This is a genomic window from Pseudomonas solani, from assembly GCF_026072635.1.
GTDB classification, from domain to species: Bacteria; Pseudomonadota; Gammaproteobacteria; order Pseudomonadales; family Pseudomonadaceae; genus Metapseudomonas; species Metapseudomonas solani.
The window spans coordinates 1,318,046-1,375,716 of the sequence record NZ_AP023081.1 but is presented as its reverse complement, the minus strand read 5'-3'; the positions used below and the strand labels follow the sequence as shown (position 1 = coordinate 1,375,716).

Annotated in this window: 42 protein-coding genes, 2 tRNA genes and 1 pseudogene (2 of these 45 running past the window's edge); 29 read left to right on the top strand and 16 right to left on the bottom strand. The window is 65.0% G+C overall.

What is annotated here, in order from left to right:
- The 4 genes from PSm6_RS06445 to PSm6_RS06430 all read right to left on the bottom strand — a co-directional run.
- On the bottom strand, positions 1-8,040 hold the 5' portion of the coding sequence (locus PSm6_RS06445) for a leukotoxin LktA family filamentous adhesin (protein WP_265169798.1). Its footprint begins 6,045 nt before the window's first position; 8,040 of the gene's 14,085 nt are visible here — the first part of the coding sequence; the start codon lies at positions 8,038-8,040; its stop codon lies beyond the left edge, outside the window.
- Positions 8,041-8,459: 419 nt separating this feature from the next.
- Complete coding sequence (locus tag PSm6_RS06440; protein WP_265169796.1) at positions 8,460-11,270, bottom strand: FAD-binding and (Fe-S)-binding domain-containing protein; 2,811 nt, start codon at positions 11,268-11,270, stop codon at positions 8,460-8,462.
- A 74-nt stretch (positions 11,271-11,344) separates the two neighbouring features.
- Positions 11,345-12,490 carry an FMN-dependent L-lactate dehydrogenase LldD gene (lldD, locus tag PSm6_RS06435; RefSeq protein ID WP_021222340.1) on the bottom strand — a complete coding sequence of 382 codons (1,146 nt, stop codon included), beginning with the start codon at positions 12,488-12,490 and terminating at the stop codon, positions 11,345-11,347.
- 168 nt (positions 12,491-12,658) lie between these two features.
- Complete coding sequence (locus PSm6_RS06430) at positions 12,659-14,344, bottom strand: lactate permease LctP family transporter (RefSeq protein ID WP_265169794.1); 1,686 nt, start codon at positions 14,342-14,344, stop codon at positions 12,659-12,661.
- Between the two features lie 316 nt (positions 14,345-14,660).
- On the opposite strand from PSm6_RS06430, the gene PSm6_RS06425 reads away from it, so the two are divergent.
- Complete coding sequence (locus PSm6_RS06425; protein WP_043245388.1) at positions 14,661-15,428, top strand: FCD domain-containing protein; 768 nt, start codon at positions 14,661-14,663, stop codon at positions 15,426-15,428.
- A 45-nt stretch (positions 15,429-15,473) separates the two neighbouring features.
- Here the strand turns inward: PSm6_RS06425 and smpB are convergent, their stop codons facing one another.
- Positions 15,474-15,956 (bottom strand): SsrA-binding protein SmpB, encoded by a 483-nt coding sequence (gene smpB, locus PSm6_RS06420; RefSeq protein WP_021222337.1) that lies wholly within the window; start codon positions 15,954-15,956, stop codon positions 15,474-15,476.
- A 151-nt stretch (positions 15,957-16,107) separates the two neighbouring features.
- Between smpB and PSm6_RS06415 the strand changes: the two genes are divergently transcribed.
- The gene (locus PSm6_RS06415; RefSeq protein ID WP_021222336.1) at positions 16,108-16,542 is read left to right on the top strand and encodes a type II toxin-antitoxin system RatA family toxin; all 435 of its coding nucleotides are present in this window, start codon (positions 16,108-16,110) and stop codon (positions 16,540-16,542) included.
- Positions 16,535-16,846: an RnfH family protein gene (locus tag PSm6_RS06410; protein ID WP_021222335.1), complete on the top strand. Its 312-nt coding sequence runs from the start codon at positions 16,535-16,537 to the stop codon at positions 16,844-16,846. The genes PSm6_RS06415 and PSm6_RS06410 overlap by 8 nt, the downstream gene beginning before the upstream one ends.
- 70 nt (positions 16,847-16,916) lie before the next feature.
- Here PSm6_RS06410 and PSm6_RS06405 read toward each other — a convergent pair whose 3' ends face one another.
- Positions 16,917-17,438 carry an outer membrane protein assembly factor BamE gene (locus PSm6_RS06405; protein WP_043245389.1) on the bottom strand — a complete coding sequence of 174 codons (522 nt, stop codon included), beginning with the start codon at positions 17,436-17,438 and terminating at the stop codon, positions 16,917-16,919.
- A gap of 96 nt (positions 17,439-17,534) precedes the next feature.
- On the opposite strand from PSm6_RS06405, the gene fur reads away from it, so the two are divergent.
- The gene (gene fur, locus PSm6_RS06400; RefSeq protein ID WP_021222333.1) at positions 17,535-17,939 is read left to right on the top strand and encodes a ferric iron uptake transcriptional regulator; all 405 of its coding nucleotides are present in this window, start codon (positions 17,535-17,537) and stop codon (positions 17,937-17,939) included.
- Positions 17,940-18,009: 70 nt separating this feature from the next.
- Here fur and recN read toward each other — a convergent pair whose 3' ends face one another.
- The gene (gene recN, locus PSm6_RS06395) at positions 18,010-19,683 is read right to left on the bottom strand and encodes a DNA repair protein RecN (protein ID WP_021222332.1); all 1,674 of its coding nucleotides are present in this window, start codon (positions 19,681-19,683) and stop codon (positions 18,010-18,012) included.
- A 152-nt stretch (positions 19,684-19,835) separates the two neighbouring features.
- On the opposite strand from recN, the gene grpE reads away from it, so the two are divergent.
- The 8 genes from grpE (at position 19,836) to PSm6_RS06355 (ending at position 30,020) form a co-directional block, all read left to right on the top strand.
- Entirely contained in the window at positions 19,836-20,405 is a 570-nt protein-coding gene (gene grpE / locus PSm6_RS06390; protein WP_021222331.1) for a nucleotide exchange factor GrpE, read from the top strand.
- A 100-nt stretch (positions 20,406-20,505) separates the two neighbouring features.
- Positions 20,506-22,416, top strand: coding sequence for a molecular chaperone DnaK (gene dnaK, locus PSm6_RS06385; RefSeq protein ID WP_021222330.1), 1,911 nt, complete (start codon positions 20,506-20,508; stop codon positions 22,414-22,416).
- Between the two features lie 122 nt (positions 22,417-22,538).
- Complete coding sequence (gene dnaJ, locus PSm6_RS06380; protein WP_021222329.1) at positions 22,539-23,666, top strand: molecular chaperone DnaJ; 1,128 nt, start codon at positions 22,539-22,541, stop codon at positions 23,664-23,666.
- A gap of 77 nt (positions 23,667-23,743) precedes the next feature.
- Positions 23,744-24,550: a 4-hydroxy-tetrahydrodipicolinate reductase gene (gene dapB / locus PSm6_RS06375; RefSeq protein ID WP_265169789.1), complete on the top strand. Its 807-nt coding sequence runs from the start codon at positions 23,744-23,746 to the stop codon at positions 24,548-24,550.
- A gap of 184 nt (positions 24,551-24,734) precedes the next feature.
- Entirely contained in the window at positions 24,735-25,871 is a 1,137-nt protein-coding gene (gene carA / locus PSm6_RS06370; protein ID WP_265169788.1) for a glutamine-hydrolyzing carbamoyl-phosphate synthase small subunit, read from the top strand.
- 36 nt (positions 25,872-25,907) lie between these two features.
- Positions 25,908-29,129 carry a carbamoyl-phosphate synthase large subunit gene (gene carB / locus PSm6_RS06365; protein WP_184491066.1) on the top strand — a complete coding sequence of 1,074 codons (3,222 nt, stop codon included), beginning with the start codon at positions 25,908-25,910 and terminating at the stop codon, positions 29,127-29,129.
- Positions 29,126-29,602, top strand: a complete 477-nt coding sequence (gene greA / locus PSm6_RS06360; RefSeq protein WP_031288836.1) for a transcription elongation factor GreA — start codon at positions 29,126-29,128, stop codon at positions 29,600-29,602. Before carB ends, greA begins: the two co-directional genes overlap by 4 nt.
- A complete protein-coding gene (locus tag PSm6_RS06355) occupies positions 29,595-30,020 on the top strand; it encodes a hypothetical protein (RefSeq protein WP_043245232.1) in 426 nt (141 codons plus the stop codon). Before greA ends, PSm6_RS06355 begins: the two co-directional genes overlap by 8 nt.
- Before the next feature lie 27 nt (positions 30,021-30,047).
- On the opposite strand, the gene PSm6_RS06350 is transcribed toward PSm6_RS06355, so the two are convergent.
- A complete protein-coding gene (locus PSm6_RS06350; RefSeq protein WP_021222233.1) occupies positions 30,048-30,362 on the bottom strand; it encodes a YhbY family RNA-binding protein in 315 nt (104 codons plus the stop codon).
- A 580-nt stretch (positions 30,363-30,942) separates the two neighbouring features.
- On the opposite strand from PSm6_RS06350, the gene ftsH reads away from it, so the two are divergent.
- From ftsH to PSm6_RS06265, 17 genes are all read left to right on the top strand, one after another.
- Positions 30,943-32,859 carry an ATP-dependent zinc metalloprotease FtsH gene (ftsH, locus tag PSm6_RS06345; RefSeq protein WP_021222234.1) on the top strand — a complete coding sequence of 639 codons (1,917 nt, stop codon included), beginning with the start codon at positions 30,943-30,945 and terminating at the stop codon, positions 32,857-32,859.
- A 9-nt stretch (positions 32,860-32,868) separates the two neighbouring features.
- Entirely contained in the window at positions 32,869-33,720 is an 852-nt protein-coding gene (gene folP, locus PSm6_RS06340; protein ID WP_265169784.1) for a dihydropteroate synthase, read from the top strand.
- A gap of 16 nt (positions 33,721-33,736) precedes the next feature.
- Positions 33,737-35,080 (top strand): phosphoglucosamine mutase, encoded by a 1,344-nt coding sequence (glmM, locus tag PSm6_RS06335; protein WP_265169782.1) that lies wholly within the window; start codon positions 33,737-33,739, stop codon positions 35,078-35,080.
- A gap of 65 nt (positions 35,081-35,145) precedes the next feature.
- Positions 35,146-35,901 (top strand): triose-phosphate isomerase, encoded by a 756-nt coding sequence (gene tpiA, locus PSm6_RS06330; RefSeq protein WP_043245236.1) that lies wholly within the window; start codon positions 35,146-35,148, stop codon positions 35,899-35,901.
- A gap of 4 nt (positions 35,902-35,905) precedes the next feature.
- Entirely contained in the window at positions 35,906-36,289 is a 384-nt protein-coding gene (gene secG, locus PSm6_RS06325; protein ID WP_021222238.1) for a preprotein translocase subunit SecG, read from the top strand.
- A 13-nt stretch (positions 36,290-36,302) separates the two neighbouring features.
- Positions 36,303-36,388: transfer RNA gene (locus tag PSm6_RS06320), tRNA-Leu, on the top strand.
- A 100-nt stretch (positions 36,389-36,488) separates the two neighbouring features.
- Positions 36,489-36,565 (top strand) — tRNA-Met (locus tag PSm6_RS06315).
- Between the two features lie 129 nt (positions 36,566-36,694).
- Positions 36,695-37,153: a ribosome maturation factor RimP gene (rimP, locus tag PSm6_RS06310; protein WP_021217901.1), complete on the top strand. Its 459-nt coding sequence runs from the start codon at positions 36,695-36,697 to the stop codon at positions 37,151-37,153.
- 47 nt (positions 37,154-37,200) lie between these two features.
- Positions 37,201-38,682 (top strand): transcription termination factor NusA, encoded by a 1,482-nt coding sequence (gene nusA / locus PSm6_RS06305; protein WP_021217900.1) that lies wholly within the window; start codon positions 37,201-37,203, stop codon positions 38,680-38,682.
- A gap of 27 nt (positions 38,683-38,709) precedes the next feature.
- Entirely contained in the window at positions 38,710-41,235 is a 2,526-nt protein-coding gene (gene infB / locus PSm6_RS06300; protein ID WP_265169779.1) for a translation initiation factor IF-2, read from the top strand.
- Between the two features lie 108 nt (positions 41,236-41,343).
- Positions 41,344-41,733, top strand: a complete 390-nt coding sequence (gene rbfA, locus PSm6_RS06295) for a 30S ribosome-binding factor RbfA (RefSeq protein ID WP_031287192.1) — start codon at positions 41,344-41,346, stop codon at positions 41,731-41,733.
- 2 nt (positions 41,734-41,735) lie between these two features.
- Positions 41,736-42,653: a tRNA pseudouridine(55) synthase TruB gene (gene truB / locus PSm6_RS06290; RefSeq protein ID WP_265169776.1), complete on the top strand. Its 918-nt coding sequence runs from the start codon at positions 41,736-41,738 to the stop codon at positions 42,651-42,653.
- Positions 42,654-42,745: 92 nt separating this feature from the next.
- Positions 42,746-43,015, top strand: coding sequence for a 30S ribosomal protein S15 (gene rpsO / locus PSm6_RS06285; RefSeq protein ID WP_021217896.1), 270 nt, complete (start codon positions 42,746-42,748; stop codon positions 43,013-43,015).
- 163 nt (positions 43,016-43,178) lie between these two features.
- Complete coding sequence (gene pnp, locus PSm6_RS06280; protein WP_021217895.1) at positions 43,179-45,287, top strand: polyribonucleotide nucleotidyltransferase; 2,109 nt, start codon at positions 43,179-43,181, stop codon at positions 45,285-45,287.
- Positions 45,288-45,384: 97 nt separating this feature from the next.
- The gene (locus PSm6_RS06275) at positions 45,385-46,797 is read left to right on the top strand and encodes a hypothetical protein (RefSeq protein ID WP_265169774.1); all 1,413 of its coding nucleotides are present in this window, start codon (positions 45,385-45,387) and stop codon (positions 46,795-46,797) included.
- Between the two features lie 201 nt (positions 46,798-46,998).
- The gene (locus PSm6_RS06270; RefSeq protein WP_021217893.1) at positions 46,999-47,352 is read left to right on the top strand and encodes a BON domain-containing protein; all 354 of its coding nucleotides are present in this window, start codon (positions 46,999-47,001) and stop codon (positions 47,350-47,352) included.
- A 58-nt stretch (positions 47,353-47,410) separates the two neighbouring features.
- Positions 47,411-47,608 (top strand): CsbD family protein, encoded by a 198-nt coding sequence (locus PSm6_RS06265; RefSeq protein ID WP_021217892.1) that lies wholly within the window; start codon positions 47,411-47,413, stop codon positions 47,606-47,608.
- Positions 47,609-47,713: 105 nt separating this feature from the next.
- Here the strand turns inward: PSm6_RS06265 and PSm6_RS06260 are convergent, their stop codons facing one another.
- The 8 genes and pseudogenes from PSm6_RS06260 to acs form a co-directional block, all read right to left on the bottom strand.
- Positions 47,714-49,168: a rhomboid family intramembrane serine protease gene (locus tag PSm6_RS06260; RefSeq protein ID WP_265169772.1), complete on the bottom strand. Its 1,455-nt coding sequence runs from the start codon at positions 49,166-49,168 to the stop codon at positions 47,714-47,716.
- Positions 49,169-49,205: 37 nt separating this feature from the next.
- Positions 49,206-49,502 (bottom strand): DUF2845 domain-containing protein, encoded by a 297-nt coding sequence (locus tag PSm6_RS06255; RefSeq protein WP_021217890.1) that lies wholly within the window; start codon positions 49,500-49,502, stop codon positions 49,206-49,208.
- Between the two features lie 61 nt (positions 49,503-49,563).
- Complete coding sequence (locus PSm6_RS06250; RefSeq protein ID WP_031287191.1) at positions 49,564-49,887, bottom strand: DUF2845 domain-containing protein; 324 nt, start codon at positions 49,885-49,887, stop codon at positions 49,564-49,566.
- A gap of 127 nt (positions 49,888-50,014) precedes the next feature.
- A complete protein-coding gene (locus PSm6_RS06245; protein ID WP_043245245.1) occupies positions 50,015-52,957 on the bottom strand; it encodes a DUF748 domain-containing protein in 2,943 nt (980 codons plus the stop codon).
- A gap of 100 nt (positions 52,958-53,057) precedes the next feature.
- Positions 53,058-54,077 carry a class I SAM-dependent rRNA methyltransferase gene (locus tag PSm6_RS06240; RefSeq protein ID WP_021217887.1) on the bottom strand — a complete coding sequence of 340 codons (1,020 nt, stop codon included), beginning with the start codon at positions 54,075-54,077 and terminating at the stop codon, positions 53,058-53,060.
- Between the two features lie 115 nt (positions 54,078-54,192).
- Positions 54,193-55,370: pseudogene (locus PSm6_RS06235) on the bottom strand (acetyl-CoA C-acetyltransferase).
- Positions 55,371-55,458: 88 nt separating this feature from the next.
- Positions 55,459-56,334 carry an oxygenase MpaB family protein gene (locus PSm6_RS06230; protein ID WP_043245248.1) on the bottom strand — a complete coding sequence of 292 codons (876 nt, stop codon included), beginning with the start codon at positions 56,332-56,334 and terminating at the stop codon, positions 55,459-55,461.
- A gap of 77 nt (positions 56,335-56,411) precedes the next feature.
- Positions 56,412-57,671, bottom strand: the 3' portion of a protein-coding gene (gene acs / locus PSm6_RS06225; RefSeq protein ID WP_184491025.1) for an acetate--CoA ligase. The gene runs 678 nt beyond the window's last position; 1,260 of the gene's 1,938 nt are visible here — the last part of the coding sequence; the start codon falls outside the window, past its right edge; it ends in the stop codon at positions 56,412-56,414.

Sequence of the window (57,671 nt, the reverse complement as noted above, 5' to 3'; positions counted from 1 at the left end):
TACGTCGGTGCGGCCGGTGAGGATGTTGGTGCTGCCCAGCACGTCCACGGTGGTGGCGCTGGTGGCGTCGAGGTTGAGGGTGGAGGCGCTGCCGGCGACCACGCCGCCGCTGCCGGCCACCGCATCACCGCTGATGCCGTTGCTGCCGGTGGCGGAGAGGGCCAGGGTGCCGCCCACCAGGCCGGTGGCGCCGAAGCGCACGCGCTGGGTGGCGTCGATGTCGGCCAGGCCGACGTTGGCGCCCACGGCCAGCAGGCCGCCGACGGCGATGCCGGTGGCGTCGGTCTTGACCCGGGTGGCGTCGCTGGCCTTCACCGCGGCGTTGCCGGTGATGGCGAGCTGGGTGCCCTGGCCGATATCGGCGAGCACATTGGTGTCCAGGTTGGCGCTGGCGACGGTGGCGTTGAGGCCCATCAGGGCACCCCCGCTGGCGCCTACGGCCTGGGCTTCGGCGCTCTGGCTGCGGGTGCGCTGGGCGGCGGCGTCCACGTCCAGCGAGCCGCCGGTGAGGTTCACCGCGCCGGTGCCGGCCTGCACGCTGTTGTCCACCGAGGCGGTGGCGACGCTGGCACCGATGGCGCCGGCGCCCACGGAGGCGCCGATGGCGAAGGCGCGGGTCATCGGGTCGGTGCTGGCGCGGATGCCGATGGCGCCCTGGGTGGTGACGCGGCTGCCATCGTCGACCCAGGCGCGGGCGCTGGTGTGGTCGCTGGCGGTGGCGACCACCGCGTTACCGGCGACGATGCCGCCGCTGACGCCGACGGCGTCGACGTTGTTGCTGGAGCGCGCGCTGGCATCGACGGCGAGGCTGCCGGCGCTGACCTGCACGTTCTTGCCCACCAGTGCCTGGGCCTGGCCGGTGCTGCTGGAGGTGGCGATGCTGGCGCCCACGGCCACGCCGCCGGCACTGACGCCGACGGTCTGCGCCTTGAGCGCGTGGTCGAGGTCGGCGTCGACGCTGAGGGCGCCGCCAGCGGTGATGTTGGCGCCGTCGAGGATGCGCGCAGTGGTCTGGCTGGATTTCTCGCTCACCGCCACGGCGGCGCCGAGGCCCACCAGACCGCCACCGCCCGCCTGGGCGAGGGCCTGGGTGGTGCCGTCCTGGCCGTCTTCGGCGCTGATGCGCACGTTGCCGCCGGCACGCAGGGTGCCGCCCAGTTCGGCGAGGCTGTGGTCACCGACGTTGATCACCGAGACACCGGCGCCGGCACCCACCAGGCCGCCGGCTACACCGGCTGCCTCGCTGAGGGCATCGGTGCTGTTGTGGGCGCTGACGGTGACGTTGCGGCCGGCGTCCAGGGTGGCGTTGCCCACCCGTGCAGCGGCGGAGTAGGCGGTGCCGTCCGGGGTGCTGAGGAAGGTGTCGTTGGGGCTGATGGATTGCTGGTTGGCGTTGATGTCGGCCTGCAGCTGGCTGGAGCCGGCGAAGCCATTGCCCATCTGGCCGTTGAGGCCGGAGTTGCGAGCGACGCCCTGGGCGTTGCGGATGCTGTTGTCGAGGCTACCGGTGGCCTGGGAGGAGGCGCCGGACGCGACGCTGACCACCGAGACGCCGGCGCCCGCGCCGACGTAGCCACCGCCGGCGGCGGCGATGGAGACGGAGTCGATGTCGCGGCTGTTCTCGGCTTCGACGGTGATGTCGCGGCCGGCCTTGACCGTGGCGCCGTCGCCGACGCTGGCGATGGCGCCGCTGCGCACCACCTGCACGTCGGCGCCGGCACCGACGCCGGCCACGCCGCCGACACCGGCGGTGCCGAGCACGTCGGTGGTTTCGAGGCTGTCCTGGGCGTGCACGCGCACGTCCTGCTGGGCGCCGCCCAGCTGGGTGTTGATCTGGCTGCCCGCGCCGATACCGGCGAGGGTCTGGCCCTTGGCGACCAGCACGTTGACGGTGCCGGCCACGCCGGCAGTGCCGCCACCGGCGCCGGTGAAGCCGACGATGGCCACGTCCTGGGCGGCGCTGGCGTCGATGGCGCTGAGGCCGCTGGCGTCCAGGCGGGTGGCGCCGGAGGTGGAGGCCTCGGTGCGCTGGTTGAGGTCGGTGACGATGATGGTGGCACCGACGCCGGCCACACCGCCGCCTGCTACGCCACCGGCGACGATGTCGAGGTCGTTGTCGGCGTCGGCGGCGATCTCGATGCCACCGGCGTCGCTGCGCAGGTTGGAGCCCTGCACGTTGCTGCGCACGGTGCCGGCCAGGGTGGTGACGGCCACCGAGCCGTTGACTCCGGCGGTACCGCCGATGGCGGCGCCGACGACCACGGCGTTGAGGTCGTGGGTGGCGCGGGCGTTCACGCCAATGCCGGCGTCGCTGCCGAGGGTGGCGTTGGCGACCAGGGCCTGGGTGTCGTGGTCGAGGATGTTGGTAGTGGTGGACACGCCGACCCCGGCGGTGCCACCGCCTGCGCCGGCACCGTTGCCGGTGGTGACGCGGGTGTGGTGGTAGGCGCCGACCTGGGTGGCGGCGTCGCTGTCGAGGGTGGCGCCGCTGACCTGGGCCAGGGTGGAGCCGCCGACCCTATTGACGGTGACCGCGCCGGCCACGCCGACGCTGGAACCGCCGCCGACGCTGACGGAAACGGTGTCGATCTCGTCGGTGCTGCTGGCGACGACGCCGATGCCCTTGATGCTTTCCTGCAGGGTGCGATCGCGCAGGTCGCTGCCCATGTTGCCGTTGAGCTGGCCGTTGTCGATGGCGCGGGCGGCGCCCTGGCCGTCGGCGCTCAGGTGGGTGGACGCACCGGTGACCCGGGCGGTGGTGGTGCCTTCGAGCTGGTTGACCGCCACCGCGCCGGACAGGCCGACGCCAGACAGGCCCACGCCCAGGGCGCCGGCCACGGTTTCGATGTCGCTGTCGGAGCGTGCGGTCAGCAGCAGGCTGCCGTCGCTGTGGACCTGGGCACCGTCACCGATCTCGGCCAGGGTGGAGCCGCCGACCATGTTGACGGCCACCGAGCCGGCGACGCCGACGTTGTTGCCCACCGCAGCACCGGCGGCCAGGGATTGCAGCTGCTGGTTGCGCAGGGCACTGACGCGCAGCAGGTCGCCGGCCTGGAGGTTGCCGCCGTTGATGCCGGCATAGACCGCGCCGGAGATCTGGTTGTAGGAACCGGCGATGCCGATGCCCGCACCCTGGCCACCGTAGGCCAGGGCACCGGTGAGGCTGCGGATGCGCGAGGCGTCCTGGGCGTTCACCAGCAGCGAGCCGTGGCTGGTCAGGCTGGAGTCATCGGTACGGGCGCTGGTGCGGTTGTCGATGGTGTTGATGGCGATGGAGCCGGCCACGGCGGAGGAGCGTGCGGCCACGGCGCCACCGGCGACCAGGGCGTTGATGTCGCTCTGCTGGTTCGCCTGCACGGCGATGCTGGCGGCTTCGGCGTCGCTGTCGAGGATCTCGGCGCTGACGCGGTCGCTGATGGTGTTGTAGCCGAAGCTGGCACCCACGGCGCCGTCGTTGCCGATGGCGGCCGAACCGGAGGCGGTCCAGATGCTGCTGGTGTTGCCGGCGTTCACCGCCAGGGCGCCACCGAGGTTGAGGTCGTGGCTGTCGCGCAGGGCGGCGAGGGTGTCGTGGTCCAGCTGGTTGATGGCCACGGCGCCGTCGAAGGCGTACTGGTTGGAGTAGCCCATGGCGGCGGCCACCGAGACCAGGTCGGCGTCGCTGCTGGCGTTGAGGCTGAGGCCGGCGTTGCTGTCGAGGCGGCGCAGGCCATCGGCCACGGCTTCGGTGGCGCCGTCGATGCTGTTGATCGACAGGCCCGCACCGACGCCGGCCTTGCCGCCGAAGCTGGCGGCACCGGCCACGGCGTGGATGCTGGAGTCGTCGCGGGCGCTGACGGTGACGCCGTCGACGGCATCGATGGCGCCGTCGGCGAGGCGCGCGCGAGTGGTGCTGTCGATCGAGTTGACGCTCACCGAGCCGGCCACCTGGTAGCTGCTGGCCGAGGCGCTGGCGGAGACACCGGCGGAGATCGACAGGGCGCTGGCTTCGTTGTCGGCGGCGATGTCGAGGCGGCGCGCGGTGACGTCGCCGGTGGCGGCCAGCTCGGCCTCCACCAGGGAGTCCACGGTGTTCTGGGTGTAGGCACCGGCCAGGCCGACGCCGTTGCCGGTATTGCTGGAGACCGCGGCGCCGCCGGCGATGGCGTGCAGCGCGGTGTCGTCGCTGGCCTGCACGTTGACCGCGCCGGCATCGATGTCGAGGTTGTCGGTGATGCGCGCGCGAACCAGGTTGTCCAGGGTGTTCACCGCCGCCGAACCGGAGACGTTGATGCCGAAGGAACCGGTGCCCTCGCGGGACTGCGCGGCGGGCTGGGTGCTGGGTGCCGGCGGTGCGGTGAGGGCTACGGACAGGGCGTAGTTGCCGATGCGGCCATCGGCGCTGGCGCCGACCTTGAGGCCGCCGGACGCGGCCACGGAGCCGGCGGCGAGCTGGGTGTCGCCGCTGCCCAGCCAGGCTTCGGTGGTGCGGTCGAAGGCGTGCACGCCGACGGCGACGCCGGCGGCCTTGCTGGTGGATTTCACCACGCCGCCGGTGATGGTCAGGCTGTCGGTCTCATCGCTGGCGTTGATGGTGATGTCGCCGCTGCCGCCGTTCTCGTCGGTCACCACCAGGTGGGCGCCGTCGTCGATGCCGGCGCGGGTGACGTTGTCCAGCACGGAGACGGAGACCGAGCCGCTGAGGGCGTTGGTGCCGCCCTTGGAGCCGGCCACCGCGTAGTTGAGGATGTCGACGTCGGTGACGGCGTTGACGTTCAGCTCGCTGGCGTAGAGGTTCACCGCGCCGACGGTGGCCTGGGCGCTGTTGTTGTAGATGCCGGCGATGAGGCCGGCACCGAAGCCGTTCTTGCCGCCTTCGTTGTTGAACAGGCCCGGGTCGGCGGCGACGTTGACCATCTGCGATTCGGTGCGCGCTTCGATGTCGACGGTCTGTTCCTGGCCGCGGTAGGCCAGGTCCTGGTTGATGTTGACGCCATCGGCGACGTCCACCTTGGCGTTGAGGCCGACGTGGTTGATGTCGACCATGCCGCTGAGGGTGGTGCCGCTGTCCTGGGCGCCTTCGCCGGAGACGGCGGTGGCGGCGTTGACCCAGGTGCTGAACATCTGGCCTTCGTTGATGGTCTGCAGGAAGTCGCTGAGGTTGTCGGCGCTGAAGGCCTTGATCAGGTTGGACAGGCGGCTCTGGTCCAGCCACGGCAGGCTGGTCTTGGCGTTGAGGCTGAGGGCCTGCATGGCGTCCAGCTCGGCGCCCGGGCGCACGGTCAGCACCGCGTCGTTGTCCTGGTTGCTGATGAGGATGGCGACGCCCACGCCGTTCTTCTTGCCGGTGCTTTCGGTGCTGAAGTCGAACGGCTTGTCGGCGTTCTTCTTGTCGGAGATCACCGAGGACACGGTGGAATCCAGCAGGTCGGTGACCTCGGCGTTGAGGCTGGCATCCTGGCCGGCCTTGACCTTGGCCTGGCCGCCCAGGTTCAGCAGCGCCTGGTTGTCGTGGTTGATGTAGGCCAGGGCGCCGGCGGCGCCCAGCTCATCGAGGAAGCCCTTGCTCTGCTCGCTGCCGCCTTTCTCGCCTTCTTCTTCCTCGCCCTTCTCGACGAGCTTCTTCAGCAGCTCCTTGATGCCGTCCTTGGTCTTGGCCTGGAGCAGCTCGGTGGGGTCTTCGCCGGCCTCGCCGATCTTCTCTTCCAGGGTGGCGACGATCTTGTTCTCGTCGCCGAGCATCACCGAGGCTTCGTGGCTGTTGGACTGGGTGTCCACCTTGGCTTCCAGGGAGGCGTTGCCGCCGGCCTCCAGGGTGCCGTTGAAATCGTTGCGGGCCTGCAGGTCGGAGAGGGCGACCAGCACCGAGACGCCGATGGCGCCCTCGGCGTCGCCGGCCTGGGCGCTGACGTCGAACACCTTGACCTGCTCGGCGCTGACGCTGGCGTCGAAGGCGGCCTTGATCAGGCTGCCGCTGCCGACGGTGGTGGTGGCGCGGCCCTTGGCCGAGGTGACGTTGGCAGTGAGGGTGATCGGCAGGCCTTCGAGGGCGCCGGCTTCCACCGCGGTTTCCACGGTGGTGTCGGACTGGCTCTTGAGGTTAACGTTGCCGCCCAGGGATTCGATGCGGACGTTCTGGCCGACGTTGAGCTGGGCGTCGGTGTTGGTCACCGAGACCACGGCGCCCACCGGCAGGTCGGCGACCTCGGCCTGGGCGTTGGTGCTGGCGTGGGACGAGATGTTCACGTCGTTGCTGCCGATGATGCTCACGCCGTTGCCGATGTTGACCTTGGACTGGGCGTCGAGCACCTGCACCGAAGCCAGCAGGCCGCTGCTGGCGAGGGTGTCGAGCAGGCCGCCGAAGAAGTCGCTGCCGCCGTCGTCATCGGTCTGCACGCCGGCGTCGGCCAGGGCCTGGCGCTGTTCTTCCAGCTCGTCGTCGTCGAGGACCTGGGCGATGGGGTGGCCGTTGGCGTCGACACCGTTGTACAGGCCGTCGCTGGACAGGCTGTCGGTCAGCGCGGTGGAGGATTCGGCGCTGATGGTGACCTGGCCGCCACGGATCTCGGTGCCGGCGCCCAGGGTGATTTCGGTCTTGTTGCTGCCCACGCCGACGAGGATGCCGGGGGTGAGCAGGGCGCCCTCGGCGGCGATGGCCTTGAGGGTGACGTCGCCGGCCTCGAAGGCAGCGTTGTTGGTGTGGGCGTAGAGCTTGGCGTTCTGGCCGAGGACGATGGTCGGCGCTTCCAGGGTGATGTCGCCGGAGTTGCCGACGGAGACCGCGTCGCGGTGCTCCTGCTGGCTGGCGGTCTGGTAGTTGGCGATGTTGCGGGTGGAGATCATCACGCCGTCGGCGACGTTGATCTTCTCCGACGCCTGCAGGCTGTAGTTCGTGCCGCCCAGGCGTTGGTCCTGGGTGAGGTTGATTTCGCGCGGGTCGATCAGCACGTGGCCGACGGCGCCGCCCTGGCCGGCCTTGGCCTCCAGGGTGCCGGCCCAGGTCACGCTTTCGTCGGCGGAGAGCTCGACCTGGCCACCATTGCCGCTGGTGCCGGCGTTGGCCGCCACGGTGCCGCCCTTGGCCAGGGTGCTCTGCTGCTTGGCCTTGATCACGACCTTGCCGCCGTCGGAGTGGGCGCCCTGGCCCGAGGCGGAGACCTTGCCGCCGTCGGCGATGGTGATGTCGTGGCCGGCGCGGATCTCGATCTCGCCGGCAGACTTGCCGGCGACACCGTCGGTGTTCACCTGGCCGGCGATCAGCACGTCGTTCTCGGCGATGATGCGGATCTCGCCGTTGACCTCGGTGATGGCGGCGGCGCTGTCGAGGCCGTCGATGTTCACCAGTTGCTCGATGCGCGGCATGGCCTGCTGGCCGGCGGTGACGCGACCGCTGGCGCCGATGCCGACGTCGCGGGCGCTGAGGGTGACGGCGCCCTTGGCGTTGACCTGGCCACGGATGGACACCAGGCCGGATTCGGAAAGGGGCAGGTTGCCGGACTTCAGCTGGGCCACGGCGAGGTCGTCGATCTTGCCGTCGGCGCCGATCAGGCGCTCAAGGGAGGCGCTGTCGGGGGTGGTGACGGTGAGGGAGCCGACGTTGATCACGCCGGACTCGCCCACGACCATGCCGTGGGGGTTGGCGAAATAGATGTCGCCGCCGATCTGGCCGTTCTTGTAGCCGTTGAGGATGCCGTTGATCTCGCTGCGCTGGTCGCGAACGATGTTGATCAGGGCGTTGGCCGAATCCGGTACATAGAGGTTGGCGGTTTCGCCGCTGCCCACGTTGAACTGCGAGAAGGAGTTGAAGCCGTTGCCGTTGCGGATGGTCTCGGTGCGAATGTCGGTGACCGCGCCGTTCTGCACCACGCTGGTGGCCGTGCGCCCGTCCGTGACGATGCCCTGGGCATAGAGGCCGGGGCTCAGCAGGGCACCGATGGCCAGCAGGCCGGCGCCGCTGGCGGCCTTGCTCGATTTGGTCTTGCCCTGCCGCTTGGTGTTCTCCCCAACGACTTGCCAGACACCTTTGGCGTGGTTCCAGATGGTGCGATAGACGTGGTTCATGGCGCGATCCTTGATGAGGGCCACCAGGGCCTGCCCCGTGGTCGTCGGGCAGTGCCTGCGTAGTGCGGGCCAGGGAAAGGGTTTGGGCGCGAGTATATGAGCGGGTCCCTGGGCCGAAACTGAGCAATGCTGACAATTGGCCATCATTTTTCGAAGTCATGATGGCCAGGCTGGAGGCGCCGTGCTAGATGGGCTGCGCGGTGTTTTCAGGGGTTTTCGCGTGCCGGGTTTCGCGGGCTTCAGGGCTGACATTTCGTCGGGAAGGGGAGGCGGGATGAAACCCATTGCGGATTGCGCCCGGGGTGCCGTTTCGCTTGCCGTTGCGCTTGGCCGGGAGTCGGGTAGAGGCGTTTTTGCCGGGCAAAAAAAGCCCCGCACTGGGCGGGGCGCAATCCGTGCGATGCACGGCAGCTTGAGGTTCAGATGGCCCGTGGGCGGGTGACGCGGTCCACCAGGTAGACCAGGCCGTGGTAGTCGATGCCGCCGTGCTGGGTGAGGCCGATTTCGCAGGTGCGGCTGGTGGAGATGCCTTCTTCGCAGATCTGCACGGCGTCCTTCAGGCTGCGCAGGGCGTGGCCGTTGAGTTCCGGGGTGGTGAAGCCCTTGTCGCCGGCGAAGCCGCAGCAGTGGATGCCCTCGGGGACGACCACCTGGCGGGTGCAGCGGCCGACCAGGTCGATCAGCGCCTGGGCTTCGCCCAGGTGCTGGGTGCTGCAGGTGACGTGCACGGCGATGGGCTTGTCCTGGGGGGTGAACTCCAGGCGTTCGAGCAGGTGGGTGCGGATGAAGCGCACCGGGTCGAACAGGTCCAGGCGCGAATCGAGGCCGTCCTGCACCAGGCGCAGGGTGCAGGGGCTGGTGTCGCAGTAGATGGGGTCGAGGCCGCCGCGGCTGGCTTCCAGCAGGGCGTCGATCATCTCGCGGCGTTTGCTTTCGGCTTGCTCGGCGTAGCCCTTGGAGGCGAAGGGCTGGCCGCAGCAGAGGCTCTCCAGCTGGCTGGGGAAGACCACCTGGTAGCCGGCCTTTTCCAGCAGCATGCGGGTCTTGTCCACCAGCGGCACCTGTTCGCCATCGCTGGCGGCGGGGCCCATGGCGCGGGATACGCAGGCGGCCAGGTAGACCACGCGGGGGCGGGCGTCGTTGGCCGGTGGGGTGAACTGGATGGGCTTGGCGGCCTGGGGCAGGGCGGGCGTCCATTGCGGCAGGTGCCCGGCAGAGAGGCGGCGCAGGGTGCCGGAGGTTTTTTCCAGCAGCGGCGCGCCGAGCAGGCGGTGGGCGCCGTCGGCCAGGCGCAGGGTAAGGCGTGCGCCCTTGAGTGCGGTGGCGAAGTGGCCGGCGAGCCAGTCGGCACTGCCGGCATGGTGGGCGACGCTGCCGCGCAGCTTGCGCACCAGGTCACCGGTGTTGATGCCGACGGGGCAGCGCTGGGCGCACAGGCCGGTGGCGGCGCAGGTGTCGACGCCCTGGTAGGCGAAGGCCTCTTCCAGCTCGCGGGTGTCGATGCCGGCGCGCTTGCGTGCCTGGATGTCGCGCCAGATGACGATGCGCTGGCGCGGGCTGAGGGTCAGGCCCTTGGAGGGGCAGACCGGTTCGCAGAAGCCGCATTCGATGCACTTGTCGACGATCTCGTCGGCGGCAGGCAGCGGCTTGAGGTTCTTCAGGTGCAGCTCGCGGTCCTCGCTGAGCACCACGTCGGGGTTGAGGATGCCGCGCGGGTCGAGCAGGCGCTTGAGCTGCCACATCAGTTGATAGGCGTCGCTGCCCCATTCCAGCTCGACGAAGGGCGCCATGTTGCGCCCGGTGCCGTGCTCGGCCTTGAGGGCGCCACCGAATTCCACTGCCACCAGTTGGGCGACGTCCTGCATGAAGGCGTCGTAGCGGGTGACCTGTTCGGGGCTGTCGAAGCCCTGGGTGAAGACGAAGTGCAGGTTCCCTTCCAGGGCGTGGCCGAAGAGGATCGCCTCGTCGTAGCAGTGCTTGTCGAACAGCTCGATCAGGCGGTTGACCCCGGCGGCCAGCTGTTCGACGGGGAAGGTGACGTCTTCGATGATCACCGTGGTGCCGGTGTGGCGCACGGCGCCGACGGCGGGGAAGGTGTCCTTGCGGATCTTCCACAGCTGGTTGTAGACGACCGGGTCTTCGCTGAAGTCGACCTTCTGCTCCACCGGGAAGTCGGCGATGGAGGCAGTGATCTGCGCGAGCTGCTCGTGCAGCAGGCTGCCGCTGGCGGCGCGGGATTCGATGAGCAGGGCGCAGGCGTTGGCGGACAGGCCCTTGACCCAGGCGGGCATGCCGGGCTTCTCCTGCACCGAGCGCAGGCTGCGGCGGTCGAGCAGCTCGACGGCGGAGACGGGCTGGGTCTTGAGCACGGGCACGGCGCGGCAGCAGGTTTCGACGTCGGGGAAGACGATGAGCGCCGAGGCCTTGTGCGGGTGCTCGGGCACGGTGTCGTAGGTCACCGCGCTGATGAAGCCGAGGGTGCCTTCGGAGCCCACCAGCAGGTGGGTGAGGATGTCCAGCGGCTGGTCGTAGTCCACCAGGGCATTGAGGGACAGGCCGGTGGTGTTCTTCAGGCGGTACTTGTGGCGGATCTTCGCGGCCAGTTCGGTGTTGGCGCGGGTCTGCCGGCCCAGTTCGCCGAGCCGCTCCAGCAGCGCGCCGTGGGTGGCGTGGAAGGCGGCGACGCTGACCGGGTCTTCGCTGTCGAGCAGGGTGCCGTCGGCCAGCACCAGGCGCAGGCCGGCGAGGGTGTGGTAGCTGTTCTGCGCGGTGCCGCAGCACATGCCGCTGGCGTTGTTGGCGACGATGCCGCCGATCTTGCAGGCGTTGATGGAGGCCGGGTCGGGGCCGATCTTGCGGCCGTAGGGGGCGAGCCAGGCGTTGGCCTGGGCGCCGATGACGCCGGGCTGCAGGCGGATCTGCGCGCCGCCCTGGCGGATGTCGCGGCCGTTCCAGTTGTCGCCGAGGACGATGAGCACCGAGTCGCTGATGGCCTGGCCGGAGAGGCTGGTGCCGGCGGCACGGAAGGTCACGGGCACCTGTTCCGCGTGGGCGGCCTTGAGCAGGGCGATGACTTCGGCCTCGCTCTCGACCCGCACGATCAGCTTGGGGATCAGCCGGTAGAAGCTGGCGTCGGTGCCGAAGGCCAGGGTGGAGAGCGGGTCGTCGAAGCGCCGCTCGCGGGGGATCAGGCGCTCGGCGGTCTGGAGGAAGGCGGCGGGCAGGCTCATCGGTCGGGTCCTGTCATCAACGGTTGGCGCGGGCCGCTCGGGCGGCCTCGTCGGTTCGTTATGGGTGGGGTAAATCAGCGGCCGAGTTCGCGTACCAGCGAGTCGGCGCTGATTTCGCTGATGCTCTTGGCACCGGTGAGCACCATGGCCACGCGCATTTCCTTGTCGATCAATTCCAGCAGATTGCTCACACCCGCGCCGCCGGCCGCGGCCAGGGCGTAGACGAAGGCGCGGCCGAGCATCACGGTGTCGGCGCCGAGGGCGAGCATGCGCACCACGTCGAGGCCGGTGCGGATGCCGGAGTCGGCGAGGATCTTCAGCTCGCCCTTCACCGCGTCGGCGATGGCCGGCAGGGCGCGGGCGCTGGAGAGCACGCCGTCGAGCTGGCGGCCGCCGTGGTTGGAGACGACGATGCCGTCGGCGCCGAAGGTGACCGCGTCACGGGCGTCCTCGGGGTCGAGGATGCCCTTGATGACCATGGGGCCGTCCCAGAATTCGCGGATCCACTCCAGGTCCTTCCAGGAGATCGACGGGTCGAAGTTGGCGCCGAGCCAGCCGATGTAGTCGGCCAGGCCCGTGGGGTTGCCCCGGTAGGTGGAGATGTTGCCGAGGTCGTGGGGCTTGCCCAGCAGGCCGACGTCCCAGGCCCAGGCGGGATGGGTCATGGCTTGCAGCACGCGGCGCATGGCGGCGTTGGGGCCGCTCATGCCGGAGTGGGCGTCGCGGTAGCGGGCGCCGGGCACGGGCATGTCGACGGTGAACACCAGGGTGGTGACGCCGGCGGCCTTGGCGCGCTCCAGGGCGTTCCTCATGAAGCCGCGGTCCTTCAGCACGTAGAGCTGGAACCACATGGGGCGCTGGATGGCCGGGGCCACTTCCTCGATGGGGCACACCGAGACGGTGGAGAGGGTGAAGGGGATGCCCTTGTCCGCTGCCGCCTTGGCCGCCTGCACTTCGCCGCGACGGGCGTACATGCCGGTGAGGCCCACCGGGGCCAGGGCCACCGGCATGGCGAGGGTCTCGCCGAACAGCTGGGTCTCGAGGCTCAGCTCGGACATGTTCTTCAGCACGCGCTGGCGCAGGGCGATGCCGGAGAGGTCCTCGACGTTGCGCCGCATCGTGTACTCGGCGTAGGCGCCGCCATCGATGTAGTGGAACAGGAAGGGCGGCAGCTTGCGCTGGGCGGCGGCGCGGTAGTCGGTGGAGGCGGAGATGATCATGGGGTCCCTACCGTTGAATGAAAGAAGCGTGGCACGTTGCGAGGGGCGAGCGAGCTAGAGCGAGACAAGGCGGAAATGGCCGAGGGAGCGGAGCCTACGACTGTAGGTGAGCATCTCCGAGGCCATTTCCAACGCCGTATCGCCGACGCGCAGCCGATCAGGGCACGGTCAGTGGACCAGCATGCCGGTGAAGACATAGGCCTGCGCCAGGGTGATCAGGCCGACGAAGGCGGCGAAGATCAGGCTGTGCTTCAGGGTGAAGCGGAACAGGTCCGATTCCTTGCCGACCATCCCGGTGGCGGCGCAGGCCACGGCGATGGACTGCGGCGAGATCATCTTGCCGGTCACGCCGCCGCTGGTGTTGGCGGCCACCAGCAGGGTGTCGTTGACGCCGATCTGGTGCGCAGTGGTGGATTGCAGGGAGCTGAACAGTGCGTTGGACGAGGTGTCCGAGCCGGTCAGGAAGACCCCCAGCCAGCCAAGGAAGGGCGAGAAGAACGGGAAGGCCGCACCGGTGCCGGCGAGGACCAGCGCCAGGGTGGTGGACATGCCCGAGTAGTTGGTGACGAAGGCGAAGGCCAGCACCATGCCGATGGAGAGGATCGGCCACTTCAGCTCGACCAGGGTTTCGCCAAAAGTGGTCAGACCATTTTTAACATTGACCTTGAGTACCAGCATCGACAGCAGCGCGGAGAAGAAGATCGCGGTGCCGGTGGCGGAGATCGGGTCCAGCTTGAACACTGCCGGCATGGCCGTGGTGGCCGCGACGATGGGCGCGCCTTTGAGGACCAACTGGTCCAGGTGCGGGATGGCGAACATGAAGACGAACTGCTCCAGCGCGCCACCCGGGGCGAACATCGCCTTGAAGGGCTTGAGGGTCCAGATGGTCACCAGCACGGTGAGGATCAGGAAGGGCGACCAGGCCTTGAGGATCTCGCCGAAGCTGTAGGGCGAAGGCTCGGTGCTGCGCGGGCCGCCGAAGCCGCCGAGAACCGCTGCGCCGCCGGATACGCCGGCCACTTCGGTGCTCCGCGCGCTGGCGGGCTGCCAGACCTTGAGGAACAGGGTCAGGGATACCAGGCTGACCAGGGCGGAGGTGATGTCCGGCAGCTCCGGGCCGATGAAGTTGGAGGTGAAGTACTGGGTGATGGCGAAGCTGCCGCCGGCCACCAGGGCGGCGGGCCAGGTTTCCTTCACGCCGCGCCAGCCGTCCATCATCGCCACCAACCAGAAGGGCACGAGGATCGACAGGAAGGGCAGTTGGCGGCCGGTCATGGCGCCGATCTTGAACGCGTCGATGCCGGTGACCTGGCCCGCGACGATGATCGGGATGCCCAGGGCGCCGAAGGCCACCGGTGCGGTGTTGGCGATCAGGCACAGGCCGGCGGCGTAGAGCGGGTTGAAGCCCAGGCCCACCAGCAGCGCGGCGGTGATGGCCACGGGGGCGCCGAAGCCGGCCGCACCTTCGAGGAAGGCGCCGAAGGAGAAGCCGATCAGCAGCACCTGCAGGCGCTGGTCACCGGTGATCGACAGCACCGAGCTGCGGATCACTTCGAACTGGCCGCTCTTGACCGTGAGTTTGTAGAGGAACACCGCCGCGACGATGATCCAGGCGATCGGCCAGAGGCCGTAGGCGAAACCGTAGCCGGCCGCGGCGAAGGCCATGTCGGCGGGCATGTTGAAGGCGAAGATGGCAACGGCAAGTGCCAGCGCCAGGGTAATGGTGCCGGCGATGTGACCCTTGAGGCGGAACACGGCGAGGGCGAGGAAGAAGAACACGATCGGGATCACGGCGACGGCAGCGGACAGGCCGAGGCTGCCGAGAGGGGTGTAGATCTGTTGCCATGCTTGCATGGTGGTTGGCTCCGTAATTGTTTTTGGAGTGCCTGTGGGCCGTCCGGGTAGGCGCGACGCTTTTGGCGTTGCAGCAGGCATTGGCCGGATCTGGCGTACTTCGTCGAAATTGGTAATACCAATTTACAAAATCGACGGCTCAGGGTAAAAGTCTTACCGTGCGCATGTCAATTTCCTGTCCTACAACTTTGGTCGAGAGGGTTGTGATCGGGCTTTTCTTGTGCGCCGGACGGGGGCTGGTTAGGCTGCCGCCGGATATGCGCGGGCTACCGCGCCAGACTGCCCGGATGGGCTGTGGAAAAGAGGCGGGAGGGGTATGGGATTTGGTCAGGTGCGTCAGCGCCGTCTGTCGGATGACATCGTCAGTCACCTGGAGTCGATGATCCTCGAAGGTACCCTGAAGGCCGGTGAGCGGCTGCCTGCGGAACGCCTGCTGGCGGAGCAGTTCGGGGTGTCCCGGCCGTCGCTGCGCGAGGCGATCCAGAAGCTGGTGGCCAAGGGTTTGCTGATCAGCCGCCAGGGCGGCGGCAACTATGTGTCCGCCGAGCTGGGCTCCACCTTCAGCGATCCGTTGCTGTCGCTGCTGGAAGGCAACCCGGATGCCCAGCGCGACCTGCTGGAGTTCCGCCACACGCTGGAGGGTTCATGCGCCTTCTATGCGGCGCAGCGCGCGACCTCGGTCGATCACGAACGCCTGCGCGAAGCCTTCGAGACGCTGCAGGCCTGCTACACGCCCGGCAGCAAGGCGACCCGGGAAGAGGAGGGTGCCGCCGATGCGCGCTTCCACCTGGCGATCGCCGAAGCCAGCCACAACGCCGTGCTGCTGCACACCATCCGCGGCTTGTTCGAACTGCTCAAGCACAACGTGGTCACCAATATTGGAGGCATGTACCTGCAGCGCGGCGAGACCCGCGACATGCTGATGAGGCAGCACCGGGCGTTGTTCGAGGCGATCGTCGAGCGACGTGCCGAGGAGGCGCGGGAAATCTCGCACCAGCACATCGATTACGTGCAGGAGGTCTTGGCGGAAGGGCAGCTGGAAGCGCTACGGATGGAACGCGCGCAACGCAGGCAGGGAATCTGAAGCATCAGCCTTGCGGCTGGAGCGGCGACCGGCGTGGGTCGGCGCTCAGTCTTCCTTGCCTTTGGTGCGCATGACGCGGGCGATCTCGCGATCGGAGTCGCGCTCCTTCTCGGTGGCGCGCTTGTCGAATTCCTTCTTGCCCTTGACCAGTGCGATCTCGCACTTGACCAGGTGGGCCTTCCAGTAGAGCGACAGTGCCACGCAGGCATAACCCTTCTGCTGGACCGCGCCGATCAGCTTGCTCAGTTCGCGCTTGTGCAGCAGCAGTTTGCGCGTACGGACCGGGTCGGCGATCACGTGGGTGCTGGCGGTTTTCAGGGGCGTGAAGTGGCTGCCGAGCAACCAGGCTTCGCCGTCCTTGAGCAACACGTAGCTGTCCACCAGTTGGGCTTTGCCGGCGCGCAGACTCTTGACCTCCCAGCCTGCGAGAGCCATGCCGGCCTCGAAGCGCTGTTCGACGAAGTAGTCATGCAGAGCCTTCTTGTTCTGCGCGATGGTGCCTTGGGGATGTTTCTTTTGCTTAGCCATAGGCGCGGCATTATAGGGAGTCCCAGGCGAGGCCGCTACGGCGGCGTAGGCTTGAGCGCGAGGGGTGAATCCCTGACAATGCGCGCTCTTTTTTTGACCAGCCGTGTTGCTCGCTCCGGCGCAGCCGACTGACCGACGTTCAGAGGCCCAGATGACCACCCATATCCAGCGCTCCGCTCTGCTGCCGTACCCTGCGCAGGCGCTCTACGATCTGGTCAACGACGTGGCGAGATACCCCGAGTTCCTGCCCTGGTGCTCCTCCAGCGAAGTGCTGGAAGTGAGCGAAACCGAGATGGTCGCCAGCCTCGGTGTGGCCAAGGGCGGGCTCAGTCAGCGCTTCGTCACCCGCAACCGGCTGGTACCGGGGCAGGTGATCGAAATGAACCTGGAAGAAGGCCCATTCAGCGAGCTGCACGGCGTGTGGAACTTCAAGGCGCTGGGCGAGAAGGCCTGCAAGATCAGCCTGGATCTGTCGTTCGACTACGCCGGCCCCATCGTCAAGGCGACCCTCGGGCCGCTGTTCAATCAGGCCGCGAATACCCTGGTCGACGCTTTCTGTCAGCGGGCCAAGCAGCTTCATGGCTGAGTCGATCGGTATCGAAGTCGTCTGTGCGCTGGCCGATCGTCAGCGCTTGCTGAGCCTGGAGGTGGCCGTGGGCGCTACGGCGCGTGCGGCAGTGATGGCGTCAGGGCTGGCGGCGGAGTTCCCCGAGCTGGATCTGGCCACCTGCCCGCTGGGAATTTTTGGCAAGGCGCTGGCCAATCCCGAGTCGCGTGTGCTGGAGGAGGGGGATCGCATCGAGATCTACCGCCCGCTGCTCGCCGACCCGAAGGAAGTGCGCAAGCTCCGCGCGGCCCGTGCCGCCCAGACGCGGTCGGGAGAGGAATAAGGCGGCGGATTGCATAACAGGCGCCCATGAAAAAGCCCGGAACCAGTCCGGGCTTTTTTCTGCGCAGTGATTACTGCGGCGAGGTTTCCAGCGGCTCGGGCGTGGGCACCGGTACGGTTTCCACCTGGTCCACTTCCTTCTGGATCTGCTCGAGCAGCGAGCCGGGCTTCGGCTTCTCTTCCTGCTGTTGCTGGGCAGGCTTCTCGCTCTTCACTTCGGTGCTGCCGTCGCTGCCGAGAATGGCTTCGTCGCGGCTCACGCCAGGCATGAAGTCACCGGCCAGGCCGACCAGTTGGTCGCTGCCGTCGAACACCAGGCTGACGCGCTCCTGCTGGCGCTCACCGCCGCCGGGCTGGATGCTGTAGAGGTAATCCCAACGGTTGGCGTGGAAGGTGTCGGTGATCAGCGGGTTGCCCATGATAAACCTCACTTGTCGCCGGGTCATTCCGGGCTTCAACTGGTCTATCATGTCCTGCGTCACGACATTGCCCTGCTGGATGTCGATTTTGTAAACCCCGGGGAATGAACAGCCGGCGAGTGCGACCAGACCTGCGAAGGTGAGGCTGGTCAGCAAGAGCTTGGTGTTTTGCATCGGTGGGTGACTTCCACTATCTTGGCTGGGCAACGAAAATCCGATCATACCCGCATTAAGGGAAGCTGCGAAGCAGCGTCCACGAGAAAGCTGACCATGGTTGAAAATAACGAACTTCGCAAAGCCGGCCTCAAGGTGACCCTGCCTCGAGTCAAGATCCTGCAGATGCTTGACTCCACCGAGCAGCGCCACATGAGTGCCGAAGATGTCTACAAGGCACTGATGGAGGCGGGTGAGGACGTGGGGTTGGCGACTGTCTACCGCGTGCTGACCCAATTCGAGGCTGCCGGTCTCGTGGTGCGCCACAACTTCGATGGCGGCCACGCCGTCTTCGAGCTGGCCGACGGCGGCCACCACGACCATATGGTCTGTGTCGATAGCGGTGAAGTGATCGAGTTCTTCGATACCGAGATCGAGAAACGCCAGAAAGAGATCGTCAAGGAGCATGGCTTCGAGCTGGTCGATCACAATCTGGTGCTGTACGTGCGCAAGAAAAAATAAGCGCGCTGCCAGCCAGAAACGAAAGAAGGCGACCCTCGGGTCGCCTTCTTCGTTTTCGCGCATTGGGAAGTCAGCCCTGGGCGCTGGTGATCATTTTCCTGGCGTGGGCGATGGATTCGTCGGTGAGGTCGAGTCCGCCAAGCATGCGCGCGATCTCCTCGATGCGCGCGGCTTCGGTGAGGTTGGAGACGGCGGTGCGGGTTTCCTTGCTGCCGCGCAGCTTGTGCACGAACAGGTGGTTGTGACCCTGTGCTGCTACCTGCGGCAAGTGGGTGACGGTGAGCACTTGGCCGCGCTCGCCGAGGCGGCGCAGCAGTTGCCCGACCACTTCGGCGGTGGGGCCGCCGATGCCCACGTCCACTTCGTCGAAGACCAGGGTCGGTACCCGTGAGGTCTGGGCGGTGATCACCTGGATGGCCAAGCTGATACGCGAGAGTTCGCCACCCGAGGCGACCTTCGCCAGTGCCTTGAGGGGTTGGCCGGGGTTGGCGCTGACCAGGAACTCGACCTGCTCCATGCCGTTGGCCTGCGGATCCTGTGCCGGCAACGGGTGCAGCTCGACGGTGAAGCGCCCGCCGGGCATGCCCAGACGCTGCATTTCCACCTCTACGGCCTTGGCCAGCTTGCCGGCGGATTTGCCGCGCAGTTTGCTCAGCTCCGCCGCCTTGGTCTGGTAGTGACGGGTGTAGGACTCGAGTTCTTCGGTCAGGCGCTCGACGGCTTCGTCGTCCGCATTCAGGGCTTCGATCTCTTCCAGTAGGGATTGCTGCAGGTTGGCCAGCTCGCTCGGGTGTACGCGGTGCTTGCGTGCCAGCGTATAGATGCTGTCGAGGCGCTCTTCCAGTTGCTGCTGGCGCTGAGGGTCGGCGTCGAAGTGGTCGATGAAGCGGTTGATCTCGCCAACCGCTTCCTCCACCTGGATCTGGGCGCTGGCCAGCAGGTTGACGGCTTCGGCGATGGCGCCCTGCTGGGTGTTGAAGGCGGTGAGGCGGTTGAGGCTGGAGGTGAGGGCGCTGAGTACGTTGCCCGCATCGCTTTCGCTGCACATGTCCAGCACCTGGCGGCAGCCGGCGAGCAGGCTCTCGGCGTTGGAGAGGTTCTTGTGCTCCTGCTCCAGCTGATCGAGTTCGGATTCGCCGAGGGCGAGGTTTTCCAGTTCCTCCAACTGGTAGCTGAGCAACTGGTGGCGGGCGCGCTGTTCTTCGCCGCTGCGGGACAGGCGCTCCAGCTCCTGGCGGGTCTGCTTCCAGCGCTGCGCGGCGAGCTGGACCTGGCGGGCCAGTTCGCTGGCGCTGGCGAATTCGTCGAGCAGGCGGCGGTGGGTGTCGAGCTTGAGCAGGGACTGGTGCTCGTGCTGGCTGTGGATGTCGATCAGCAGCTCGCCGAGGGTCTTGAGGTCGCCCTGGGGGCAGGGGGTGCCATTTATATAGGCGCGCGAGCGGCCTTCGGCGGTGATGACCCGGCGCAGGATGCAGGGGCCGTCGTTGTCCAGGTCGCGCTCGGCGAGCCAGGTGCGGGCCTCGGGGATGTCGTGGAGGTCGAAGCTGGCGAGGATGTCGGCCTTGTCCGCGCCGGGGCGCACTACGCCGCTGTCGGCGCGGTCGCCCAGGGTCAGGCCGAGTGCGTCGAGCATGATCGACTTGCCTGCACCGGTCTCGCCGGTGATCACCGACATGCCGCCGGCGAGTTCGAGATCGAGGTGTTCGACGATGGCGTAGTTGTGAACGGAAAGGTGGACCAGCATGGCGGCACTCCCAGGGCGATGGCTGGGTATTTATACAGTGTTTGTTTTCCGCCTGACAATCACCCCTCCCCCTTGAACCGACAAATTGCGACCCCATATAGGCGGACAGATCGCCGGGTTATGCCCCGGCCCGTTTTTGAAAGGAGGAACGCATGGCTGACGAACAGACCCTGGATAATCAGAACCCTGAAGCGAACGCTGCTGCCGAAGGCGCCGCTGGCGACGATCTGGCGGTTCGTGTGCAGACGCTGGAAGAGCAACTGGCTGCCGCCCAGGATCAGTCCCTGCGCGTTGCCGCCGAATTGCAGAACATCCGCCGCCGTGCAGAGCAGGATGTGGAAAAGGCGCACAAGTTCGCGCTGGAAAAATTCGCCAATGACCTGCTGCCGGTGGTGGACAGCCTCGAGCGTGGTCTGGAGCTGACCGCGGCCGATGACGAGTCGATCAAGCCGGTGCGTGAGGGCATGGAACTGACTCTCAAGCTGTTCCACGACACCCTCAAGCGCTACCAGCTGGAAGCGGTCGACCCGCACGGTGCGCCGTTCAACCCGGAGCACCACCAGGCCATGGCAATGCAGGAAAGCACCCACGTGGAGCCCGGCAGCGTGCTGAAGGTGTTCCAGAAGGGCTACCTGCTGAACGGTCGCCTGCTGCGCCCCGCCATGGTGGTGGTCAGCAAGGCTCCGAGTGAAGCGCCGCCGTCCATCGACGAGCAGGCTTGAAATCCGGCCTCCGGCCCCCATTTGTTAGTTCAAGCGTTTTTATGCTGCCGCGGCCAGTGAAACGGGGTCTCGGCAAATCCAAAGTTTCGGGAGAGAGAATATGGGCAAAATCATCGGTATCGACCTGGGGACCACCAACTCCTGCGTGGCTATCCTGGAGAACGGTAACGTCAAGGTGATCGAGAACGCCGAAGGCACTCGTACCACCCCGTCGATCATCGCTTACACCAACGATGGCGAGATCCTTGTCGGCCAGTCCGCCAAGCGCCAGGCGGTAACCAACCCGCACAACACCCTGTACGCCGTGAAGCGCCTGATCGGTCGTCGCTTCGAAGAAGACGTCGTGCAGAAAGACATCAAGATGGTTCCCTACAAGATCGCCAAGGCCGACAACGGTGACGCCTGGGTCGAAGTGAAGGGCCAGAAGATGGCACCGCCGCAGATTTCCGCAGAAGTGCTGAAGAAGATGAAGAAAACCGCCGAAGACTACCTCGGCGAGACCGTGACCGAAGCGGTGATCACCGTTCCGGCCTACTTCAACGACAGCCAGCGCCAGGCTACCAAGGACGCCGGTCGTATCGCCGGTCTGGACGTCAAACGCATCATCAACGAACCGACTGCGGCTGCGCTGGCCTATGGCATGGACAAGGCCAAGGGCGACCACACCGTGATCGTCTATGACCTGGGCGGCGGTACCTTCGACGTGTCGGTGATCGAGATCGCCGAAGTCGACGGCGAGCACCAGTTCGAGGTTCTGGCCACCAACGGCGACACCTTCCTGGGTGGTGAGGACTTCGACATCCGCCTGATCGACTACCTCGTCGACGAGTTCAAGAAAGAGTCCGGCATGGACCTGAAGGGCGATCCCCTGGCCATGCAGCGCCTGAAAGAGGCTGCCGAGAAGGCCAAGATCGAGCTGTCCTCCAGCCAGCAGACCGACGTCAACCTGCCGTACATCACTGCAGACCAGACCGGTCCGAAGCACCTGAACGTGAAGATTTCCCGCGCCAAGCTGGAAGCCCTGGTCGAAGACCTGGTCGCTCGTACCATCGAGCCGTGCCGTATCGCGCTGAAGGATGCTGGCCTGGATGTGGGTGATATCCACGAAGTGATTCTGGTCGGCGGCCAGACCCGCATGCCGCTGGTGCAGAAGCAGGTTGCCGATTTCTTCGGCAAGGAAGCGCGTAAGGACGTCAACCCGGACGAAGCCGTGGCCATCGGTGCCGCCATCCAGGGCGCCGTATTGTCCGGCGATGTGAAGGACGTGCTGCTGCTCGACGTTTCCCCGCTGACCCTGGGTATCGAAACCCTGGGTGGCGTGATGACCGCGCTGATCGAGAAGAACACCACCATCCCGACCAAGAAGTCGCAGGTGTTCTCGACCGCCGACGACAACCAGTCCGCCGTGACCATTCACGTGCTGCAGGGCGAGCGCAAGCAGGCCGCGCAGAACAAGTCCCTGGGCAAGTTCGACCTGGCCGAGATTCCGCCGGCGCCCCGTGGTGTGCCGCAGGTCGAGGTGACCTTCGACATCGACGCCAACGGCATCCTGCACGTGTCCGCCAAGGACAAGGCCACCGGCAAGCAGCAGTCCATCGTGATCAAGGCCAACTCCGGCCTGTCCGAGGACGAAATCCAGCAGATGGTGCGTGACGCCGAGGCCAATGCCGAGGAGGATCGCAAGTTCGAGGAGCTGGCCGCCGCCCGTAACCAGGGTGATGCGTTGGTCCATGCGACCCGCAAGATGGTCACCGAGGCTGGCGACAAGGCCACTGCCGACGAGAAGGCTGCCATCGAGAAGGCGCTGGGTGAGCTGGAAGTTGCTGTCAAGGGCGACGACAAGGCCGAGATCGAAGCCAAGATGAATGCCCTGTCCCAGGCTTCCACTCCGCTGGCGCAGAAGATGTACGCCGAACAGCCCCAGGCTGGCGAAGGTGCTCCGGCCGGCGACGACAAGGCATCCGACGATGCCGTCGACGCCGAGTTCGAAGAGGTCAAGGACAACAAGTAAGCATCAGGCTTGCTTGCTCTCCTGCCTGCGGGGCCTGGCCCCGCAGGTTGATGCGCCGCGCGGGAGCTTGCTCCCGCGTCGGCGTGTCTGGAGGGCGCAAAATTTGAAGAGTGTGAGAACCAATGGCTAAACGTGACTTTTACGAAATCCTCGGTGTCGAGCGGGGCGCCAGCGAGGCTGAGCTGAAGAAGGCTTATCGTCGTCTGGCCATGAAATACCACCCGGACCGCAATCCGGACGACAAGGCGGCTGAAGAGAAATTCAAGGAGGCCAACGAGGCCTACGAAGTGCTCTCCGACGCCAGCAAGCGTGCCGCGTACGACCAGTACGGCCACGCCGGCGTCGATCCGCAGATGGGGGCAGGTGGTGGCGCAGGCTTCGGCGGCGCCAGCTTCTCCGACATCTTTGGCGACGTGTTCAGCGACTTCTTCGGCGGCCAGCGCGGCGGTCAGCGTGGCGGTGCCCAGCGTGGCAGCGATCTGCGCTACACCCTGGAGCTGGACCTGGAAGAAGCGGTTCGCGGTACCACCGTCACCATTCGCGTGCCGACCCTGGTCAACTGCAAGACCTGTGAAGGCTCCGGCGCCAAGAAGGGCACCAGCCCGGTGACCTGCACCACCTGTGGCGGCATCGGCCAGGTGCGGATGCAGCAGGGCTTCTTCTCGGTGCAGCAGACCTGCCCGCGTTGCCATGGCACCGGCAAGATGATTTCCGACCCCTGTGGCAGCTGCCACGGCCAGGGGCGTGTGGAAGAGCACAAGACCCTGTCGGTGAAAGTGCCGGCTGGCGTCGATACCGGCGATCGCATCCGTCTTTCGGGCGAAGGCGAAGCGGGCGCAATGGGCGGCCCGGCTGGTGATCTCTATGTCGTGGTCAATGTGCGCGAGCACCCGATCTTCCAGCGCGACGGCAAGCACCTCTATTGCGAAGTGCCGATCAGCTTCGCCGACGCCGCCCTGGGTGGTGAGCTGGAAGTGCCGACCCTCGACGGTCGTGTGAAGCTGAAGATCCCCGAGGCGACCCAGACCGGCAAATTGTTCCGCCTGCGCGGCAAGGGCGTGGCCCCGGTGCGCGGTGGTGGTGCGGGCGACCTGATGTGCCGCGTGGTGGTCGAAACGCCGGTGAACCTCGATAAGCGCCAGCGCGAGCTCCTCGAGGAGTTCCGCAAGAGCCTGCAGAACGACGGCTCCCACTCGCCCAAGGCCAGCAGCTGGTTCGAAGGCATGAAGCGCTTCTTCGGCGATCTTTGATATCCCGGCCCCAACTGCAGGCGCAGGCTCCAGGAGCGGCGCCTGCGGCTCGGGGCTTGCAGCTTGGAGCTTTGGTTATGCGACGTATTGCAGTGATGGGCGCCGCTGGGCGCATGGGCAAGATCCTGATCGAAGCGGTGCAGCAGACCGGCGGTAGCGCTGGCCTGACCGCGGCGATCGATCGCCCGGACAGCACCCTGGTGGGTGCCGATGCCGGCGAGCTGGCCGGCCTGGGCCGTATCGGTGTGCCGCTGTCGGGCGACCTGGCCAAGGTGGTCGACGAGTTCGACGTGCTGATCGACTTCACCCACCCGACCGTGACCCTGAAGAACCTGGAAGTCTGCCGCAAGGCCGGCAAGGCCATGGTCATCGGCACCACCGGTTTCAGTGCTCAGGAAAAGGAGCTGCTGGGCGTTGCGGCAAAGGAGATCCCGATCGTCTTCGCTGCCAACTACAGCGTGGGCGTGAACCTCTGCCTGAAGCTGCTCGACACGGCCGCCCGGGTGCTGGGTGACGATGTGGATATCGAGATCATCGAAGCCCACCACCGCCACAAGGTGGATGCGCCGTCCGGCACCGCGCTGCGCATGGGTGAGGTCGTCGCCAGTGCATTGGGTCGTGATCTGGAAAAAGTGGCCGTTTACGGTCGCGAGGGTCAGACCGGTGCCCGTCCGCGCGAAACCATCGGTTTCGCCACCGTGCGCGCCGGCGATGTGGTCGGTGACCACACTGTGCTGTTCGCCGCCGATGGCGAGCGCGTGGAGATCACCCACAAGGCCTCGAGCCGCATGACCTTCGCCCGTGGCGCGGTTCGCGCGGCCGCTTGGCTGGAAGGGCGGGAAGCGGGCCTCTACGATATGCAGGATGTGCTCGGCCTGCGCTGAGACTGCCGAAAGGTCCTACTCCACGGTGGACCGTAAAAGGCCTTTCCTGTAAGCTGCAGCTTTAGTGTGTCCACTAAAAGTTACGCAGAATGGCTCAGATAAAAAAGCGGGGTGACGGTTCAAAACGTCATCCCGCTTTTTTACAACCTGCGTTTGCTTCAGCCTTGATCTACGGGAGGTCTTCTTGACTAAGCCAGCCATACTCGCGCTTGCCGACGGCAGCATTTTCCTCGGTGAATCCATCGGGGCCGACGGCCAGACCATCGGAGAGGTGGTGTTCAACACCGCCATGACCGGCTACCAGGAAATCCTCACCGATCCTTCCTATGCCCAGCAAATCGTTACCCTGACCTATCCCCATATCGGCAACACCGGCACCACGCCGGAAGACGCCGAGTCCGATCGCGTCTGGGCTGCCGGCCTGATCATCCGTGATCTGCCGCTGCTGGCCAGCAACTGGCGTAACAAGCAATCGCTGCCCGACTACCTGGAAGCCAATGGCACCGTCGCCATCGCCGGTATCGATACCCGCCGCCTGACCCGCATCCTGCGCGAGAAAGGTTCGCAGAACGGCTGCATCCTCACCGGTGAAGGCGCCACTGCCGAGAAGGCGCTGGAACTGGCGCGCAGCTTCCCTGGCCTGAAGGGCATGGACCTGGCCAAGGTGGTCAGCTGCACCGAGCGCTATGAGTGGCGCTCCGGCATCTGGGACCTGAAAACCGACAGCCACCCGGAAATCCCCGCCAGCGAACTGCCCTACCACGTGGTGGCGTTCGACTACGGCGTGAAGCTGAACATCCTGCGCATGCTGGTCGACCGTGGCTGCCGCCTGACCGTGGTCCCCGCGCAGACCCCGGCCAGCGAAGTGCTGGCACTGGATCCCGATGGCGTGTTCCTGTCCAACGGCCCTGGCGACCCCGAGCCCTGCGACTACGCCATCGCGGCGATCAAGGAAATCCTCGAGACCGAGATTCCGGTCTTCGGCATCTGCCTCGGCCACCAGTTGCTGGCCCTGGCGTCCGGCGCCAAGACCCTGAAGATGGGCCACGGCCACCATGGTGCCAACCACCCCGTCCAGGACTTGGACAGCGGCGTGGTCATGATTACCAGCCAGAACCACGGTTTCGCCGTGGACGAGACCAGCCTGCCGGCCAATGTCCGCCCCATCCACAAGTCGCTGTTCGACGGCACCCTGCAGGGTATCGAACGTACCGATAAGGAAGCCTTCAGCTTCCAGGGACACCCGGAGGCGAGCCCCGGCCCCCACGATGTGGCCCCGCTGTTCGACCGCTTCATCGAAGCCATGGCCAAGCGCCGCTAAGCCTGCCGACTGACCCAAGGATTCGAGTGAGTAAAAATGCCTAAACGTACAGATATCAAAAGCATCCTGATCCTCGGCGCCGGCCCGATCGTCATCGGCCAGGCCTGCGAGTTCGACTACTCCGGCGCTCAGGCCTGCAAGGCCCTGAAGGAAGAGGGTTACCGCGTCATCTTGGTGAACTCCAACCCGGCCACCATCATGACCGACCCGGCCATGGCCGACGCCACCTACATCGAGCCGATCAAGTGGGCCACCGTGGCCAAGATCATCGAGAAGGAGCGCCCCGACGCACTGCTGCCGACCATGGGTGGCCAGACCGCGCTGAACTGCGCGCTGGACCTGGAAAAGCACGGCGTGCTGGAGAAGTTCGGCGTCGAGATGATCGGTGCCAACGCCGACACCATCGACAAGGCCGAAGACCGCTCGCGCTTCGACAAGGCCATGAAGGACATCGGCCTGGCCTGTCCGGTTTCCGGCATTGCCCACAACATGGAAGAAGCCTACGGCGTGCTGGAGAAGGTGGGCTTCCCCTGCATCATCCGTCCGTCCTTCACCATGGGCGGCACCGGCGGCGGCATCGCCTACAACCGTGAAGAGTTCGAGGAAATCTGCGCCCGCGGCCTGGATCTGTCGCCGACCAGCGAACTGCTGATCGACGAATCGCTGATCGGCTGGAAGGAATACGAGATGGAGGTGGTCCGCGACAAGAAGGACAACTGCATCATCGTCTGCTCCATCGAGAACTTCGACCCGATGGGCGTGCACACCGGTGACTCCATCACCGTGGCCCCGGCCCAGACCCTGACCGACAAGGAATACCAGATCCTGCGCAACGCCTCCCTGGCCGTGCTGCGCGAGATCGGCGTCGAGACCGGCGGTTCCAACGTCCAGTTCGGCATCTGCCCGAACACCGGCCGCATGGTCGTAATCGAGATGAACCCGCGCGTATCGCGTTCGTCGGCACTGGCCTCCAAGGCCACCGGCTTCCCGATCGCCAAGATCGCCGCCAAGCTGGCCGTCGGCTACACCCTGGACGAACTGTCCAACGACATCACCGGCGGCCGTACCCCGGCGTCCTTCGAGCCGGCCATCGACTACGTGGTCACCAAGGTGCCGCGCTTCGCCTTCGAGAAGTTCCCAAAGGCCGACGCCCGCCTGACCACCCAGATGAAGTCCGTCGGTGAAGTCATGGCCATCGGCCGTACCTTCCAGGAGTCCATGCAGAAAGCCCTGCGCGGTCTGGAAGTCGGCGTTGCCGGTTTCGATCCGAAGCTGGACCTGAACGACCCGGAAGCCGAAAGCACCCTGCGTCGCGAACTGACCGTGCCCAGCGCCGACCGTATCTGGTACGTGGCCGACGCTTTCCGCGCCGGCAAGACCATCGCCGAAGTGTTCGAGCTGACCCGTATCGACGAGTGGTTCCTGGTGCAGATCGAGGACCTGATCAAGGATGAGGCGACTGTACAGACCCTCGGCCTGTCCGCCATCGACCGCGACCTGATGTTCAAGCTCAAGCGCAAGGGCTTCTCCGATGCGCGCCTGGCCAAGCTGCTCGGTGTTTCCGAGAAGAGCCTGCGTGCCCATCGCCACAAGCTCAAGGTGCTGCCGGTGTACAAGCGCGTGGACACCTGCGCCGCTGAGTTCGCTACCGATACCGCCTACATGTACTCGACCTATGAGGAAGAGTGCGAGGCGAACCCGTCGAGCCGCGAGAAGATCATGATCCTCGGTGGTGGCCCCAACCGTATCGGCCAGGGCATCGAGTTTGACTACTGCTGCGTACACGCGGCACTGGCCATGCGTGAAGACGGTTACGAGACCATCATGGTCAACTGCAACCCGGAAACCGTCTCCACCGACTACGACACCTCCGACCGCCTGTACTTCGAGCCGGTGACCCTGGAAGACGTGCTGGAAATCGTCCGTGTCGAGCAGCCGAAGGGCGTGATCGTCCAGTACGGCGGCCAGACTCCGCTGAAGATCTGCCGCGCCCTGGAAGAGGCCGGCGTGCCGATCATCGGTACCAGCCCCGAGGCCATCGACCGTGCCGAGGACCGCGAGCGCTTCCAGCAGATGGTTCAGCGTCTCGGTCTGCGCCAGCCGGCCAACGCCACTGCCCGCAGCGAAGACGAGGCCCTGGCCCTGTCGAAGAACATTGGCTACCCGATGGTGGTGCGCCCGTCCTACGTACTGGGCGGCCGGGCGATGGAAATCGTCTACCAGGAAGAAGAGCTCAAGCGCTACATGCGTGAAGCGGTGAAGGTCTCCAACGACAGCCCGGTGCTGCTGGATCGCTTCCTCAACTGCGCCATCGAGGTGGACGTGGATGCGGTGAGCGACGGCGAGAGCGTCGTGATCGGCGCGATCATGCAGCACATCGAACAGGCTGGCGTGCACTCCGGTGACTCCGCCTGCTCGCTGCCGCCGTATTCGCTGCCCAAGCACATCCAGGACGAGATCCGTGACCAGGTCAAGAAAATGGCCTTGGAGCTCGGTGTCGTCGGCCTGATGAACGTGCAGATGGCCGTGCAGGGCGAAGACATCTTCGTGATCGAAGTGAACCCGCGTGCTTCCCGTACCGTGCCGTTCGTCTCCAAGTGCGTTGGCGAGTCCCTGGCCAAGGTGGCTGCACGCGTCATGGCGGGCAAGAGCCTGGCCGAGGCCGGCTACCAGGAAGAAATCATCCCGCCGTTCTTCAGCGTCAAGGAAGCAGTCTTCCCGTTCGCCAAGTTCCCGGGCGTCGACCCGATCCTCGGCCCGGAAATGAAGTCCACCGGTGAAGTGATGGGCGTAGGCGACAGCTTCGGCGAGGCCTTCGCCAAGGCGCAGCTGGGTGCCAGCGAGATTCTGCCGAACTCCGGTTGCGCGTTCATCAGCGTCCGCGAAGACGACAAGCCGGAAGCCGTTCAGGTGGCACGTGACCTGGTCGCGCTGGGCTTCGAAGTGGTCGCTACCGCCGGTACCGCCAAGGTGATCGAGGCTGCCGGCCTGCCGGTGCGCCGCGTCAACAAGGTGACCGAGGGTCGTCCCCATGTCGTTGACATGATCAAGAACGATGAGGTTACCCTAATCATCAACACCACCGAGGGGCGCCAGTCGATTGCTGACTCCTACTCGATTCGTCGTAACGCCCTGCAGCACAAGATCTACTGCACCACCACCATCGCGGCGGGGCAGGCGGTTTGTGAAGCGCTCAAGTTCGGTCCCGAGAAGACCGTTCGCCGGCTGCAGGATCTGCATGCAGGGATCAAGGCATGAACAAGTACCCCATGACTGTCCAGGGCGCTCGCGCCCTGGAAGAGGAGCTGGCGCATCTGACCAAGGTCATGCGCCCGCAACTGAGCCAGGCCATCGGTGAGGCGCGCGAGCTGGGCGACCTCAAGGAGAACGCCGAGTACCACGCCGCGCGCGAGCAGCAAGGCATGGTCGAGGCGCGTATCCGTGACATCGAGGGGCGCCTGCAGAACTCGGTGATCATCGACGTCACCACCATCGCCCATACCGGCAAGGTGATCTTCGGCACCACGGTGGATATCGCTAACGTGGAAACCGACGAGACAGTGACCTACCAGATCGTTGGTGAAGACGAAGCCGACATCAAGCAAGGCAAGCTGTCGGTGGGCTCGCCCATCGCCCGTGCGCTGGTAGGTAAGGAAGAGGGCGACATCGTCGTGGTGAAAACCCCGAGCGGCCTGATCGAGTACGAGATCGTCGAGGTCCGTCATATCTGATCGTCGGCGGTTTCGCGCGGCTTCAGCCAGTTGGCAGCTGGCCCAGACATTCTGGGTCGGTGGCCTCTGGCTTTTGCACTTCGTCGTGATACCCACCCTGGAGCGCGTTGGTCTTGCGCCACTGCTGGTGGAGGAGGTCTCGCGCAGCCTCACGCCGTTGCTGGTGGCCTTCACTGCTTTCTGCGTGCTGGTTCAGGGTGTGGTTCTGGTCCAGATCGAAGGCGTGCGCAGTCTGCAGCGTGACTCCCGTGGGCAGCTGCTGATAGCCGTTCTGGCGATGTCGGTGGTGTTCATGCTGGTGAACCAGGTGCAGCCCGGCGCCATGCGCTGGTTGGCGTTCAACTACCTGGTGCTGGCATTTTGCGGCGCCTTGCTGGTCATCCAGCCGGTGCCGGGTGATAAAGCTCGGGCGCGCTGAGCGCGCCACGGGCATCAGCCTGGGCTATCAGAGCCCGCTGTAGCGGCTGATATTGGAGAGGTTGCGGTTCGGCTTGGGGTTGCGGCGATAGACCAGCGCCATCTTGCCGATGATCTGGACCAGCTCGCATTTTCCAGTGCTGCAGAGTTCTTCGATCAGCGCGCGGCGATCGTCACGCTCAGTGATGCGGAACTGCACCTTGATCAGCTCGTGATCGTTGAGTGCGCGATCCAGCTCGGCGAGCACGCCTTCGGTCAAACCATTTTCAGCCACGATCAATACCGGTTTCAGGTGGTGGCCGATAGATTTGTATTGCTTCTTGTGCTCCTGAGAGAGCGCCATAATCAGACCCCTGCGAAAAAAGGCTGCCAGTTTACCCGAGTGACTTCGGGGCGCACAGCCGAATGCGAGTCTCCTGTGGCCCGCTCCAAGACTAGTCAGCGTTGGCTGAAAGAGCATGTTGCTGGTTTGGAGCGTCTCCACTGAAGGTGTGGCTTTCCCGGGAGCCTCGGTTTGGTGGGAAAGTCTCCGGCGGGCCTTGTGATTTTCGTTATGGCCCCAATATCGGGTGCAGGGTCGTGGCGCTGCGCTTGAGGTGCATCTGTCTCGACGTCCGCCTACGGGTGTTGAGGTAGTTGGCAGTGGGTGGACGTGCAAGCGGCTTTTGTCGTGTCGGCGCTCCAGTGAGCAATAGGTGCTCGCGCGCGGCTTTTGCGGGGAATAGACTGCAACGGTCGGCCTGTTTTTCGGTCTCAATGCACGGGCTCGGGTGTGTGACGAGCGCCATGGCTTCATAAAGGGTTACAGACGGCGCCTGCCAGGGGTGGGGGTTGTATAGTAAGTTAGGCCGGTTGATAACCAGCCGTCATGCGGGGCGCGTCCCAGGACGGGATCTGCTCCAGAGGGTAGCTAATTGAACGATATGGCAAAGAATCTCATCCTGTGGCTGATCATCGCCGCCGTGCTGGTCACGGTGATGAACAACTTCTCCAGCCCGAGCGAACCGCAGACGCTGAACTATTCCGACTTCATCGGTCAGGTGAAGGAAGGCAAGGTCGAGCGTGTCACGGTCGACGGCTTCGTCATTACCGGTAAGCGGAATGACGGCGACTCCTTCAAGACCATTCGTCCGGCTATCCAGGATGGCGGACTGATCGGCGACCTGATCGACAACAACGTGATCATCGAAGGCAAGCAGCCCGAGCAGCAGAGCATCTGGACCCAGTTGCTCGTTGCCAGCTTCCCGATCCTGGTGATCATTGCGGTATTCATGTTCTTCATGCGGCAGATGCAGGGCGGCTCAGGCGGCCGCGGCGGCCCCATGAGCTTCGGCAAGAGCAAGGCGCGCCTGCTCTCGGAAGACCAGGTGAAAACCACCCTGGCCGACGTCGCAGGCTGCGACGAAGCCAAGGAAGAAGTGGGCGAGCTGGTCGAGTTCCTGCGTGACCCGGGCAAGTTCCAGCGCCTGGGTGGCCGTATCCCCCGCGGCGTGCTGATGGTCGGCCCGCCCGGTACCGGTAAGACCCTGCTGGCCAAGGCCATTGCGGGTGAAGCCAAGGTGCCGTTCTTCACCATCTCCGGTTCCGACTTCGTCGAGATGTTCGTCGGCGTGGGTGCATCCCGTGTCCGCGACATGTTCGACCAGGCCAAGAAGCATGCTCCCTGCATCATCTTCATCGACGAGATCGACGCAGTCGGCCGTCATCGTGGTGCCGGCCTGGGTGGCGGTCACGACGAGCGCGAGCAGACCCTCAACCAGTTGCTGGTGGAGATGGACGGCTTCGAGATGAACGACGGCATCATCGTGATCGCCGCGACCAACCGTCCGGACGTACTGGACCCGGCGCTGCTGCGCCCGGGCCGCTTCGACCGCCAGGTGGTGGTTGGCCTGCCGGACATCCGTGGCCGCGAGCAGATTCTCAAAGTGCACATGCGCAAGGTGCCGATGGGGGATGACGTCGACGCCGGCGTAATCGCTCGTGGTACTCCCGGCTTCTCCGGAGCTGACCTGGCCAACCTGGTCAACGAGGCCTCGCTTTTCGCTGCGCGCGTCAACAAGCGCATCGTTGAGATGAAGGAATTCGAGCTGGCCAAGGACAAGATCATGATGGGCGCCGAGCGCAAATCCATGGTCATGTCCGAGAAAGAGAAACTCAACACTGCTTACCACGAGGCTGGCCATGCCATCGTCGGGCGTGTGGTTCCCGAGCATGACCCGGTTTACAAGGTTTCCATCATCCCGCGCGGCCGTGCCCTGGGTGTGACCATGTTCCTCCCGGAGGAGGATCGCTACAGCCTCTCCAAGCGTGCGCTGATCAGCCAGGTCTGCTCGCTGTTCGGTGGTCGTATCGCCGAGGAGATGACTCTGGGCTTCGATGGTGTGACCACTGGGGCCTCCAACGACATCATGCGCGCCACCCAGATCGCCAAGAACATGGTGACCAAGTGGGGCCTGTCCGAGAAACTCGGCCCGCTGATGTATGCGGAAGAAGAGGGTGAAGTCTTCCTCGGCCGTAGCGCGGGTGGCCAGCACTCCAGTGTGTCGGCGCAGACCGCGCAGCTGATCGACCAGGAAGTGCGCAGCATCATCGACCACTGCTACGCCACGGCGAAGCAGATTCTCGTGGAGAACCGCGACAAGCTGGACATGATGGCCGAGGCGTTGATGAAGTTCGAAACCATCGATGCCGAGCAGATCGACGACATCATGGCAGGTCGTCCGGCTCGCGAGCCCAAGGATTGGGAGGGTGGCCCGGGTGCCTCCTCCGGCAAGCCTGCTCCCCGTGAGGAAGCGCCGCGTCCGGAGAACCCGATCGGCGGCCCTGCTGGCGAACACTAAGGTTCCTAGATGAGCTCCACGCAGTACCTGACCCGGTTGCCTTGCGGCAACCGGGTTCTTGATTTGAGCCGCCCGCACGTGATGGGCATTCTCAATGTCACCCCTGATTCCTTCTCCGACGGCGGGCGCTTCAGCCAGCGCGATGCGGCGCTGCGCCACGCTGCCGAGATGGTGGCGGCCGGTGCTACGCTCATCGATGTGGGTGGCGAGTCGACTCGGCCGGGCGCGCGGGCGGTATCACCGTCCGAGGAGCTGGAGCGTGTCGCCCCCGTGGTGGAGGCGATATCCCGCGAGCTGGATGTGGTGGTTTCCCTGGATACCTCCACGCCGGCAGTCATGCGCGAGGGTGCACGGCTTGGTGCTGGCCTGATCAACGATGTGCGTTCGCTGCGGCGTGATGGGGCGCTGGATGCGGCGGCCGATACCGGCCTGCCGGTCTGCCTCATGCACATGTTGGGCGAGCCGGGCACCATGCAGCAGAATCCCCAGTACCGTGATGTGACTGGCGAGGTGGGTGAGTTCCTTGCTGCGCGCATGGCGGCTTGTGTGGCTGTGGGCATCCCTGCTGAGCGCATCGTGCTGGATCCGGGTTTCGGCTTCGCCAAAACCTTTGAACACAACCTGAGCCTGTTCAGGCGCCTCGAAGAGTTGCTGGGGCTCGGGCGCCCCCTGCTTGTCGGCGTTTCGCGCAAGAGCATGGTTGGGCAGGCGCTGGGTCGAGATGTCGACAAGCGGCTTTACGGCAGTCTGGCCCTGGCCGCCCTGGCGGTGGCCAAGGGTGCATGCATCCTGCGGGTGCATGATGTGGCCGAGACTGTCGATGTCGTACGTATGATCGCCGCGGTAAATTCGGCGGAATAAGAAACACGGAGCATTCATGAGCAGAAAGTATTTCGGCACCGATGGTATTCGTGGCCACGTTGGTCAGTTCCCCATCACCCCTGATTTCATGCTCAAGCTTGGCTGGGCGGCGGGCATGGCGTTCCGCAAGCAAGGCAAGTGCCGCATCCTGGTGGGCAAGGACACCCGTATTTCCGGGTACATGTTCGAATCGGCCCTGGAGGCTGGTCTTTCCGCTGCTGGTGCAGACGTGATGCTGCTGGGGCCGATGCCGACTCCGGCTATCGCCTACCTGACCCGCACCTTCCTGGCTGAGGCGGGAATTGTTATCAGTGCCTCGCACAACCCGCATAACGACAACGGCATCAAGTTCTTCTCCGGGCAGGGTGTGAAGCTCTCCGACGAAGTCGAGCTGATGATCGAAGAGCTGCTCGACCAACCCATGGTGGTGGTCGAGTCGGCCAATCTCGGCAAGGTTTCGCGTATCAACGATGCTGCCGGCCGCTACATCGAGTTCTGCAAGAGTACGGTGCCCATGAGCACCGACCTGGCCGGCCTCAAGATCGTTGTGGACTGCGCGCATGGCGCTACCTACAAGGTCGCTCCCAGCGTCTTCCGCGAGCTCGGCGGCAACGTCTCGGTACTGGCTGCCCAGCCGAACGGTCTGAACATCAACGATAAATGTGGCTCGACGCACATGGAGTCGCTGCAGGCCGAAGTGGTGGCCCAGCATGCCGATATCGGCATTGCCTTCGATGGCGACGGCGACCGCGTGCTGATGGTCGACCATACCGGTGCCGTGGTGGATGGCGACGAGCTGCTGTTCATCATCGCGCGTGACCTGCATGAGCGAGGCAAGCTCCAGGGGGGCGGGGTGGTCGGAACCCTGATGAGCAACCTCGGGCTCGAGCTGGCCCTGGGTGAGCTGGGTGTGCCCTTCACGCGGGCCAAGGTCGGCGATCGCTATGTCATCGCGGACATGCAGGAGCGCGGCTGGAGTCTGGGCGGCGAGAATTCGGGGCATATCCTCTGCAGTCATTTCACCACGACGGGGGACGCCCTGATTGCCGCGCTTCAGGTGCTGCTGGCGCTTCAGCGTCGTGGTCAGTCGCTGGCGGAGGCTCGTCAGGGGATGCGCAAATGCCCGCAGGTGCTGCTGAACGTGCGCTTCGCTGGTGGTGATATCGATCCGGTCGAGCACCCGGCGGTGAAAGATGCCTGCGCTCGTGTCACCGAGAAGATGGCGGGGCGTGGGCGTGTGCTGCTGCGCAAGTCCGGCACCGAGCCGCTGGTCCGCGTGATGGTCGAGGGTGATGATGAAAACCAGGTCCGTGGCTACGCGGAAGAGCTGGTTAAAGTCGTAACCGAGGTATGTGCTTGATTTCTCTTGCTACTTCAAAAAACCTTGGGTAACATCTGCGCCCACTTTGATCGACGAGGTAAAGCATGCGTCGCCCCCTGGTAGCTGGTAACTGGAAAATGCACGGTACCCGCGCCAGCGTCGCAGAGCTGATCAAAGGGCTTCGTCAGTTGGCATTGAATGCTGGCGTCGAGGTCGCGGTATTCCCGCCCTGTCTGTACATCAATCAGGTGATGCAAGGCCTGGATGGCAAGTCGATTGCCGTCGGTGCGCAGAATTGTGCAGTTGAACCTGTTCAGGGTGCGCTCACGGGTGAGGTTGCTGCGAGTCAGCTGGCTGATGCCGGTTGCGCCCTGGTCCTCGTTGGTCACTCCGAACGCCGTCTGATTCTTGGTGAGCGTGACGAAGTGGTTAGTCGCAAGTTCGCTGCGGCTCAGTCTTGCGGTCTTGTTCCGGTGCTCTGCGTCGGTGAGACCCAGGAGCAGCGTGAGGCGGGCAAGACTCTTGAGGTTGTCGGGCGTCAGCTCGGTAGCGTGATCGAAGAGCTCGGCGTGGGAGCATTCGCGAAAGCGGTGATCGCATACGAGCCGGTCTGGGCTATCGGTACAGGGCTCACGGCAACTCCGCAGCAGGCGCAAGAAGTGCATGCTGCAATACGGGCGCAACTGGCGGCGGAAAATGCCGAAGTGGCGCGCGGTGTAAGGATTCTTTATGGCGGCAGCGTCAAGGCCGCCAGTGCGGCCGAGTTGTTCGGCATGCCGGATATCGACGGGGGGCTTGTTGGTGGCGCCTCCCTGAATGCGGATGAGTTCGGTGCGATCTGTCGCGCCGCAGGAAGCTGACGAGATGCTGGAAACTGTCGTTATCGTGGTTCACCTGCTCGGCGCCCTTGGTGTCGTTGCTCTGGTGCTGCTGCAACAAGGTAAGGGTGCGGATGCTGGCGCCTCGTTCGGTGCAGGCGCTTCGGGTACCGTTTTCGGTAGTCAAGGTTCTGCTACCTTTCTGAGTCGAGTTACTGGTATACTCGCCGCGGTTTTTTTCATAACCAGCCTGGGCTTAGCGTTCTTCGCTAAAGAAAAGGCTGAAGCTCTGAGTCACGTAGGTCTGCCGGATCCGGCCGTTCTCGAGGTTCAGCAGCAAAAGCCGGCAGCTGACGATGTGCCGGTGCTCGAAGAGCAAAAGCCTGCTGAAAGCGCAGGTGATGTACCTCAGGCTCCAGAGCAGAAGTAAAAAGGCAAGTTTTGCCGAGGTGGTGGAATTGGTAGACACGCTACCTTGAGGTGGTAGTGGCCATAGGCTGTAGGGGTTCGAGTCCCCTCCTCGGTACCATACAATGCAAGAAAGCCCGCTGCATGCGGGTTTTTTTGCTGGCGGAGTGTTCGGTTGACCGTTAAGGCGCGTAGGCCGTATACTTCCGCCCCAGCTTTGACGCGGGGTGGAGCAGCTTGGTAGCTCGTCGGGCTCATAACCCGAAGGTCGTTGGTTCAAATCCAACCCCCGCAACCAGTAGTAGCGGAGCCCCTTTTTAGGGGCTTTTTGCTAGCTGGACAGTTAACCAACGGCTTTTGGCCGACTGGTTCGAATGGATGGGCGTTTCGCCCATTTTTTATTTGCACAGCATGCGAGGGCAATCAGGTGTCGAGCAAGCTAGAACAGTTGCAGGCCTTGCTGGCCCCGGTAGTCGAGGCCCTTGGCTATCAATGCTGGGGTGTCGAGTTCCTGTCCCAAGGGCGGCATTCGCTGCTGCGGGTATACATCGATCATGAGAACGGCATCCAGGTCGACGACTGCGAGAAAGTCAGTCGTCAGGTCAGTGGTGTTCTCGACGTGGAAGATCCCATCGCCAGTGAGTACACCCTCGAGGTGTCTTCGCCCGGCATGGATCGACCGCTGTTCACTCTTGAGCAGTTCGCGGCGCACGCTGGCGAACTGGTGAAGATCAAGTTGCGCTCTCCCTACGATGGGCGACGCAATTTCCAGGGGCTCCTCCGCGGGGTGGAGGAACAGGATGTGGTGGTTCTTGTTGAGGATCACGAGTACCTGCTGCCGATCGATCTGATCGACAAGGCCAACATCATTCCCCGTTTTGACTGAGACGCGGATCCCGCGGATCCAATGGATTGCGAAAGGCGAGGCGTACGATGAGCAAAGAAGTACTGCTGGTTGTTGAGTCGGTATCCAACGAAAAAGGCGTACCGGCTGGCGTGATCTTCGAAGCACTGGAGCTGGCACTGGCCACTGCTACCAAGAAACGCTTCGAAGAAGAAGTCGAGCTGCGTGTGGAGATCAATCGCCACACCGGTAGCTATGACACCTACCGTCGCTGGGCGGTCGTCGAAGAAGACGATCAGGTAAACCCGGCGGCCGAACTGACCGTTGAAGAAGCCCAGGAAAAACAACCGGGTGCCAAGGTCGGTGATTTCGTCGAAGAAAAGATCGAATCCATCGAGTTCGGCCGTATCGCTGCACAGACCGCCAAGCAGGTGATCGTGCAGAAGGTTCGCGAAGCCGAGCGTGCCCAAGTGGTCGAAGCCTATCGCGAGAAGCTGGGCGACATCATTTCCGGCACCGTTAAGAAGGTCACCCGCGACAACGTGATCGTCGACCTGGGTAACAACGCCGAGGCGTTGCTGGCCCGCGAAGACATCATCTCCCGTGAGACCTTCCGCGTAGGCGCTCGTGTTCGTGCGCTGCTGAAAGAAATCCGCACCGAGAACCGTGGCCCTCAGCTGATCCTGTCGCGCACTGCGCCGCAGATGCTGATCGAGCTGTTCCGCATCGAAGTGCCGGAAATCGCCGAAGAGCTGATCGAAGTGATGGCCGCCTCCCGTGACCCGGGTTCCCGCGCCAAGATCGCCGTTCGCTCCAAGGACAAACGTATCGACCCGCAAGGCGCCTGCATCGGCATGCGCGGTTCGCGCGTCCAGGCCGTCTCCGGCGAGCTGGGTGGCGAGCGAGTCGACATCGTCCTGTGGGATGACAACCCTGCTCAGTTCGTGATCAACGCCATGGCTCCGGCCGAAGTGGCTGCGATCATCGTCGACGAAGATGCCCATGCCATGGACATCGCCGTAGGCGAAGACAACCTGGCCCAGGCTATCGGCCGTGGCGGTCAGAACGTGCGTCTGGCGAGCCAGCTGACCGGCTGGACCCTGAACGTGATGACCGAGGCCGATATCCAGGCCAAGCAGCAGGCTGAGACCGGCGACATCATGCAGGCCTTCGTCGACGAGCTGGAAGTCGATGAGGAACTGGCCCAGGTACTGGTCGAGGAAGGCTTCACCAGCCTCGAAGAGATCGCCTACGTACCGATGGAAGAGATGCTGAGCATCGACGGCTTCGACGAAGACATCGTCAACGAGCTGCGTGCCCGCGCCAAGGATCGCCTGTTGACCAAGGCTATCGCCACTGAAGAAAAACTGGCTGACGCTCAGCCGGCGGACGACCTGCTTGCTCTCGAAGGCATGGACAAAGAGCTGGCTGTTGAGCTGGCAGTACGTGGCGTAGTCAACCGCGAAGACCTGGCCGAGCAGTCTATCGACGACCTGCTCGACATCGACGGCATGGACGAAGAGCGTGCCGGCAAGCTGATCATGGCCGCCCGAGCCCATTGGTTCGAGTAAGCAGTCGCGGCCTGAGGAGAGAAGTGCATGACGCAAGTCACGGTGAAAGAACTGGCCCAAGTGGTCGACACACCGGTGGAACGCCTGCTGTTGCAGATGCGTGAGGCAGGGTTGCCGCACACCAGCGCCGAACAAGTTGTGACTGACAATGAGAAACAAGCGCTGCTGGCGCATCTCAAGGGCAGTCACGGCGAGCGGCTGGAAGAGCCCCGCAAGATCACCTTGCAGCGCAAGACCACCACTACGCTGAGGGTTGCCGGTAGCAAGACCATCAGTGTTGAAGTACGTAAGAAGAAGACTTACGTGAAGCGCAGCCCCGACGAGATCGAGGCCGAGAAGAAACGCGAGCTCGAAGAGCAGCGCGCTGCCGAAGAAGCTGCACGCCTGAAGACCGAGGAGGAGGCCAAGCGCCGCTCCGAGGAAGAGGCCCGTCGCCAAGCCGACGCCCGTGCTCTCGAAGCTGCTCGTGGTGGTGAAGCTGGCGCGCCTGCTGCCGCCGTTGTCGGCGAAGCTGTCGCACCGGCTGCCGCTGCGAACGCCGCCGCCGCTCCTGCTGGCGCCGACGATCGCAAGAAGGAAGAGCCGCGTCGCCCTGAAAAGGCCCGCGACGAAGACGAGCGCCGCGATCGCAAGCACACGCAGCACCGTCCTTCGGTCAAAGAGAAGGAAAAGGTTCCCGCCCCGCGCGTGGCACCTCGCAGCACCGACGAGGAAAGCGATGGCTACCGTCGTGGTGGTCGTGGCAAATCCAAGCTCAAGAAGCGCAACCAGCACGGGTTCCAGAGCCCGACAGGACCGATTGTGCGTGATGTGAATATCGGCGAGACCATCACCGTGGCCGAACTGGCCGCTCAGATGGCCGTCAAGGGCGCAGAGATCGTCAAGTTCATGTTCAAGATGGGCACCCCGGTGACCATCAACCAGGTACTGGACCAGGAAACTGGCCAGCTGATCGCGGAAGAGTTCGGCCACAAGGTCAAGCTCGTCAGCGAGAACGCGCTGGAAGAACAACTGGCCGAATCCCTGAAGTTCGAAGGTGAAGCCATTCACCGCGCGCCGGTCGTGACCGTCATGGGCCACGTCGACCACGGTAAAACCTCGCTGCTCGACTACATCCGTCGTGCCAAGGTGGCTGCTGGCGAAGCCGGTGGTATCACCCAGCACATCGGCGCCTACCACGTCGAAACCGACCGCGGCATGGTCACGTTCCTCGACACCCCCGGCCACGCTGCGTTCACCGCAATGCGTGCCCGTGGTGCCAAGGCGACCGACATCGTCATCCTCGTGGTGGCAGCGGACGACGGCGTGATGCCGCAGACCGAAGAAGCCGTACAGCACGCGAAAGCGGCTGGCGTGCCGATCGTGGTCGCGGTGAACAAGATCGACAAGCCCGAAGCTGACCTCGACCGCATCAAGAACGACCTCGCCGGTCGCGACGTGATCCCGGAAGAGTGGGGTGGCGACACCCAGTTCGTACCCGTCTCGGCGAAAGTCGGTACCGGTGTCGACGAACTGCTGGAAGCCGTACTGCTGCAGGCTGAAGTCCTGGAACTCAAAGCCACTCCGTCGGCCCCTGGCCGTGGTGTCGTGGTCGAGTCCCGCCTGGACAAGGGCCGTGGCCCGGTGGCTACCGTTCTGGTTCAGGACGGTACCCTGCGCCAGGGCGACATGGTTCTCTGCGGCGTCAACTTCGGTCGCGTCCGTGCCATGCTCGACGAGAACGGCAAGCCCATCAAGGAAGCCGGCCCCTCGATCCCGGTCGAGATCCTCGGCCTGGACGGCACCCCGGATGCGGGTGACGAGCTGACCGTGATCGGCGACGAGAAGAAGGCCCGTGAAGTGGCCCTGTTCCGTCAAGGCAAGTTCCGCGAGGTCAAGCTGGCCCGCGCGCATGCCGGCAAGCTGGAAAACATCTTCGAGAACATGGGCCAGGACGAGAAGAAGACGCTCAACATCGTCCTCAAGTCCGACGTTCGTGGTTCGCTGGAGGCCCTGCAGGGCGCGCTGGCGGATCTTGGCAACGACGAAGTCCAGGTGCGTGTGGTCGGTGGCGGCGTCGGTGGTATCACCGAGAGCGACGCCAACCTGGCGCTGGCCTCCAACGCCGTACTGTTCGGCTTCAACGTGCGTGCCGATGCGGGCGCCCGGAAGATCGTCGAGCAGGAAGGTCTGGACCTGCGCTACTACAACATCATCTACGACATCATCGAAGACGTTAAGAAAGCACTGTCCGGCATGCTCGGCAGCGACGTCCGGGAGAACATCCTGGGTATCGCCGAAGTGCGCGACGTGTTCCGCTCGCCGAAGTTCGGCGCGGTCGCAGGCTGCATGGTTACCGAGGGCATGGTCCACCGTAACCGTCCGATCCGCGTACTGCGTGACGACGTGGTGATCTTCGAAGGCGAACTGGAATCCCTGCGCCGCTTCAAGGACGACGTGTCCGAGGTGCGTGCCGGCATGGAGTGCGGTATCGGCGTGAAGAGCTACAACGACGTCAAGGTCGGCGACAAGATCGAAGTGTTCGAGAAGGTCCAAGTGGCTCGCAGCCTCTAAGCGCGAGCTGCAATACGCAACGCCCGGTCCAGCTTCCGCTCGGCCGGGCGTTTGCCGCTTTTGAACCCTGTGGTTTCTGGCCCCGGGGGAGAGTGCAGGTAGCAGGAAATGGCAAAAGAATACAGCCGTACCCAACGTATCGGGGATCAGATGCAGCGTGAGCTGGCCTCGCTGATCCAACGTGAAATCAAAGACCCGCGTCTTGGCCTGGTGACCATCACCGGCTGCGACGTGGCCCGTGACCTGTCCCACGCCAAGGTGTTCATTACCGTGATGGGGCAGGACGACAACCCCGAAGTCATCAAGCAGAACACCGCCATCCTCAACGATGCCGCCGGGTTCCTGCGCATGCAGCTGGGTCGCGCGATGAAGCTGCGCACCGTGCCGCAGTTGCACTTCAACTACGACGCCAGCATCCGTCGTGGTGTCGAGCTGTCGGCGCTGATCGAGCGCGCGGTGGCCGAGGATCGCAAGCACCAGGACGACGGCGAGGAATAACCGTGGCCCAGGTGAAACGCATCCGCCGCAACGTCAGCGGCATTCTGATCCTCGACAAGCCTCGCGGCATGAGTTCCAACCAGGCCCTGCAGAAGGTGCGCTGGTTGCTCAATGCCGAGAAGGCCGGCCACACCGGCAGCCTCGATCCCCTGGCCACTGGCGTGCTGCCGCTGTGCTTCGGCGAGGCGACCAAGTTCTCCCAGTACCTGCTGGATGCCGACAAGGGCTACGAGACCCTGGCGCAGCTGGGCGTTACCACTACCACGGGCGATGCCGAGGGCGAGATTATCGAGCGCCGTGAGGTGACCGTCGGTCGTGCCGATATCGAAGCGCGTCTCGACGACTTCCGTGGCGAAATCAAGCAGATACCGCCCATGTACTCGGCCCTGAAGAAAGACGGGCAGCCGCTGTACAAGCTGGCGCGTGCGGGCGAGGTAGTGGAGCGCGAAGCGCGTTCTGTTACTATTGCGCGCCTGGAATTGCTGGCCTTCGAGTCCGCCCAGGCGAGGCTCGCCGTGGCCTGCAGCAAAGGCACCTACATTCGCACGCTGGTCGAAGACCTCGGGCAGGTGCTGGGTTGCGGGGCTCACGTGGCGGAACTGCGCCGCACTCAGGCAGGCCCCTTCGTCCTGGCCCAGGCGATCACCCTGGAAGCGCTGGAAAAGGCCCATGCCGAAGGTGGCAACGAGGCGCTGGACCAGTTCCTGTTGCCGGAAGACAGCGGCCTGGAACATTGGCCCCTCATCCAGTTGAGCGAACACAGTGCCTACTACTGGTTGCATGGCCAACCGGTAAGGGCTCCCGAAGCGCCGAAGTTCGGCATGCTGCGGGTGCAGGATCACAACGGTCGCTTCATCGGTATCGGTGAAGTGAGCGATGACGGGCGCGTAGCGCCGCGTCGACTGATTCGGTCGGAATGACCGATTCGAGGGTGGCTGTTAATAGGCACGGTCACTCCTCCTTTTAAAACACGGGACAGGTTCCCGGCCTATTACCTCAGAGGAAGCCCATCATGGCACTGAGCGTTACTGAGAAAGCCCAGATCGTTAACGAGTACAAGCAAGCTGAAGGCGACACCGGTTCTCCGGAAGTGCAAGTTGCACTGCTGACCGCCAACATCAACAAGCTGCAGGATCACTTCAAGGCCAACGGCAAAGACCACCACTCCCGTCGTGGTCTGATCCGCATGGTCAACCAGCGCCGCAAGCTGCTGGACTACCTGAAGGGTAAGGACACCACTCGTTACAGCACCCTGATCGGTCGTCTGGGTCTGCGTCGCTAAGACGCACTCAAGCTGGAAGCTGGAAGTCGGGGGTTGGCAGCAAGGCATCGTTCTTGCTCCAGCCTCGGGCTTCCAGCTTCAGGCTTTTTGAGGAAGACGACGGGCCGATTCCCGTGCCTTCCGCAGATTTCCCCCAAAGGCAACTACAGAAGGTAAAGACACCGTGAACCCGGTAATCAAGAAATTCCAGTTCGGTCAGTCGACCGTAACCCTCGAGACTGGCCGTATCGCCCGTCAAGCTTCCGGTGCCGTTCTGGTCACCATGGACCAAGACGTCACCGTACTGGTGACCGTGGTCGGCGCCAAGCAAGCCGACCCGGGCAAGGGCTTCTTCCCGCTGTCCGTCCACTACCAGGAAAAAACCTACGCAGCCGGCCGCATCCCCGGTGGTTTCTTCAAGCGTGAAGGCCGTCCTTCCGAGAAAGAGACCCTGACCTCGCGCCTGATCGACCGTCCGATCCGCCCGCTGTTCCCGGAAGGTTTCCTCAACGAAGTGCAGGTCATCTGCACCGTGGTCTCCACCAACAAGAAGACCGATCCGGACGTCGCCGCGATGATCGGTACTTCCGCTGCCCTGGCCATCTCCGGCATTCCCTTCGCCGGCCCGATCGGTGCCGCTCGCGTGGCCTACCACGAGAGCACTGGCTACCTGCTGAACCCGAACTACGAGCAGCTCAAGGCTTCCAGCCTGGACATGGTCGTTGCCGGTACCCAGGACGCCGTGCTGATGGTTGAGTCCGAAGCCCAGGAACTGACCGAAGACCAGATGCTCGGTGGCGTGCTGTTCGCCCACCAGGAATTCCAGGCCGTGATCAACGCCGTCAAGGAATTCGCTGCCGAAGCCGGCAAGCCGACCTGGAACTGGACCGCTCCGGTCGAGAACACCGCTCTGCTCGGCGCCATCAAGGCCGAGTTCGGCGAGGCCATCTCCCAGGCCTACACCATCACCATCAAGCAAGACCGCTACAACCGCCTCGGCGAGCTGCGTGACCAGGTCGTCGCCCGCTTCGCTGGCGAAGAAGCCGGTCAATTCCCGGCCGGTGAAGTCAAGGACGCCTTCGGCCTCCTGGAATACCGCACCGTGCGCGAGAACATCGTCAACGGCAAACCGCGTATCGACGGCCGCGACACCCGCACCGTACGTCCGCTGAAGATCGAAGTCGGCGTGCTCGACAAGACCCACGGTTCCGCCCTGTTCACCCGTGGCGAAACCCAGGCTCTGGTCGTTGCCACCCTCGGTACCGCCCGTGATGCCCAGCTGCTGGACACCCTGGAAGGCGAGCGCAAAGACGGCTTCATGCTGCACTACAACTTCCCGCCCTTCTCGGTGGGCGAGTGCGGCCGTATGGGCAGCGCCGGCCGTCGCGAGATCGGCCACGGTCGCCTGGCCCGTCGTGGCGTTTCCGCCATGCTGCCGAAGAGCGATGAGTTCCCCTACACCATCCGTGTAGTGTCGGAAATCACCGAGTCCAACGGCTCCAGCTCCATGGCTTCCGTCTGCGGCGCCTCCCTGGCCCTGATGGACGCTGGCGTGCCGATGAAGGCACCGGTCGCTGGTATCGCCATGGGTCTGGTCAAGGAAGGTGACAAGTTCGCCGTTCTGACCGACATCCTCGGTGACGAAGACCACCTGGGCGACATGGACTTCAAGGTAGCCGGTACCGCCAAAGGCGTAACCGCGCTGCAGATGGACATCAAGATCAACGGCATCACCGAAGAGATCATGGAGATCGCCCTGGAGCAGGCACTGGAAGCACGCCTGAACATCCTCGGTCAGATGAACCAGATCATCGGTCAGTCCCGTACCGAGCTGTCGGCCAACGCTCCGACCATGATCGCGATGAAGATCGACACCGACAAGATCCGTGACGTCATCGGCAAGGGCGGCGCCACCATCCGCTCCATCTGCGAAGAGACCAAGGCTTCCATCGACATCGAAGACGATGGCAGCGTGAAGATCTTCGGCGAAACCAAGGAAGCTGCCGAGGCTGCGCGTCAGCGCGTACTGGGCATCACCGCGGAAGCCGAAATCGGCAAGGTCTACGTTGGCAAGGTCGAGCGCATCGTCGACTTCGGCGCCTTCGTCAACATCCTCCCGGGCAAAGACGGCCTGGTGCACATCTCGCAGATCAGCGACAAGCGCATCGACAAGGTCACCGACGTCCTGCAGGAAGGCCAGGAAGTGAAGGTACTGGTGCTGGACGTGGACAACCGCGGCCGCATCAAGCTGTCCATGAAAGACGTGGACGCAGCTGAGGCTTCGGGCGTTTGATCCCCGGTCAAGGCAAATGAGAGAGGGCCCCTTGCGGGCCCTCTTTTTTTTCCCGGAAAATGGCGCGCCGCCAGAATCAGCCCAAGGAAACCGGGTCATGGACAAGACCTACTGCAAGTACCACCAGAGCCAACCCGCCACCTGGCATTGCCCGCCTTGCGAGCGTCATTTCGGCGACTGCTGCATTCCGCTCAACGCCGACGAGCCCAACGAATCGCCCACCTGCCCGTTGTGCCGGGCGCCGTTGCACTTTCTCGGTGCTGCCAATACCGCGCAGCCCTTCTGGGAGCGGATTCCCCAGTTCTTCCTCTTTGGCCTGCAGACCGGCCCCCTGGCCTTCGCCGGGCTCTTGGCCCTGGCCAGCCTGTTCATGCCGCGTTCGCTGATCCTCTGGATCGTCCTGTTCAGCGTCGCCACCAAGTATTTCCACAGTGTCATCGAGGCCGCCAGCGAAGGCGGGCGCGAGGCTCCCGGCCTGGCCACGGCCTTCGTTGGCGAGGGCTTCTCGCTGTTCATCAAGCAGTTGGTGGTGTTCCTCGTCGCCTTCGGAGTGCTCTGGCTCGTCGCCGACTTCCACAGCGAGGCACTGTTCTGGGCGGTGAACATCGGCCTGATGCTGCTGATGCCGGCGAGCATCATCCGCCTGGCCCTGAACAAGGAGCTGGGGGCGGCGCTGAGCCCCGAGCAACTGGGGGAGGTGATCAAGGCCATGGGCTGGCGCTACCTCATCCTCTGCATCTTCCTTTTCGCCCTCTGGCAGTCGCCGGACTACGTCACCTACCTGCTTTCCCACGGCCTGCCGCGCGTGGTGCTGCTGCCCATCGCCGCCTTCCTGTTCGGTTATTTCGGCGTGGTGATGTGCGCCATGATGGGCTACGCCGTCTTCCAGTATCAGGGTGCCCTGGGCTTCGCCATCGCCGACGAGGGCGCCCAGGAAGGCCTTCCCGCTGCCGAGTGGCGCCGTCGTCGTGCCCTGGCCGAGGCCGAGGTGCGTATCAAGGAAGGCCAGAGCGGCACGGCCCTGGAAACCCTGACCCAGGCCCTGCAGCGTGACCCTGACGACCTCAAGCTCAATGAGCGTTTCCACCAGTTGCTGTTCGGCCTCAATGAGCGCTCGCGCTGCCTGCGCCATCTCGAACACTACCTGCCCCTGGCCGCGCGCCTGAATGCGCCGCTGGGGGCCACGGCGCTGCTCAACGCCCGGCAGTTGCAGGCGGACTACCTGCCGAGCGATGCCCAGGTTTGCGAACGCATCGCGGCCGCGCTGATCGACCGGCACAAGGTGCGCGAGGGCCTCAGCCTGCTACGCAACCTGCACCAACGCTTCCCCGACTATCCCTTCATCCCGCGCGCCTACCTGCTGGCCGCGCGCGGCTTCGCCGAGGGCCTGGGGCAGGTCGAGCCTGCGCGCAAGTTGCTGGGCTATATCCGCGCGCGCTACCCGGCTTCCCCCCTGCTCGAGGATGTGAGGGCTTTGGAAGCGACCCTCGAACGGCTGGCGACGCCCTGACGGCCTCGATCGTGCAAAGTGCACGTGCCGCTTGGCTGGAAATTGCAATCTGCAAGCAGGCAAGCGGTACGATTTAATTGTAAGTAACTGATTTTATTGAGTTTAATTTTCCTGAGAAGCTTGGCACAGGCCTTGCGATATCTACAGTGACTGCAGATAGGACAACGCTGCAGATTATCTAAGAGCACAGGAGAACAACTCATGAAACAGTCTTTCAACAAGTGGACCCTTGCCGCTGTAGCTGCCACCGCCCTGAGCCTGCCCCTGGCCGGCACCGCCTTCGCGGCGCAACCGACCATGCTGGCTGCCAGCGAAACCGTGAACAAGGCTGAAGAGGCCGTTTCCGATACCTGGATCACCAGCAAAGTGAAATCCAGCTTCCTGGCCGACAAGAATCTCAGCGCCCTGGACATCAAGGTCGAAACCAACAAGGGCGTCGTCTCGCTCTCCGGTGTCGTCGCCAGTGATGCCGAGCGTGATCTGGCAGTGACCACCGCCAAATCCATCAAGGGTGTTACCGCGGTATCGGCCGACGGCCTGAAATCCGCCGAGTAACCCTCGCAGCCGGCCGCCCGTACCCGGGCGGCCCGGCGTACCACCTAAGGAGAACGCCATGAATTCCGACATCATCAAAGGCAAATGGAAACAGCTCAGCGGCCGACTCAAGGAGCGCTGGGGCAATCTGACCGACGACGATATCGACGTGGCCGAGGGTCACAGCGAATACCTGGTCGGCAAGTTGCAGGAGCGCTATGGCTGGACCAAGGAAAAGGCCCAGGACGAGCTGCGCGATTTCAGCAGCAAGCTCTGATCCACAGGATTCACGAAAAACCCCGGGCCGCCACCCGGGGTTTTTCGTTGTGGGTGTCTTGCAGGGGCGCTGCCGTACAGGTTCACCGGCAGAAACCCGGGCGGATCAGCGCGCCAGGTGCTGCTGGTACAGCCCCAACTGGTGGGTTTGCTCGGCGTCGGGAAACGCCTTGCGCAGGTAGGCGCCCAGTTCGGCGACACCGCGCAGGTCCTGACGTTGGCCCAGTTGCTTGGCGAGCATCAGGGTCAGGCCGGGCAACTGAGCCGGCGGCGTGGCCGCACGGCAGAGCACGCGCCATGGTGCCAGAGCCCTCGGGCCTTCGCCGATCTTCAGCAGGCCCTGCAGCAGGTGCAGCTGGATGGCCGGGTGCTGCAGGAGGCGGTACTGCGCATCGCCGGCGTCATCGGCCAGGCGGCACAGCAGGGTGCGGGCGAGCTTTGGGTCGGGCAGGGCGAAGAGCTGCTTGAGCACCGCGCTCATCAGCGGCGCGTCGTTGCGGGTCCTGGCAACCGGGTACAGGCGTTCGAGCAGTTCCAGCCGTCCCGGGTAGCGGGTGAGCAGGTCCTGCCCACGGGCAGGGACCTGGTCCAGGGCGAAGCGGCCGATGAGCTGGTCCAGTGCCGCCAATTCGCGCTTGAAGGGCGCGTCCGGGTCTTCCTTGGCCAGGTATTGCTCATCCACCTTCAACCCGCCCAGACGACGTGGCAGCCAGGTGCCGATGAAGCCGAAGCCCAGGCCGCCGAGGTGCGCGTAGTAGTTGACGTGGTCGTTGGCCAGAAACAGACCGTAGAGCTCCTTGCCCATCCAGATCGGCAGGATCCACAGCGCCGGCGCCTTGAAGTAGCCGATCAGCGGGCCGAGCCAGTAGAAGAAGTTGATCCGCCGCAGCCCGTAGACGCCGATGTACATGCCCATCAGGCCCGCCACTGCGCCCGATGCGCCGATGCCGGGTACCCAGCCCGGGTCCAGCGCCCACCACAGCAGGTGCGAGGCCAGGCCGCTGGCGATGTACAGCGCCAGGTAGGCGCCGCGCCCGAGCGCACGCTCCAGGGCGAAGCCGCAGATGAACAGGAAGATCATGTTGCCCAGCAGGTGATCGAAGCTGCCGTGGAGGAACATCGCCCCGAACAGGCCTTCGACGGTAAAGCGCTTGGGCACGAAGCCGAAGCGGTAGCTGCTGATCTCGTCACGGGCGGCCTCGGCCGGGGCGCGCGCCTTCTGCCAGGCCGGGTCGGCCTGGTAGGCGGGGGAGCGGTGCAGCTGGTCTTCGAATTCGAGGTCGCGCAGCACGTAGCCAGCCAGGTCCTGGCGGCGCGCGGCGTCGATGCCGCGGCGCTCGTCGGCGTCCAGTTCGTGGCGCTGGGCCAGGCTGTCGATGAACAGCGCCCGCTCGCGATTGAGCAGGCCGCCGTCGAGATAGAGATGCACGGCAGCGTCCGTGCGCACTTCGTCACCGCCCTGGTAGGCGAGGTAGATCAGCGTGTTGAGGATCACCAGCAACAGGGTGATGACAGGCGGACGTTTCCAGTCCAGCGGGTGTTCGGCGGGGAGGATGATCAAGCGGGACGTCCTTGTCGCGGATCGGGTTCAGGGTGGGTCAGTTGCGTTTGCTTTCCACCGAGTTGAGGCGGCCACCGATGAAGTCCAGGTAGTAGTACATGCCGTTGACCGGCCCGTAGACCCATTCCTCTACCTGCATTTCCTGGCGGCCACTGCGGGTTTCGGAGTAGCCGATGAGGTTGCGGCTGACCGGGTCGCCGCATTTGCGCTGCACTTCGACGGCGCGGTCGCCCTCGCTGACCAGCGCACTGCCGCAGCGGAAGGTGGCGGCGGAGGCCTCGTGGGCCAGCAGCAGGGCCGGCAGCGCGAGCAGGGAAAGCAGCAGTCTTTTCATGGGTGGGCGTCCTGTCCGGGAAAAATGGGTGGCAGAGGCTAGCACTGCCGATTCATGGCTGTCAGTCGCCACGCTTGCTCTCGATCTTGATCAGCTTGTTCCCTTCGAAGCGCAGGTATTGGTACATGCCGTTGCGCGGCCCGTAAACCCACTCTTCCACCAGCACTTCGCTGGTGTTGCCGTAGCGATCGACCTTCTCGCGGTAGCCCAGGCTGGCACGGCTGGCGGGCTCACCGCACTTGCGCTGTACCTGTGAGGTGCTGTCGTCCTGGCTGATCAGGCCGCCGCCTTCGCAGCGCAGCGTGGAGGAGGCCTGGGCAGATGCGGCGGCCAGGAACAGGGGCAGGGCGAGCAGGGGGAGGATCTTCACGAATGCTTCCGTCATTCAGGTTGGGATTTCAGCCTACGCCGCTGAGGCGCGGCTGTCAGCAGGGCCGGGTGCCGCACGAAAACTCGTGCAACACAGCCGTTTGGACAGGTGGAAAGAGGGGGAATTCCAGGGGGCTGGGCAGCTATTCGCTGCCCAGTTGCAGGGGCGTGTCGACCTTGCCGTCCGCGTCCGCTTCGCCAAGGCTGACATCGAGCATGTAGACGCGCTCGTCCTGCAGGCCGCCGCGGTCCACCAGGTAATCCTTGATGTTGGCGGCGCGCGCCTGGGCCAGCTGGCGCAGCAGCAGCTCGCTCTGCGCCCAGGAGCCGATCACCGCGTCGCGCATCTTCGCCGTGCGTTCCTCGTCGCTGAGGTCCTTCCATTCGGCAGGCGGCTGCTGCTTGAGGCGGGTGCGGTAGATGCCTTCGAGCATCGGCGGCTTCTCGTCGTCCGGCACTTCCAGTTGGGCCGGCTCGGCGGGGACCTTGTCGCCGCGGCGCTGGGCGATCTTGTAGTAGGTGCTCTGGTACTCGCGCTCCAGGCGCTGGGCAGCCAGCAGCGGGCCGTCGCTGGACTTGGCGCTCATGCCTTCCACTTCCAGGCGCAGTGCCGGGCGCTCCTTGAGCGCGGCCGAGAGAGTATCCAAGGCGCGTTGCGCATCGGCGGACAGCTCGCTGCTGCCGGCGGCGAAGGGCACGTTGCTGAGGTCCTGGTCGCCACCGCCGGACACCAGCCCGGCGACGAACTTGAAGGGCGCCTGGGCCGCACGCAGCACCAGGTTGCGCAGGGTCTGCCAGACGATGGGGGCGACACTGAACTGCGGGTCCTTGAGGTTGCCGGCCACCGGCAGCTCGATGTCGATCTTGCCTTCGGTGTCCTTGAGCAGTGCGACCGCCAGCTTGATGGGCAGGTCCACTGCATCGGGACTCTCGACCTGCTCGCCCAGTTGCAACTGCTCCAGCACCAGGCGGTTCTGGGCCTTCAGCTGGCCCTTCTCGATCTGGTAGTGCAGGTCGAGGTTGAGGCGACCCTTGCGGATGCGGTAACCGGCGAACTTGCCGGAGTAGGGCGTGAGGGTGGTCAGCTCGACGCGCTTGAAGCTGGTGGCGATGTCCAGGGACTCCAGCGGGTCGAAGGGGGTCAGGCTGCCCTTGATGGTGACCGGTGCGTAGCGGTCGACCTTGCCGTTGATATTGACCGTGGCCGGTGTGCGGGTGCGCGTGTCGAGGGTGCCGATCTCGCCATTGAGCTGCTGGATGGCGGTGGCGAAGTTGGGGGTGAGGCTGAAGTCGGCGAAGTTGGCCGAGCCGTTGCTGATGCTTACCGCGCCGACATGGATGTCCAGCGGCTTGCCGGCGGGCTCGGGCTTGGCGTTCGGATCGACGGGCTGCTTGATCACCAGGTCGCTGGCGTTGGTGGTCAGGTCCTCGTTGATGATGAAGCGCGCATAGGGCTGGGTGATGCCGACCTTGTCGATGGACAGGCTATCGCCGTGGCGGTAGGCCAGGCCTTCCACCAGCAACTGCTGCCATTTGACGAAGTCGCGCTCCTTGAGCGTATCCAGGGTGTGCAGCTGGTTGACCAGGGCACGGCCGGTGATGGTCAGGGCCAGCGGTTCGGTGCCGGTGAGGGCGACGTCGAGGTTGCTGTCGAGCATGCCGCTGCGCAGCTCCAGGCGCACGAAGGGCTCCATGTAGGCCTGGGCCACGCGCAGGTCGATGTCGCGGGTTTCCACCTGCAGCTTGGCGGTGGTCGGCTTCAGCTGCACCTGGCCTTCGGCCTTGAGCTTGCCCTGCTTGCCGAGACCGGTGTCGACGGCGAGCTGGAAGGGCGATTCGCCGAGGCTGTCGAAGTCCTTGAGGTCGAGGTTGAGCGGGCCGACGTCGATCTGCACGGGGCTCTTCGGCACGCGATCGGCCAGGTGCACCTTGTAGCCGCGCAGCTGGGTATCGCGCAGCAGCACCTGCCAGGGTTTGCCGGGTTCGTCCTGCTTCGCCTTGGCGTCTGCCTGTTGGGCGGCCGGGGCCTGTTCGGGGGCTTTCGCTTCCTGCTTCGTCGGCTCGGCCTTGGCGGGAGCCTTGGCTTCGCTGGCGAACAGCTTCTGCCAGTCCAGCTGGCCATCGGCTTCGCGGGCGGCCCAGGTTTCCAGGTTCTGGCTGCGGATCTTGCCCACCACCACCTGCTGCTTGGCCAGGTCCAGCGAGCTTTCGCTGACTTCCAGGTTCTCCAGGTTCACCAGCGGGCGCCCGTCCGGGGCCTTGATGGCGAAGGGCGCCACCTTGATCGAGGTCTGTTCCAGTTTCAGCTCGGTGCCCTTGGCCAAGCTCAGGTGGTACTGGGTGGCGAGGCTGATGGTGCCTTTCTCCAATACCAGTGGCACGGCGTCACGCACGTAGGGCCAGAAGGCCTTCATATTGCCTTCGGTGACCTTGAGCTCGCCCTTGGAGACGAAGGGCACCAGGCTCAGGCTGCCCTGCCAGTCGATGCGGCCGCCGTGGGGGCCGGTGGCGACCAGCACCATGTCGGTGTTGTCGTCGCGGATGGTGCTGAGGTTCTTCAGTTCGAGGTTCAACGAGTCGTAGACGAACTCGATGGCATCGCTCGGACGCAGGTCCTGGAAGTGCAGGCCGCCTTCCACCAGGCGGACGCTATCGATGCGCACGGGGAAGGGATCGCCGGCCGGTTCTTCGGCCTTGGGTTCGCTGGGCGGCAGCTGGAACAGCTGGGCCAGGTTGAGCGTGCCGTCCTTGGCGAACAGCACCTCGGTGGTGGACTTCTCCAGCTCCACCTCGGCCAGGTGCAGGGCGCCGGTCCACAGGCTGTCCAGCTGCAGGTTGGCGTGCAGGCGCTGGAAGCCGATCTGTTCCTTGTCCGCCTCGCCGATGTGCAGGCCCCAGAGGGTCAGTTCGAGACTGAAGGGGTTGAGCTGGATGCGCTCGAGCCGGGCGGGAACCTTCGCATACTGGGCCAGTTGCTGGTTGACCACGCGCAGGGCGACCCCGGGGATGATCAGGAAGCCGAGCAGGCTGTACAGAGCGATGACGATCAGCAAGGCGCTGACGGCGCGTTTCAATCCTTTGTGCATGGTGAGGCGTCGACTATCCCGGCGGAGGTGGCTTGGAGTATGGCACGGCCACAAGGTTCCGACAGACGGTTGCTGATGGTTTCGTAGGGCGGTTCTCGCTTCAGAAATGCAGCGCCAGGGTCTTCAGCGGCGGGCGCCCGTCGAGGGAGGGGAAGTCGCTTGCCGGCAGCAGCTGCTCCCATTCCCGCACCGGACGGCCGAGCTTGCTGGCGCAGCGCAGCACCTGTTCGCGCCAGTCCTCGATAGCCACCTTCGCTAGGTTGTTGCAGCAGATCAGCGTGCCGTTCTCGGCGGTGGCCTGGATCGCCGGCTTGAGCAGGCTCTGGTAGTCACGCAGCAGGTCGACGGTGCCGAAGGCGCTCTTGGCCCAGGCGGGCGGGTCGAGGAATACCAGGTCGAACGGGCGCTGTTCCAGGCGTGGGTAGCTGGGCAGTTTCTGCCCGTGGCGCCGGGCGATGGTCTGGCCGGCCAACTGGCGGATGGCTGGGAAATAGTCCGACTGCACGAAGCGCATGGGCGCAAGCCCGGGGTTGAGCACGGCGTTTTCGCGGCCGACGGCCAGGTTGCCCTCGGCGAAATCCAGGTTCCACACCTCGCTGGCTCCTCCCGCTGCGGCAGCCAGGCCGACGCCACAGGTGTAGGCGAAGAGGTTGAGTACCGACTTGCCGGCAGCGTGGCGCTTGACCCAGCCGCGGGCGTTGCGCAGGTCGAGGAACAGCAGCGGGTCCTGGCCGGGATGACGGCCGCGTACCCGGTAGTTCAGGCCCCATTCCTGGCCGACGAGGTCGACCAGTGCGTCTGGCTCGGCCTGGTACACAGGGTCGCTGCGATCGATGCGCGAATTGCCCTGGGAGCGGTCGTTGTAGACCAGCAGCAGTGGCTCGCCGAGGCGTTCCTGCACCTGGGCGGTGGCCTGCAGCAGCTCGTCGCGCTGCAGCGTCTGGTGGAAGCTCTGCACCAGCAGTTGCGGGCCGTAGCGGTCGATGGTCAGGCCGGAGGCGCCTTCCTGGCTGCCATGGAACAGGCGGTAGCAGTCGGTGCCTTGCGCATGCAGTTCGGCGAGCAGGGGCTGGCGGGCGTCGAGTGCGGCGCGCAGCGCCTGGGGGAGATCGGAAGGCATGCGCGGCGTCTCGGAGGAAAGGGCGCGCAGTTTAACAAAGCGGGAACGGCTTGGCGCCGAGTGCAGCGAGGCCGGTGTGGGCCTCGCGCAGGGTCTCGATGGCGTGGCGAGTGGCTTAACGCTCGATGGCCAGGGCCACGCCCTGCCCGCCGCCGATGCACAGGGTCGCCAGGCCCTTCTTCGCATCGCGCTTGATCATCTCGTGCAGCAGGGTCACCAGCACGCGGCAGCCCGAGGCGCCAATGGGGTGGCCGATGGCGATGGCACCGCCGTTGACGTTGACCTTCTCGGCGTCCCAACCCAGCTCCTTGCCCACCGACAGGGCCTGGGCGGCGAAGGCTTCGTTGGCTTCGATCAGGTCCAGCTCGCCGAGGTTCCAGCCGGCCTTCTCCAGGCAGCGCTTGGTGGCGGAAACCGGGCCGATGCCCATGATCGCCGGGTCGACACCGGCATTGGCGTAGGCGGCGATGCGCGCCAGCACCGGCAGGCCCAGGGCCTTGGCTTTCTCGGCGCTCATCAGCAGCACGGCGGCGGCGCCGTCGTTGAGGCTGGAGGCGTTGCCGGCGGTGACGCTGCCGTCCTTCTTGAAGGCCGGCTTGAGCTTGGCCAGGGACTCGGCGGTGGTGCCGGCGCGGGGCTGCTCGTCGGTGGCGAAGGAAACAGGGTCGCCCTTCTTCTGCGGGATCAGGATCGGGGTGATCTCATCCACGAAGCGGCCCGCTTCGATGGCGGCGGAAGCCTTCTGCTGGGAAGCGGCGGCGAAGGCGTCCTGGGCTTCACGGCTGATGCCGTACTTCTCCACCAGGTTCTCGGCGGTGATGCCCATGTGGTAGTCGTTGAAGGCGTCCCACAGGCCGTCCTGGATCATGCTGTCGACCAGCTTGGCGTGGCCCATGCGCAGGCCGGTGCGGGCGCCGGGCATGACGTAGGGGGCGAGGCTCATGTTCTCCTGGCCGCCGGCGATGATCACCTCGGCGTCGCCGCAGCGGATGGCCTGGGCGGCCAGGTGCAGGGCCTTGAGGCCGGAGCCGCAGACCTTGTTCAGGGTCATGGCCGGCACGGCGTGGGGCAGGCCGGCGAGGATGGCGGCCTGGCGCGCGGGGTTCTGCCCGGAGCCGGCGGTGAGCACCTGGCCGAGGATGACTTCATCCACCTGGGCGCCATCGAGGCCGGTCTGGGCCAGCAGCTGGCGGATCACCGCAGCGCCCAGCTCGGGGCGGGGATGTGGGCCAGCGAGCCCTGGAAGCTGCCGACGGCGGTGCGGGTAGCGGCGACTATGACGACGTCTTGCATGGTTTCTGTCCTCGAAGCGGGTAATCGGTTCAGGCTGTGACCGGAAAGTGGCCGATGGTCGCACAGGCCCGTGTGACCGGCCAGCCACTCAGCGGGTGGGCAGGCCCATGCGCCGGCGGGCGCGGACGGAGGCGCCGTTGCGCAGGGCCCAGCGCAGCATCGGTGCGGTGCGCTGCACGCCGGCGCGGATCAACGGGCGCTGCCAGTCGGGCAGGCGCAGGCCGAGCATGGCCAGGGCCCAGGTGGGCAGCAGCTCGATGCCCGCCTGCATCATCAGGTTGCCGAAGGGCTTCGCCAGGGCGCTGGGCGCGGGGGCATCGCGCAGCAGGCGTACCACTTCGAGGGTGCGCTCGTCGCACAGCATCTGCGGGCGCATCGCTTCCAGATAGTCGGCGACGGCCTGGCGCGATTTGGGCACGTTGCGGGCGCCCAGGCGTTCGGCCACCAGGGCGATTTCCGCGTAGTAGCGGTCCTGGTCGGTGCCGGGCATCTGCGGGTCGAGGTGGCGCAGGTAGGCGCCGAGGAAGCTGCTGACCTCGGCGACATGCACCCAGGTGAGCAGGTCCGGGTCACTGGCCGCATAGGGGCGCCCATCCGGCGCGTTGCCGACCACTTGCAGGTGGATGGTACGCACCTTGTCGATCAGCCATTCCGCGTCGTGGCGGTTGCCGTAGGTGGTGCCGGAAATGAACAGGCTGGTGCGGCGCAGGCGGCCGAGCATGTCCTGGCGGAAATTGGAGTGGTCCCACACGCCAGCGAGGGCGAGGGGGTGCAGCATCTGCAACAGCAGGGCGCTGATGCCGCCGATCATCATCGAGGTGAAGTCGCCGTGGACCTTCCAGGGCATGGAGTCCGGGCCGAACAAGCCCGGGTCGCCCTTGGGGCTGTCCAGGTCGATCTGCCCGAGGGAGGCTCCGGTGAGGCTGAGGATCTGGCTTTCGATGCGGTTGCGGATAAGGTTCATCGTCAGGCGTTCGAGGCAGGCCGGGAGCTGGCGCCCGGTGATTCTTCCGGCTTCCAGCTCCCAGCTTCAAGCTTTATCTACTGGTTCAAGCGCTTGTCGATAAGGCTCTCGACCACCGAGGGGTCGGCCAGGGTGGAGGTGTCGCCCAGGCTGTCCAGCTCGTTGCAGGCGATCTTGCGCAGGATGCGCCGCATGATCTTGCCCGAGCGGGTCTTCGGCAGGCCGGGTGCCCACTGCATCAGCTCGGGCTTGGCGAAGCTGCCGATTTCCTTGCCGACCAGGGCCAGCAGTTCTTTCTTCAGCTCGTCGCTGGGTTCCACGCCCTTCATGGTGGTGACGAAGGCATAGATGCCCTGGCCCTTTACATCGTGGGGGTAGCCGACCACCGCAGCCTCGGCCACGTCGTCGTGCAGCACCAGGGCGCTTTCCACCTCGGCGGTGCCGATACGGTGCCCGGAGACGTTGATCACGTCGTCCACGCGGCCGGTGATCCAGTAGTAGCCGTCCTCGTCGCGGCGCGCGCCGTCGCCGGTGAAGTAGTAGCCGGGGTACGCGGAGAAGTAGGTCTCGATCATCCGCTTGTGGTCGCCGTAGACGCTGCGGATCTGGCTCGGCCAGCTGGCCTTGATCGCCAGCACGCCGGAGCCGGCGCCTTCGATCTCCTTGCCCTGTTCGTCCAGCAGCACCGGTTGCACGCCGAAGAAGGGGCGGGTGGCCGAGCCGGGCTTCAGCGCCGTGGCGCCGGGCAGCGGGGTGATGAGGATGCTGCCGGTCTCGGTCTGCCACCAGGTGTCGACGATGGGGCAGCGCTTTTCGCCGACGACGTTGAAGTACCACTCCCAGGCTTCCGGGTTGATCGGCTCGCCGACGCTGCCGAGCAGGCGCAGGCTGGCGCGCGAGGTGCTGCGCACGGCGGCTTCGCCTTCACGCATCAGTGCGCGCAGGGCGGTGGGCGCGGTGTAGAAGATGTTGACCTGGTGCTTGTCGATCACCTGCCAGAAACGCGAGGCATCGGGGTAGCTCGGCACACCCTCGAACATCAGGGTGGTGGCGGCGTTGGCCAGCGGGCCGTAGACGATGTAGCTGTGGCCGGTGACCCAGCCCACATCGGCGGTGCACCAGTAGATATCGCCCTCGTGGTAGTCGAAGACGTACTTGTGGGTCATCGCCGCGCCCAGCAGGTAGCCGCCGGTGGTGTGCAGCACGCCCTTGGGTTTGCCGGTGGAGCCGGAGGTGTAGAGGATGAACAGCGGGTCCTCGGCGTCCATCCACTCCGGTACGCATTCCTCCGAGGCGCCGCGCAGGGCCTCGTGGTACCAGATGTCGCGGCCTTCGAC

Bases quoted from the DNA above. Each gene is read 5' to 3' on its own strand.
- PSm6_RS06440 (WP_265169796.1), bottom strand. From the start codon at position 11,270: ATGAGCCTGCCCGCCGCCTTCCTCCAGACCGCCGAGCGCCTGATCCCC.
- lldD (WP_021222340.1), bottom strand. From the start codon at position 12,490: ATGATCATCTCCGCCTCCACCGACTACCGCGCCGCCGCCCAGCGCAAG.
- PSm6_RS06430 (WP_265169794.1), bottom strand. From the start codon at position 14,344: ATGCAAGCATGGCAACAGATCTACACCCCTCTCGGCAGCCTCGGCCTG.
- PSm6_RS06425 (WP_043245388.1), top strand. From the start codon at position 14,661: ATGGGATTTGGTCAGGTGCGTCAGCGCCGTCTGTCGGATGACATCGTC.
- smpB (WP_021222337.1), bottom strand. From the start codon at position 15,956: ATGGCTAAGCAAAAGAAACATCCCCAAGGCACCATCGCGCAGAACAAG.
- PSm6_RS06415 (WP_021222336.1), top strand. From the start codon at position 16,108: ATGACCACCCATATCCAGCGCTCCGCTCTGCTGCCGTACCCTGCGCAG.
- PSm6_RS06410 (WP_021222335.1), top strand. From the start codon at position 16,535: ATGGCTGAGTCGATCGGTATCGAAGTCGTCTGTGCGCTGGCCGATCGT.
- PSm6_RS06405 (WP_043245389.1), bottom strand. From the start codon at position 17,438: ATGCAAAACACCAAGCTCTTGCTGACCAGCCTCACCTTCGCAGGTCTG.
- fur (WP_021222333.1), top strand. From the start codon at position 17,535: ATGGTTGAAAATAACGAACTTCGCAAAGCCGGCCTCAAGGTGACCCTG.
- recN (WP_021222332.1), bottom strand. From the start codon at position 19,683: ATGCTGGTCCACCTTTCCGTTCACAACTACGCCATCGTCGAACACCTC.
- grpE (WP_021222331.1), top strand. From the start codon at position 19,836: ATGGCTGACGAACAGACCCTGGATAATCAGAACCCTGAAGCGAACGCT.
- dnaK (WP_021222330.1), top strand. From the start codon at position 20,506: ATGGGCAAAATCATCGGTATCGACCTGGGGACCACCAACTCCTGCGTG.
- dnaJ (WP_021222329.1), top strand. From the start codon at position 22,539: ATGGCTAAACGTGACTTTTACGAAATCCTCGGTGTCGAGCGGGGCGCC.
- dapB (WP_265169789.1), top strand. From the start codon at position 23,744: ATGCGACGTATTGCAGTGATGGGCGCCGCTGGGCGCATGGGCAAGATC.
- carB (WP_184491066.1), top strand. From the start codon at position 25,908: ATGCCTAAACGTACAGATATCAAAAGCATCCTGATCCTCGGCGCCGGC.
- greA (WP_031288836.1), top strand. From the start codon at position 29,126: ATGAACAAGTACCCCATGACTGTCCAGGGCGCTCGCGCCCTGGAAGAG.
- PSm6_RS06350 (WP_021222233.1), bottom strand. From the start codon at position 30,362: ATGGCGCTCTCTCAGGAGCACAAGAAGCAATACAAATCTATCGGCCAC.
- ftsH (WP_021222234.1), top strand. From the start codon at position 30,943: ATGGCAAAGAATCTCATCCTGTGGCTGATCATCGCCGCCGTGCTGGTC.
- folP (WP_265169784.1), top strand. From the start codon at position 32,869: ATGAGCTCCACGCAGTACCTGACCCGGTTGCCTTGCGGCAACCGGGTT.
- glmM (WP_265169782.1), top strand. From the start codon at position 33,737: ATGAGCAGAAAGTATTTCGGCACCGATGGTATTCGTGGCCACGTTGGT.
- tpiA (WP_043245236.1), top strand. From the start codon at position 35,146: ATGCGTCGCCCCCTGGTAGCTGGTAACTGGAAAATGCACGGTACCCGC.
- secG (WP_021222238.1), top strand. From the start codon at position 35,906: ATGCTGGAAACTGTCGTTATCGTGGTTCACCTGCTCGGCGCCCTTGGT.
- nusA (WP_021217900.1), top strand. From the start codon at position 37,201: ATGAGCAAAGAAGTACTGCTGGTTGTTGAGTCGGTATCCAACGAAAAA.
- infB (WP_265169779.1), top strand. From the start codon at position 38,710: ATGACGCAAGTCACGGTGAAAGAACTGGCCCAAGTGGTCGACACACCG.
- rbfA (WP_031287192.1), top strand. From the start codon at position 41,344: ATGGCAAAAGAATACAGCCGTACCCAACGTATCGGGGATCAGATGCAG.
- rpsO (WP_021217896.1), top strand. From the start codon at position 42,746: ATGGCACTGAGCGTTACTGAGAAAGCCCAGATCGTTAACGAGTACAAG.
- PSm6_RS06275 (WP_265169774.1), top strand. From the start codon at position 45,385: ATGGACAAGACCTACTGCAAGTACCACCAGAGCCAACCCGCCACCTGG.
- PSm6_RS06270 (WP_021217893.1), top strand. From the start codon at position 46,999: ATGAAACAGTCTTTCAACAAGTGGACCCTTGCCGCTGTAGCTGCCACC.
- PSm6_RS06265 (WP_021217892.1), top strand. From the start codon at position 47,411: ATGAATTCCGACATCATCAAAGGCAAATGGAAACAGCTCAGCGGCCGA.
- PSm6_RS06255 (WP_021217890.1), bottom strand. From the start codon at position 49,502: ATGAAAAGACTGCTGCTTTCCCTGCTCGCGCTGCCGGCCCTGCTGCTG.
- PSm6_RS06250 (WP_031287191.1), bottom strand. From the start codon at position 49,887: ATGACGGAAGCATTCGTGAAGATCCTCCCCCTGCTCGCCCTGCCCCTG.
- PSm6_RS06245 (WP_043245245.1), bottom strand. From the start codon at position 52,957: ATGCACAAAGGATTGAAACGCGCCGTCAGCGCCTTGCTGATCGTCATC.
- PSm6_RS06240 (WP_021217887.1), bottom strand. From the start codon at position 54,077: ATGCCTTCCGATCTCCCCCAGGCGCTGCGCGCCGCACTCGACGCCCGC.
- PSm6_RS06230 (WP_043245248.1), bottom strand. From the start codon at position 56,334: ATGAACCTTATCCGCAACCGCATCGAAAGCCAGATCCTCAGCCTCACC.